Source organism: Fulvivirga sediminis, assembly GCF_016757215.1.
Taxonomy (GTDB): domain Bacteria; phylum Bacteroidota; class Bacteroidia; order Cytophagales; family Cyclobacteriaceae; genus Fulvivirga; species Fulvivirga sediminis.
This window is the reverse complement of record NZ_JAESIY010000006.1, coordinates 288,358-346,028: the sequence shown is the minus strand read 5'-3', so window position 1 is coordinate 346,028 and position 57,671 is coordinate 288,358. Positions and strand designations below refer to the sequence as shown.

Below are 57,671 nucleotides of genomic sequence, written 5' to 3'. Positions count from 1 at the left end.
TCTCTTTATTATAGCCGATCTCCACCTTTGCTGGCTGAGGGATTAGTCTTAGCTTAGTTCTATGATCTTTGATCCACTTATCATAAGGGCTTTTTTTACTTACCTGAGACTTTACTTCATCATCATATACTACTTCACCTTTTTCAAGGTCCACCAAAAGCATTTTTCCTGGTTGCATTCGGCCGTTGCTCACTACATTCTCAGGTTTCACTATTAGAGCTCCTGTCTCAGATGATACTACTAGTCTTCCATCTTTAGTAATGCAGTATCTTGAAGGTCGTAAGCCATTTCTATCAAGAGTAGCTCCTATCTGTTTTCCGTCAGTAAATACCAGGGCTGCAGGTCCGTCCCAAGGCTCCATAAGAGAGGCATGATATTTATAAAAAGCCTTTCTATCGGCATCCATTAATTCGTTATCTTCCCATGCTTCTGGTACCATCATCATCATTACATGTGGTAGCGATCTTCCGCTGAGTACCAGCATCTCTACCAAAGCATCAAAATTGGCAGAGTCAGAATGGGCAGGATTAGTAATAGGCAATAACATCTTCAATTCTTCATCAGAGAAGAGGGTAGATTTCATCATGGCCTCTTTAGACTTCATTTTAGTAACATTACCTCTAATGGTGTTGATTTCTCCATTGTGGGCTATGTACCTGAAAGGTTGCGCGAGCTTCCAGTTAGGGAAGGTATTGGTGCTAAATCTGGAATGTATAATAGCTAGAGCAGATGTTACGTGCTCGTTTTGTAAATCATAATAATATGGCCTTAGCTGGTTAGTTCTCAGCTGTCCTTTGTAGACCATTGTTTTGCTAGAAAGACTAGGCACATAGAAGTCATGATTGTTTCCCTTTACATGATGACCGATGTAGTGTGTGGTATGATTTCTTAATACAAAGAGTTTCCTCTCTAAGGCATCGGTGGTGATGTCTTCGTCTTTATGTTTTAAAAATATTTGCTCAATTACAGGCTCTACTTTCCTGGCTCCAGAACCTGGTATGTTATGGTTAACGGGTACGCTCCTATAGCCTAATAGGATAAAGCCCATTTCCTCTGCATGTTTTTCAAATATTGTACGACATTCGTTTCGTACGGCGGGGTTTACGGGGAAGAATATCATTCCTGCTCCATACTTTCCAGCTTCAGGTAATTCAAAGCCGTGCTCACTACATTCTTTAGCGAGGAAATCGTGTGGAATCTGAATTAGAATACCAGCGCCATCACCAGTTTCAGGATCACTGCCGGTACCACCTCTGTGCTCCATGTTTTCAAGCATATCTATAGCATCTTGAACAATGGTGGAGGATTTGCTACCATCAATATTGGCAATGCAACCTATTCCGCAGGCGTCATGTTCTAGCTCTGGGGTGTACAACCCCCGCTGTTGATCACTTTTCATAAGCATAATAATTTTTTAGGGATTGGCTAATGGAATTTAGCCGTTGAGTGACTCTTACAAAGAATACACTGTATAAATTTCTATGTAATTAACGAAAAATTCGCATTAAATACATAAAAGGTGGAGTTATTTTATCATTTTTTGAAAGAGTGCTCAACTAAATTTAAAATTTATCAATTTTAAATCGTTTGCGAAAATTTTTATTCTGTCTACAGCATTTGCTACTGCTTAACAGCCTGAACCATCTCCTTTTTTCCAGGAGGGCCTGGTAAGGAATTTACAGTTAACCCTAGGTTTTTTAGGTCTCTTTTTAACTGGCCTTTGGCGCAATAAGTAACAAATACGGCATCAGGCTTCATGGCCTGAACGATCTTATTCAAAATATCATAGCTCCAGAGCTCCTCTTGCTTGCTGGGAGCGAAGGCATCAAAATATATGATGTCAAAGGCAGCTTCCGGCAATGAAAATTCCTCCAGCTTTTTATCTATTTTTTTTAACAAAAAATGGTTGTGAATTGGTTCATCTATATTCCATTTGCTTTGATGGATTTTAGAGAACCACTCTGGTGCCTCTGGTGCTTTTAAATAATTACAATAGTTTAAATGATCTGTAAGTTCAGCTTTTAATGGGTAGGCTTCTATGGAGGTGAAGTTTATTTTCAGCTGATGATCATGGGCATACTCTGCCGTAAGTAGTGCATTAAGGCCGGTGCCTAAACCTACTTCAAAAATAGAGCAGGAAGGCTGCGTGGCTTGTTGTGTTTTATATTGAAGACCTGATTTAATAAATACATGTACAGATTCTTGTACTGCTCCATGAAAAGAATGATAGGTTTCGTTTAAGCGAGATACATACAGGCTGTGTGAGCCGTCGTCTGTAGTGATTAATTTTATATCAGGTTGTTTGCTCATTTTATTATTAATACAGTGGCATAGGCAGAAACCCCATCTTCTCTACCTACAAATCCAAGCTTTTCGGTGGTGGTGGCTTTTATTGAAATATCTTCTTCTGGAATTCCCATAACCTCAGCAAGGCAGGTTTTCATTTCCGGAATGTGAGGGTTTACCTTAGGTTGTTGTAAGCAAATGGTACTATCAATATTGCTGATCTCCCATCCTTTTTCTCGGATCAGCTTCATTACCTCTTTTAGCAATATTTTACTATCGATGCCTTTATATTTGGGATCTTTGTCAGAGAAGTGAAAGCCAATGTCTCTCATATTGGCCGCTCCTAAAAGTGCATCGCAGATTACATGAATAAGCACGTCGGCATCGGAGTGGCCTACGGCACCTTTAGTGTGATCCAGCTTTATTCCTCCTAACCAAAAATCGTAGCCTTCTTGCAGCTGGTGTACATCGTATCCAAAACCTGTTCTTATTTTCATGCGTTTTTTTCTTTTGATTTATAATATAAAACGGAGCAGTTAGTTTCTCTAAGGATCATAGGAGCTAATTTTTCTATATGCTCTTTAGTTACTTCTTGAATGAGGTCTGCTTCTTGGTTTACAAAGTTCGTATCTCCAGAAAGCGAGGCAAATGCTAATGCTCGTGCGCGGTTCAAAATTTCTACCTCGGAAAAAACTAGAGTAGATTCGGCCTGATTTTTTACTTTTTCTAACTCAGCCTCTTCAATACCGTTGGCCAGTAAATCATGTATTACACTCCAAACTTGCTCTTCTGCTTTTTCAATAGTTATATTTTCAGATACCCTGCCTGTAATTACCAGCAGTCCGGGATCAATGGAGCCAGTCACATAAGCATTGATAGTGCTGAAAAATGATTGTTCTTTGACGAGTTTCTGATATAGTCTGGAAGACTTCTCACGGCCTAAAATATCGCTGATAAGATCTACAGCAGTGTACTCAGGGTCAAATTTGCCAGGCATGTGGAATGCCATGGTAAGCATGTCTGAAGGCACATCCTCAATAATTTCCATAAACCTCTTTTCGCTTTGAATGGGTTCTTTTGGCAGGTTGCGAACATACGCTTCTCCTCTAGGAATAGGGCCGAACCATTTTTCTGAAAGAACTTTTACTTCTTCTGTGTCAACATGGCCCGCCACTACTATAATGGCCTGGTTGGGTACATAGTGTTTATAGAAGAAAGCTTTAACGTCATCCATGGTCGCTTCTTCAATATGGCGAATTTCTTTACCAATAGTAGGCCATTGGTAAGGGTGCTTTTTATAAGCCAGTGGCCTGAATTTTAACCATAGGTCACCGTAAGGTTGATTAAGGTACCTTTGCTTAAATTCTTCTATTACTACTTTTTGTTGTGTCTTTAGTACTTTAGGGTCAAAGGAAAGTCCCAGCATTCTGTCTGATTCTAGCCAAAAACCTGTTTCCAGATTCTGTGGGGGCACTGTAAGGTAATAGTTCGTGATATCAGGATTGGTGAAGGCGTTATTCTCTCCACCAGCTTCCTGTAAAGGTTCATCATAATTCAGTATGTTTTTAGAGCCTCCAAACATCAGGTGCTCAAAAAGATGAGCGAAGCCTGTTTTTTCTGGAGATTCATCTCTTGAACCTACATCATATAAAATGTTTATTACCGCAGACTGTACACTTTTGTCTTCATGTACTATTACCCGCAACCCATTATCTAAAGTGAAGCTGTTGTATTTGATCATTAGCAGACAAAAATAAAAATATAACAACACTTTGCAGATATAGCCAATACTTTAATTTTGTTTGAAATCAATACACGGAAATATGAATTTTGATCGCAAGGAGTATACAGATCAGGAGTTGAAGGCCTTATATGAAGGACTTTTAAGACCGCGCATGATAGAAGAAAAGATGTTGATATTACTCCGGCAAGGTAAAGTGAGTAAATGGTTTTCCGGTATTGGACAGGAAGCTATTTCTGTAGGAGCGACATCTGCACTTCGCTCTGATGAATATATTCTGCCTATGCACAGAAATCTTGGGGTATTCACCTCTAGAAATATTCCGTATAATAAATTGTTTGCTCAGTTTCAGGGTAAGCTTTCTGGTTTCACTAAAGGTAGGGATCGGTCTTTCCATTTTGGGACTAATGAACATCATATTATAGGTATGATCTCTCACTTGGGGCCGCAGCTGTCAGTGGCTGATGGCATTGCTTTGGCTAATAAGTTGAAAGGAGAGAGAAAGGCAACAGTGGTGTTTACTGGTGATGGTGGCGCTAGCCAGGGAGAGTTTCACGAGGCACTCAATGTGGCTGCTGTTTGGGACTTGCCAGTAATATTCGTGATTGAAAATAATGGGTATGGCCTTTCTACCCCGGTAAGTGAGCAGTATAGGTGCTCTAGCTTTGTAGATAAAGGTATTGGTTATGGGGTAGATGCCATTAAGATTGATGGTAATAATGTCCTTGAGGTCTATAATACTATTTCTCAATTGACAGATAACATGAGGGCGAATCACAAACCTGTGATCGTGGAAGCTATCACATTTAGAATGAGAGGCCATGAGGAGGCATCAGGAACTAAATATGTGCCTAAAGAGCTTTTAGACAAATGGTCACTTAAAGACCCTGTAGAAAATTATGAAGCATTCCTTTTAAAGGAGAATATAATAACAAGGGCTTATATAGATAAACTTAGAAAGGTAATTCAAAAAGAAATAGATGAAGGGTTGAAGCATGCTTATGCAGAGGCAATACCTGAAGCATCAGCCGAAAAAGAGCTTAACGATGTGTATGCTCCTCATGATTATAGAGAAATTAAACCTGCTAGTGATAAAACTTCGGAAAAACGGTTGGTAGATGCTATCTCTGATGCACTCAAACAAAGCTTAGAGAGAAACTCTGAGCTAGTGGTGATGGGGCAAGACATAGCGGAGTATGGTGGTGTTTTTAAAGTAACAGAAGGTTTTGTGGAGCTTTTTGGAAAAGAAAGAATAAGAAATACGCCTCTTTGCGAATCTGCTATTATAGGTATTGGCTTAGGTATGTCTATCAAAAAGCAGAAGAGTGTTATAGAAATGCAGTTTGCTGATTTTGTGACCTGTGGTTTTAATCAAATAGTAAATAACTTGGCTAAGTCTTACTACCGATGGCAGCAAAATGCAGATGTGGTCATTCGAATGCCTGCAGGTGCTGGAGTTGGAGCTGGGCCTTTTCACAGCCAGTCAAATGAAGCTTGGTTTTTTCATACGCCAGGGTTAAAGGTGGTTTACCCATCTTCTCCTACAGAGGCAAAAGGTCTGCTGGCATCGGCTATAGAAGACCCTAATCCGGTTATTTATTTTGAGCACAAATATTTATATCGTTCACTGAGTGAATCTGTTCCTGATGACTATTATACTATCGAAATAGGTAAGGCCAGATTGGTAGAAGAAGGAGGGCAGTTGTCTATTATAACCTATGGTATGGGCGTTCATTGGGCTAAAGATGCCGTAAAAGAACTAGGAATCTCTGCAGATATTTTAGACTTAAGAACCCTGTTGCCTTGGGACAAGGAAGCAGTAAAGACCACGGTAATGAAAACTAACAGAGTTTTGATTTTACATGAAGATTGTCTTACAGGAGGGATAGCCGGAGAGCTGTCTGCCTGGATTGGAGAGCATTATTTTAAATACCTTGATGCTCCAGTATTTAGAGTAGCCAGCTTGGATAGTGCAGTGCCTTTTGCCTCTTCGCTGGAAGAAAACTTTCTTCCAAAAGGAAGGCTCAAACAAAAAATTGAGGAATTGCTGGAATTTTAATTAAATTAGTGCGTTTAAAGGCTAATTGAATTCTAATTTTTTAAGTGACCAGCCGGATTGAAGTTTACCTATCAAATACCATTTTTTGCAAAATTGCCAGTAATAAGGACATTATTCTATGGAATACTGCTCTTGTTTTTTATTGGCATGGCTTCTCCTGTGGCGCATGCTCAGGGCAAAAGATCCGAATATGAGAAGGTAAAAGCAAAGAAAAATAAAAAGAACAGAAGGCTCAAGAGAAGAGGTGATAAGGGCAAGTCTAATAGAGGGAAATTAAGAGCTACCAAGTTTAAAATCCGGTCGAGACAAGGAGAGAGAGCCTATCATGGAGATATAACAGGAAGAAAATACAAATCTAAACGTTCTACCAAGCCTCAATGGGGTGCTCGATTAGCATCTCCCAATCCTTATGCTGGCCGAAAAAGAATGAGTGAGGGGAGCAGGGCCAAAGCTAATAGACAAACACCGCGATATAGCTCCAGAAAAAGAGAGCGAGCAGGTAAGGCCGCAGGGCGTGCTTTTAATAGAACCTCAGCTAGAACCACTTTTACAGGAAAGCGCTATAGACAAAATTATATGTCAGCTACTCGTGATCCGGAAAGGTCTCGTAAAACCAAAAGGATTTCACCTCGTTCGGCATCCGGATCTTATAATGTAAGAAGAAAGAAAAGCCCTTATAGTGCTTTTAGAAAACGAAGCCCTTGGGAAAAAGCTTTTCAGGGCAATATTTCAGGTCGGAAATTCCAAACAAAACGAACTAACGAACGGCAAACAATAAAAAGACCAGGAAGAATAAAATATACTTCTTCTGGAGGTAGAAGAGGCGATAGAGCTTATAATGGCAATGTTCAAGGTGGGCATATTTCTGCTACTAAGAGAAGGGAAAGGGCCTGGAAAAATGATATCAGTGGCCATAAATTACGATCAAGAAATTCTAAAAAGCCAAATTTTGGAGGAGCACAATTTAATACTTATCCTAGAACTAAGAGAAAAGGAGATAAGGCTTATAAAGGGAAACTTAAAGGAGGAGGATTTAAATCCAGGAGTTCTAGAAAAGAGCGAAGCGGTACACCATTGCCTAGGTCAGGTTCACCTTCAGTAAGTAGTGGTTTTAAAGGGCGAGTAAGAGCCGGGAAACCGCTCAAAGGAGGTGGTAGCATTAGTGGCAAAAGAATGAATAATGGTGGGCGCGCTGTACAAAGCAGGTCTCCAAGGTCACAAGATACGCGTGTTGCAGGTTTTCAGGGCAATGTTAAAGGAGGTCGTATCCTTAAAGGAGGAGGCAGTATTAGTGGTCGCTCCAAAAACAACCATGGTAGACCAATAGATGGCAGAGGAGCGAGAAGACAAGATAAGCAAAATGCTAAATTTCAAGGTAATGTTAAAGGTGGCCGCATCTTCAAGGGTGGTGGCAGTATCAGTGGTCGGTCTAAAAATAATAATGGCAGACCCATACAAGGGCGTGGGCCTAGAAAGCAGGATAACCAAACTGCTAAATTTCAAGGTAATGCCAAGGGAGGCCGTATTTTTAAAGGAGGAGGAAGTATTAGTGGTCGCTCCAAGAATAATAATGGCAGACCTATACAAGGACGTGGGCCTAGGAAACAGGATAATCAAACTGCTAAATTCCAAGGCAATGTGAAAGGTGGTCGTATCTTCAAGGGAGGAGGTAGTATTAGTGATCGTTCTAGAAATAATAATGGAAGAGCTGTTCAGAGTAGATCTCCAAGATCGCAAGATACACGTATTGCAGGTTTTCAGGGTAACATAAAAGGAGGTCGTATTTTTAAAGGAGGAGGTAGTATTAGTGATCGTTCTAGAAATAACAAAGGAAGACCTGTAGAAGGTAGAGCCCCAAGAAAGCAAGATAATAGGATAGCGAAGTTTCAAGGCAATGTTAAGGCTGGAAAAGTGTTTAAGGGTGGCGGTAGCATAAGTGGACAGTTATGGAATAATAAAGAGAAGCCTATTAATAGCCGTTCTCCAAGAGATCAAGACAAGAAGTCGGCGGCATTTCAAGGCAATATTAAATTTAAGAAAGACCTGGTAAAGAAAAATGCAGCTAAGTCGGCCAACTTTACGGGTAATATAAAAATGTACCCTTACATGAATAAAACTGGGCCTGACGATGCCCATGTGTATAGAGGAGGTGTAAAGAGAAGTTTTAAATATAAAAAAGCTCCTCATGCTGCTGATGAGTCTATTAAAGTTAGAAAGCCAAATAAGGAATTTTTTAAAACAGGGAAATATACTGGTAACGTTAAAGACAAAAGAGTTTTCAAACAAAATCCATCGGCAGCCAGAGAATCATTAAAGAACAGACCTGCCGGGAAAGGTACAGCTAAGGGTATGGACTTTCAAGGGCGGTTTAAGGCAAACGTTACTTACAAAACCCGACCACATGCTGCAGATAATGCGCCTAAAGGCAAAGGCCCTTCAAGGGCTGCTATAAAAGCTAGTAGCTATCAGGGTAATATTAAAATGCAAAAAAAATGGGTAGGTAATAGACATCCTGACTTCAAGTATGTGAACATGAAGTCTAATGGCAAAAGAGAGAAAGAAAAAGTATTTAGTTTTAAGATATTGTGGTCTAAGTGGTTTAAAAAAGAGGAAAATCAGCCTCTGAATGTGAAACAGAAGGAAAGGAAACCAAGATACGATAAGAAAGAAGAAGGACTTTGGAACGATTAGAATATGAAGTGGAATAAAATAGACAATCAGGATCAAATAAATAATATAAAAGAAGAGTCAAAAGAGCAAATGGTGATGCTGTTTAAGCATAGTACCACTTGCCCTATTAGTAGTATGGCTCTAAATAGGTTGGAAAGATCATGGCAAGATGATGATGCCCAGGTGATAAAACCATACTTCTTGGATCTTTTGAAATACCGCAGTATTTCTAATGAAATAGCCGATACCTTTGGAGTGCAGCATGAGTCACCCCAGGTTATATTGATCAAAGAAGGGGAAGCTGTTTATAACAACTCCCACATGGGTATTAATTATTCAGAGATCATTGATCAGGCTAAAAGTTAAAGCTGATAGTTTGTTTGATGTCTGGAGATAAACTTAGGGCTACAGGGCATGTTTTCGCTGCTCTTTTAAGCACTTCTATTTGTTTAGGAGTGGCCTCCAGATGATCATGAGAAAAAGAGATAATAATTTCACTGATTTGCCTAGGGCTGGCAGACATAACTTTAGTTACTTCTGCTTTTAGCCCTTTCAGGTCTATATTTTCCTGAGCAGCTTTAATACCCATGATTGTAATCATACAGCTGCTTAAAGCAGATGCAACTAGATCAGTAGGAGAAAAAGCTTCTCCTTTGCCGTTGTTATCAAGAGGCGCATCGGTAATAATAGAGTTGTTAGATTTAAGGTGAGTTGCGCTTGTGCGTAGGTCACCTAAATATTCGGAAGTCATAGAGTGTGTCATAATTAGGGTTTCAGTAAAAACTAAAATTGAGCTATTTTCGTTAATAAATCTAAAATCCTTAAATTTATAAATTATTACTTTTTCTGTTGCTTAGTATGGGCAAAAAGCTATTATTTATACTTATTTTATTTACTCCTTTTTGGGGATTTTCTCAGTCTTTAGAGGCAGATAATTACGAATCTGAATTTATTTGGGGAGTAAATAAAAATACCGCTGGTGGGCTTATTGGTGGGCTGGTGGCTCGCAAGTCAAAAAGACTGAGTGACAGAATGTACCAAAGTTATGGCCTAGAGCTTATGAATGTAAAGCATGAGCGTGAATTGAGAATAACTTCTAATCAGGGAGGAGGCCAATTTATTTATGGTAAAAGTAACTATCTGTACGCTATCAGGTTGCAATATGGGAGAGAGTTAGTTCTATTTAGGAAGGCTCCTGAGCAGGGGGTGGAGATAAAAGCTATAGGCGCTATTGGTCCTTCAATAGGTTTACTTACGCCATATTATATTAGCTATTATAATGACCAAGGTAATTCAAATCTTAGTTATGCTCCTTATACTCCTGATGTAGATATTTCAAAGATTTACGGATCAGGAAGGATTTTCCAAGGACTTTTTGAGTCGCAGGTGAGAATAGGCGCTAATCTAAAAGCAGGCCTCAGTTTTGAGTTGGGGTCACAGAAAAGTCATGTTACAGGGTTTGAAGTAGGCTTTTTATTAGATGCTTATGCTGGCGAAGTAGAGCTTATGCCAGCTTACGATAACAGCTCTGTTTTTCCTACAGCTTTCATTACACTTTTCTACGGCAAGAGAAGATAGTTGAAACAGTGAGGTCTTAAATATTTATTATCTAGTTTTGTGTTGAGAATAATCATACCCTACTTATGATCGAATTACCAGTAATTTCAGAAGGAGAAGAAAAGAAAAAACGTAAACCAGACTGGCTAAGAGTAAAATTACCTATTGGTAAGGAATATGCTAAAGTGAGAAAACTGGTTGATAATCATAAATTACATACTATTTGTGAAAGTGGAAGCTGCCCTAATATGGGGGAATGCTGGGGTGCCGGTACGGCTACTTTTATGATTTTAGGTAATGTTTGTACCAGAAGTTGTACTTTTTGTGCAGTTGCTACAGGTAGGCCTCCGGAGTATGACGAGGAAGAGCCTAAACGTGTGGCGGAGGCCATTAAGCTAATGGGAGTAAAGCATGCTGTACTTACTTCGGTAAACAGAGACGAGCTAAAAGACAGAGGTGCCGAAATATGGTATCAAACAGTGAAGTTAACTAAAGAGCTATGTCCTGAAACTACTATAGAGACACTTATTCCTGATGTGAAAGGAAATTGGGATGCGCTGTATAGAATGATAGAGCCGGGACAAGAAGTAGTTTCTCATAATGTAGAAACTGTAGAAAGATTATATAGAAGAGTAAGGCCTCAAGCTAAATATCATAGAAGCCTTGAGCAAATTAAAAAGACTAAGGAAGCTGGTAAGAGAACTAAAACAGGCATCATGCTTGGTGTAGGAGAGACTCAAGATGAGGTACACAAAGCAATGGATGACTTGGCGGCTAATGGATTAGATATCCTTACATTAGGTCAGTACTTACAGCCTACTAAGATGCACCTTGAGGTGGCAGAGTTTATTCATCCTGATCAGTTTGATGCCTATAGAGAAGAAGGTTTAAAAAGAGGGCTTAAGTATGTGGAATCAGGACCTTTGGTGAGATCATCTTACCACGCAGAAAGACATGTAAATGTGCCTATTTGATATATAGGAAAGGACAATAAAAAAGCCGGACAATGTATTCCATTGTCCGGCTTTTTTATAATTGTGTAGATTTTATTCTTGATTTACCTTTTGCTCACTAGGCTTGTCTACTTTTATTCGCTCTTCTCTATTGGCCAGTTCCCAAGCGGTGTAAAATACCAATTTGGCTCTTTTTTCTAATAAATCGAAGTTAATCTTATCAACAGTGTCTGTAGGCTGATGATAATCTTCATGGGTTCCATTAAAATAGAAGATTACAGGGATATTGTTTTTAGCAAAGTTCCAGTGGTCAGACCGGTAATAAATTCTTTCTGGGTGATTCTCATCATTATAAGTGTAATCCAGCTCAAATTTAGTGTACGTGTCGTTAGCTTTTTCGCTTATAGTATGCAGTTCTGATGAAAGTTTATCTGCACCTACCAGGTACAGATAGTTAATATCATCCTTATGCTTTTCATCTATTCGGCCAATCATGTCGATATTTAAGTCAACTACAGTGTTTTCTAAAGGAAATACAGGATTACTGGTGTAATAGCTCGAACCTAACAAGCCTTTTTCTTCTCCAGTAACAGTCATAAATAGCATGCTTCTGCGAGGGCCGTTACCGTCTTCCTTAGCTTTAGCAAAGGCTTCTGCTATTTCTAATACCGCAGAAGTTCCAGAGCCATCATCATCAGCGCCATTATAGACTTGTCCATTTTTTATGCCTTCATGGTCATAATGAGCAGTAACAACTACAAGCTCATTTTTTTTATCAGAACCCTCCAGGTAGCCCAGCACGTTTTCAGATGATACCGTCTTTACTTTTTGCTGAGTTTGATATTTAATAGTGCTTGTTTTTATCTTCTTTAAAGACTTTTTACCGGAGTCGTTAGCTGCAGCTCTTAGTTTTTCTGCTGAGGTGTTAAAGATCTCAGCTGCCGTAGTGGGAGACAAAAGAAATACTCCGTCTGCACTACCCGTAGCAATAGATGGTTTCTCTAAAGATAACCTTCCTCCTGATAAATATCTTTTAAATCTATTAGTAGTAGTTTTAAAATCTTCATCAGAAGCATCTGTTACAGCAAAGAGAACAGACACTTTAGCTTTTTCAGCATTTTGCATCAACTTTGGGTCTCTTAGGCTATTTACAAATATTAGAGCTGCTTTACCTTCTGCTTTTACTTGGTTAAAGTCCTCTTCAGAACCATTTCCGGCAAATACAATATCAGAGGTTATAATATTGTTGGTACTAGATGTGCCGTAGTAAACTATATCTTCAAAGTTTTTTTTCTTTTTACCATTAACTTCTATGAAAATATCGCCCGGCACAGTAGAGTAGAGCTCTACTGGCTGTAGATAACTTTTTCTGTCTCCATTTTTTACTGGAGCCATTAGTCCTAGTGATTCGAAATGAGCGCTTATGAAAGCTGCGGCCATTTTTTGCCCTCTCGTTCCTGTTTCTCTGCCCTCTAGTGCATCTGAAGCTAATATGGAAAGATCTTCGTGTAAGTCTTCTTTGGTAATGGTAGATGCGTATTTCTCGGCTGTTTTGTCCTGAGCATATAAGCTTCCTGTCAGGACAAACGCAATCAAAAATAATTTAAGCTTTCGCATATGTAATAAGCTGATTTTTAGAAATGTTTATTTCAAAAGTAAAAAAAAATATTTCCAAGAGGCCCTTATTTATTATGAATTGTTACAAGCGGCAAATTCGCAGTTTGATAATTGATTTTATAAGTTTTTGCTCGTGCATATTTCTGATAAAGAAATACTAACTTTGCATTTTCATTTTGGCGGGCAAAATGGAAGTGTTTTTACAAGAACTTACTTCACTAATGAAACTTGAAATTAACAACCTGGAAAGATTCGAAACGAGGCACATCGGGCCAGACGAGGCACAAATTAAGGAGATGTTAGGCTTAATAAAAGCTACATCGTTGGAAGAACTGATTGACCAGACTATTCCTCAGGCTATTAGGCTAAAAGAGGAAGTAAATCTACCTTTGGCAAAGACGGAGTACAAATTTTTGAATGATTTCAAGTCCCTTGCCAGCAAGAATAAAATTTACAAGTCTTATATAGGAGCAGGATACTATAATACTTTTGTTCCTCCTGTTATATTAAGAAATATACTTGAAAACCCGGGATGGTATACTGCTTATACTCCTTACCAAGCTGAAATAGCACAAGGTAGGCTGGAAGCTTTAGTGAACTTTCAGACTATGATTATAGACCTTACGGGTATGGAGATTGCTAATGCATCTCTATTAGATGAAGGTACTGCAGCGGCTGAAGCGGTAGCTATGTTGGCAGGAGCAAGGAAGGGAAGCAAGAAGAAGGCATCAAAGTTTTTTGTTGATCAAAATGTATTTCCTCAGACTATCAGCGTAATGAAAAACAGAGCGCTGCCTGTAGGTATAGAGTTGGTAGTGGGTGACATCAATACTGTAGATCTTACTGATCCTGAATTATATGGTGTTTTGGTTCAAAACCCTGATAATAACGGGCAGGTTCATGACTATACTTCTTTTATAGCTTCCGCTCAAGAAAACAATGTATTCACTGCTATAGCAGCGGACTTAATGAGTCTGCTATTAATGAAATCTCCTGGAGAGATGGGGGCTGATGTAGTAGTAGGTACTAGTCAACGTTTTGGAGTGCCTATGGGATATGGTGGACCACATGCGGCCTATTTTGCTACTAAAGACAGTTATAAAAGGCAGATACCAGGAAGAATAATTGGTGCTTCGGTTGATAGTGAAGGTAACTCTGGCTACAGAATGGCACTACAAACTCGCGAGCAACATATCAGAAGAGAAAAAGCGACTTCTAACATCTGTACAGCACAGGTACTTTTGGCTGTGATGTCAGGTATGTATGCCGTTTATCATGGCCCTACTGGATTAAAGAAGATTGCAGAGCGTATTCACGGCCTTACTTTATTGTTAGATAAAGGCCTTAAGTCTTTGGGCATAGAGCAATTAAATACTGGCTACTTTGATACGTTAAAAGTTAAAGTAGATAATGTAGACGCATTGAAAGGCGAAGCTTTAAAAAGCGAAATAAACTTTAGGTATTTTGATGGTCATGTAGGTATCTCTCTTGATGAGACTACCAGAATCGAGGATATTGAAGAAATTCTTTCTGTTTTTGCAGCTGCTAAAGCAGGCTCATTATCTTTTTCTGCTCAGTCAGAAAGTGAAAACTTGGAAATGAACTGGCCACATGAGCTCATCAGAACATCAGAATATTTAACTCATCCTATTTTTAATACTCATCATTCAGAACATGAAATGACGAGATATATAAAGAGGCTTGAAAATAAGGATCTTTCCTTAGTTCACTCGATGATTTCATTAGGCTCGTGTACTATGAAGCTAAATGGAACTACTGAAATGATTCCTGTTACTTGGCCAGAGTTGGGTAATATTCACCCATTTGCCCCTGTAGATCAGGCAGAAGGATACCATGAAATGTTCAAAGATCTTAGCGATTGGCTGTGTGCTATTACTGGTTTCTCGGCAGTATCATTACAGCCAAACAGTGGTGCACAAGGTGAGTATGCCGGACTTATGGTTATAAGAGCTTATCATGAAAGTAGAGGTGATAGCAAGAGAAATGTGACTTTGATTCCTTCATCAGCTCATGGTACTAACCCTGCCAGTGCAGTGCTTGCTGGTATGAAGGTGGTTATTGTTAACTGTGATGATAAAGGAAATATTGATGTAAGTGACCTGAAGGCGAAAGCAGAGGAGCATAAAGATGAACTTTCTGCTTTGATGGTAACATATCCTTCAACTCATGGAGTGTTTGAAGAAGAAATCATGGAGATATGTGAGATTATCCATGAACATGGTGGTCAGGTGTATATGGATGGTGCTAACATGAATGCTCAGGTAGGTCTTACTAGTCCTGCTAATATAGGAGCAGATGTATGTCACCTTAACCTACACAAAACTTTCTGCATACCTCATGGTGGAGGTGGCCCTGGTATGGGACCGATCGGCGTAGCTTCTCAGCTAGCCCCGTTCTTGCCAGGAAATCCTGTAGTAAAAACAGGAGGCGAGCAAGCCATTGATCCTGTTTCAGCAGCACCTTGGGGTAGTGCTAGTATTTTGGCTATTTCATACGCTTACATAGCGCTTATGGGAAGAGAAGGATTGAAAAATGCTACTCGCATGGCTATTTTGAACGCTAATTACATCAAAGAAAGGTTGTCAGGTCATTATCCGGTATTGTATACTGGTAAGAATGGCAGATGTGCACATGAGATGATCATCGATTGCCGTGAGTTTAAGAAATGCGGCATTGAAGTGGAAGATATTGCTAAGCGATTGATGGATTATGGATTTCATTCGCCTACAGTGTCATTCCCTGTGGCAGGTACTATGATGATTGAGCCTACTGAAAGTGAGCCTAAAGAAGAGTTAGATAGATTCTGCGATGCCCTTATAGAAATAAGAAAAGAAATAAAGGAGGTAGAAGAAGGCGCTTGTGATAAAGATAATAATGTGCTTAAAAATGCTCCTCACACAGCAGCATTGATTACAGCAGATGCATGGGATAAACCCTATACCCGTGAAAAGGCGGCTTTCCCATTAGCGTATATCAGAGATGCCAAATTCTGGCCTACGGTAGGCAGAGTGGATAATGCTTATGGAGATAGAAACCTGATGTGTAGCTGTTTGCCTATAGAGCATTATGAGGCTTAATAAGCTATCGTTTTAATATACAACATAAAAAGTCCGTAATTCTCAGTTACGGACTTTTTTTATTCCTTTTTAATATAGTAACATTCCTTTCAACTCTTCTTTAGTTTATAACTTTTGGCACTCAGGCCGATTGGTTTTAAGGGGTTTCTACGCACTTTTACTAATAGCCTTATTTTTAGCTTTTAAGTACTACATCTGTAAAGAAGATCGGTAATACGACGTGTATAACAGTGAAATATTAGTGGAACTAATATAATATTAACAATTGTCCTTACCGGGAGTTTTATTGGTGAGTTAATTGTAGTTTGTATTGAAGCTAATTCTATTTAAAACTCATATTATGAACAGGCATAATTGCGTATCATTAATTGTGTGTATAGGCCTAATATTTATTTCCAATATTAGTTTGGGGCAAAATAAAGGGCGTTTGCTTAAATCTTCCGTAAGTAAAGAGACCGGTAGATATAAATACCTCAAATTTGACACAAAAGCAGAAAGTGTAAGTGCTACAGAGGTAAATGAGGTCTTGCATGAGAGGTTGTCAGTTAATAATGAAAATGATTTTAAGGCTATCAAGTCTTATACAGATTCTCGAGGGAGAGTACATACTCGCTATCAGCAATTTTATAAAGGAATACTAGTTGAAGATGCTATTTACAATGTACATACCGTAGCCGGTAAGGTTTCTGCAATGAATGGAGACTATCAAGTGTTGGAGGGTGTGGATGTAAATCCATCACTATCTGGGGAGCAGGCTTTTAAAAAAGCGGTGGATTTTGTTGGCGCTAAGAGTTATTTATGGGATGAACATGACCAGGCAAACGCTATAGGATATGAAAAACCTGAAGGAGACTTGGTGATTGTTAAAGACGAACTAGCTTATAAATATGATATTTATTCGTATCAGCCTTTGGGCAGACTTTATGTTTTTGTAAGTGCTAAAACAGGAGAAATAATTAAGTCAAAGCCTATTATTCATCATGTGGCGGAAGAGGGTACCGCTCATACCCGGTATAGTGGTGTACGAAGTATTCAGACGGACCGCTTTTCAGGAAATAGCTATAGGCTTAGGGATAACACCAGAGGGGAAGGTATAGAAACCTATGATATGAATGGGGGGGCAAACTTTGATCAAGCTTCTGACTTTGTGGATAATGATAATAGTTGGGAGGAAGACGAGTGGAATAATGAAAGTAAAGATAATGGAGCTTTAGATGCACATTGGGCAGCGGGGCAAACTTATGATTATTTTCTCAATACCTTCAATAGAAAGAGCTATGACGATAACGGCGGTGCAATTAGAAATTATGTTCATTTTGATCTAAAAGAGCTAGGCTATGCAGACAATAACAATGCATTTTGGGATGGAAGCAGAGTTTTATATGGCACTGGTGATTTGCCATATACCGTAATGGATGTGGTAGCACATGAGATCGGTCATGGTATCAATGATCATACTGCTGAATTAAATTCTACAGGAGAAACTGGCGCTCTCAACGAGGGTTTTAGTGACATCTGGGCAGCCTGTGTAGAGCGTTATGCTGCTCCTGAAAAGCAAAACTGGTTAGTGGGTGAAGATTTAGGTAAGGCAAGACGCTCATTGATTGACCCTAAATCCAACGAGCAACCAGACACTTACCATGGCGCATTTTGGGTTACAGGATCATCTTCTGATAATGGAGGGATACATACTAACTGTACAGTTTTAGGGCATTGGTTTTATATTTTAGCAGAAGGTAAAAAAGGTACCAATGACAATGGAAATAATTATGATGTGGAAGGAATCGGTATTGAAAAAGCTGCTGAGATAGCTTACTTGTTAGAAGTTGCCTATTTAACACCTAATTCTGGCTTTTTGGAGGCTCGAAACTATGGGATTGAAGCTGCCAAATCGTTGTTTGGAGAGGATTCGGAAGAAGCAATAGCAACCCAAAGTGCTTGGTATGCTGTGGGGGTCGGGGTAGATTACCCAGATGGTGATTCTATGGGTTGCGTAAAGGGTACCGTGACTTTAACCATAACTATGGATGATCATCCTGAAGAAATTAGCTGGTCTCTTAAAAATAGTGACAGTAAAGTAGTGGACTCAGAAGCTAATTACGAAAACTTGGAGGCAGGAGCTGTTGTAACTAAAACCTTTAATTTGGAGGATGGAGAGTATGATTTAATTATTAAGGATGAATATGGAGATGGTATTTGCTGTAGTCACGGTAATGGGAGTTTTACATTAAAAGATGATTCTACTAATATTACAATAGGAGGCGGTTCAGAATTTGAATACACTTCGGTAATAGAGTTTTGCGTTGGTAAGGGCAAGGTTGATGTAGATCCACCGAGCAAACCAGGATTGGTGACAGTAAATAATATTACCGCTGAGAGTGCTCATGTACGTTGGGTTACTGCTACAGATAATGTAGGTGTTTCAGGATATGAAGTTTACCTTAATGATGAATTGAAGACTTTTACTAAAGAGAGGAGCTATTCTTTAAAGGAACTTACTGCGGGTACTAGTTATCAGGTGTCAGTAAGGGCGAAGGATAAAGCTGGAAATACATCTGAAGCTGGAGTTAGTCAATTCACAACCTTAGAGGATATTAGTTTTTATTGCAGCGCAAGGGGTAATAATGTCAGTTACGAGTGGATTGATCATGTGCAGTTAGATTCTATAAATAATAAAACATTGTCAGATAATGGGTATGGAAACTTTACAGATCAAACTACTACTTTGAGCAAGGGCTCTGCTTATACTATATACTTTAGTGCTGGTTTTAAAAGCTCTGCATATAAAGAATTCTGGGGCATATGGATAGATTTTAATCAAGATGGAAAGTTTAATGCTGAAGGGGAACAGATAGTGACGGGATCTTCATCAGCTAGTGGGGTATTATCATCAGAGTTTGTAATTCCTGATTCAGCACTTACAGGTACCACCAGAATGCGAGTGGCTATGAAGTATAATTCTGCACCCGAACCTTGTGAATCATTTGAGTTTGGAGAGGTGGAGGATTACTCTGTGAATATAATAGACGGCTTATTGGCTTTTACCCCAGTAGGAGTTGAGTCTTCTAAGTCATTAGAATATGAAGAAATAAAAAGGGAAATTTCCCTTTCACCAAATCCTGTGAAGGATAGGTTACATATTGCTTTGCCAGATCAAATGGAAGTATTGGAAATTAGGCTTACTTCGCTTAACGGGAAAGAGGTGAGAAATGTAGAAATAGATAAAGAAAGAAGAGAGATCAATATGTCTACTCTCCCACAAGGTGTTTATATCATACTAGTGCAAACTGAGAGATATAAGATTATGGAGAAGGTTATTAAGGAGTAAGTGTATTTACTTGCCTTCTTTATAATAAATGAGTATCTAATTAAATTTTAATCATCTTGCTAATGATAAATCTTGGTTCGCAGTAATCACTGAAAGTTCTAAACTTAATACTGCAAACCAAGCTCAAACCTCACTCATAATAAATCACATGAAGTAGTGTTTTACCTACTGCGCTTAAAGTTTCTTTACTTATGATAGACATATTGTCTTGATGAGTATGGTGAAAGTTGCCAAAACCACCGTCTTTAGGGTCAAAAGCAATAATATCAATCATGGGTATTTTTGCGTATTCATTTACAAATACATGATCGTCGGTAGTTTGTCCACCTGGTTGTTTTATGAAATAGTTAGAAAAACCAAGTTCAATACCTTTGTTCCAAACTTTATCTACTATAGATGAGGCATAGTATTTAGACATGCCTTCAATGTAAAATTTGGCATTTTTCCCTCCTACCATATCCAGTAGTATACCATAATAGGCAGAGTAATTCCCTTTGTTTTTAGACCAGTATTGAGAGCCCAGACACCACCATGAGTCTAATCCTTGAGGAGTAGGTACATCAGCACCTTGGGTTTCGCCCCAGTCTTCTCCATCAAAAAGTAAAATGTCTATTCCTACCTCAGGCAGTGAGCTGTTATGTAATACTCTGGCTACTTCTAGCAGCACACCTACTCCACTGGCCCCGTCATTAGCCGCATCTATTGGTTCATATTTTCGTACGGAGTCTTTGTCTGCAAATGGTCGGGCGTCCCAGTGAGCGGCCAAAAGAATTCTTTTGCTCGCCTTAGGGTTAAAGGATGCCATTATATTAGTAAGTGATACTTGTTGGTTATCAAAGGTGGTAGAGGTAAACTCCTGAGGTTTAACCTGAGCCCCATATTTTTCAAAGGTGCCTATTAGATATTGTTTAGTAGCTTCATGAGCTTCACTGCCGGGCACTCTTGGTCCAAATTCTACTTGCTTAGATACAAAATGATAAGCTGAGTCAGCATTGAAGTTAGGAACATTTACAACTTTTTTGCTTTCAGCTTCTTGAGAGCTCTTTTTTCCGTCTCCGTTACAAGAGATAATTAAAAGGCTTATAAACAAAAGATAGACAAAACTTTTTATATATATAACGATGGGAGAGCCGGTGCCTGACATTGATCTTTTCATTTTATTTAACAGTTACAATTATAACTCATTATCATTTAAAAACTGTAAAGAATAGTTTGTTGATTATATTGTTTGTAAAGCAAACAAAATTGCTTTAAATTTGCGTTGAAAATCGACATTTAGTTTTGAGGGGACGCTAGTCCCCTCTTTTTATATTCTGTTTTCAATATGGATTTGGAAAAACGTGTATACGACATAGCAGAGAAACACCTACCTGATGAATCAATCTTCATGGTGGATGTAGTAATAAAGTCGAACAATGGGCCGAAGAAAGTTTTGGTGCTTATAGATGGAGACGAGGGGCTGAACATAGATACTTGTGCAGACCTAAGTAGGCTTATAGGGAATGAAATTGAAGAAAATAATGTTATTGGTGATGCTTACAGACTTGAAGTATCTTCTCCAGGGACAGATCACCCTTTGACATCTATTAGGCAATACAAGAAAAATATAGGCAGGCAAGTAAAAGTATACCTACAAGATACCGAGGTAGTAGGAGTACTTAAGGCGGCAGATGAGAACAGAGTTGTTCTCGATAAAGAGGTGAAAAAAGGGAAAAAGAAAGATTTGGAGGAGGTAGAAATACCGTTGTCAGATATTAAAAAAACAATAGTTCAGATTTCATTTAAATAATAGAAAAATGGATACCGGTGTATTAATCGAGTCATTTGCAGATTTTGCAAAACAAAAAAATATAGATAGACCTACGATGATTCGTATTCTTGAAGACGTATTCAGGACTATGATCCGTAAGAAATTTGAGACTGATGAAAACTTTGACATCATTATAAATGCCGATAAAGGCGACTTAGAAATCTGGAGGTTTCGCGAAATCGTAGATGATAACAGTGAAGACATTTGGGATCATGACAAAATTAGCTTAAGCAAGGCTAGAAAAATAGAGCCGGATTTTGAAATAGGTGAAGAAGTAGCAGAAGAAATTACACTTGAAGATTTTGGTAGAAGAGCTGTGATGACGGCTCGTCAGACCTTGATCCAAAAAGTGAAAGATCTGGAAAAAGATATTCTTTTCCAGAAATATAAAGATTTAGTAGGTGAAATTATTTCAGGAGAAGTATATCAAATACTTAGTCGTGAAGTATTACTTACTGACGGGGACGGTAATGAAATTTCAATACCGAAAAATGAACAAATACCCAAAGACAGATTTCGTAAAGGCGATCCTATGAGAGCCATAGTGGATAGGGTGGAGATGATAAATGGTAATCCGAAGATTATCCTTTCTCGTACCAGCCCGGTGTTCTTGGAAAGACTGTTCGAAAGTGAAGTTCCCGAAGTATACGATGGCCTTATTACCATAAAAAGGGTGGTAAGAGAGCCTGGAGAGAGAGCAAAGGTGGCAGTAGAGTCTTATGATGACAGAATAGATCCTGTAGGTGCTTGTGTAGGTATGAAGGGATCTCGTATCCATAGTATTGTAAGAGAGCTGCAAAACGAAAATATAGATGTTATCAATTATACTGATAACATGGAGTTGTATATTGCAAGAGCTTTGAGCCCTGCTAAAATATCAAGTATAAAAATTAGCGAAGAAGATGGTCGCGTATCAGTATATCTGAAACCAGATCAAGTGTCTTTAGCTATTGGTAAAGGCGGGCAAAACATTAAGTTGGCGAGTAAGTTAGTAGGTTTAGAGATCGACGTATTCAGAGAACTGGGAGATTTTGAAGAAGAGGATGTGGATATCGATGAATTCGTAGATGAAATTGAAGACTGGGTTTTAGACGAGCTTAAAAGAGTTGGCCTTGACACAGCAAAGAGCGTATTGGCACTCTCCAAAGAAGAACTTGAACGAAGAACCGACCTTGAAGAAGAGACAATTAACAATGTGATGCAGGTTCTTAAACAAGAGTTCGAGTAAGCAAATTTTTAATAATCACAAAAAAAAGGGATATTTGAATATGTCAGAAGAAAAAACCATGCGGCTAAGTCAGGTGGCCAGGAAATTAAATGTTGGTAGAACTACCATCGTTGACTTTCTGGCTGATAAAGGCTTCGATGTAGATAGTAGTCCAAACTCTAAAGTTACTGGAGAGCAATTTGCGATGCTATCTAAGGAATTTGCTGCATCTGCTTCTGAAAAAGAGGAGGCTTCTGGGCTTACTATCGGAACTAAGCACAACGAACACGTTGTGATAGATTCAGATGGAGAAGAGCCTAAAAAGTCGGACGATGAAGAAAAAGTCTTAATTAAAAATCTTTCTAAAGGGAAAGATGAAGTGGAAGATAAGCCCAAAGAAAAAGAAAAGGAACCAAGCAAACCTGAGAAGGTAGAGCATGATAAACCTAAATTAAAAGGGCTGAATGTAGTTGGTAAAATAGACCTTCAGAATAAGGACAAAAAAGAGGAGCCTAAGGCAGAAGCTAAAAAAGAAGAGCCTAAGCCTAAGGAAGAACCTAAAAAAGAAGAGAAAAAGCCTGAGCCTGAGGTGAAGAAAGAGGAAGCTCCTAAAAAAGAAGAGGAAAAGCCTAAGGAAGAACCTATTAAGGTAGAAGCTAAAAAAGAAGCCCCTAAGGAAACTCCTAAAGAGCAACCTAAACCTGTTGAAAATAAGAGCGATAAAGCTCCTAAAGATAAAATCGAAGAAAAACCTAAACAGGTTCAGAAGAAGGAGGCCACTCCAAAACCTCAACAAGAAAAGGTGGAAGCTAAAAAAGACGATTCTAAAAACAAAAGCAGTGAACAACCTAAGCATCAAGGAGTAATTGAAGCTAAAGCTGATAAATTAAAAGGCTTAAAGGTAGTTGGCAAAATTGAACTTCCGGTAGAGAAGGATAAGAAAAAGGATAAACCTGTGGCATCTTCTGATGACAGAAAAGAGCAGAAGAAGAAAAAGAGGCCGAGAAAGAGGATTCCTAGAGACAATCAGCATAATAATAACAACAACAATAATAATAACAACCGCGGTAGATCTAAGAGACCACGTGTAGAAAAAGAGGAGCCTTCTGATAAGGAAATCCAAGATAAGATTAAAGCTACACTGGCTAAGCTTAGCGGTAATAAAAAGAAAAGTTCAGGTTCTAAATATAGGAGAGAGAAGCGTTCTGCCTTAGCTGAAGCTAAAGAAGAACAAATGCTTCAGGAAGAACAGGAATCAAAAATCTTGAAAGTAACAGAGTATATTTCTGCTAATGACTTGGCGTCATTAATGGATGTATCTGTTAATGATGTGATTTCTACCTGTATGGGACTGGGTATGTTTGTTTCTATTAACCAACGTTTAGATGCTGAATCTATTACTGTAATAGCAGATGAATTTGGTTATAATGTAGAGTTTACAAATTCCGATGATGATCTGGAAATTGAAGTAGAGGAAGATGCCGAAGATGATCTTAAAGATAGAGCTCCTATTGTTACTATAATGGGGCACGTAGATCACGGTAAAACATCATTACTTGATTATATAAGAAGCTCTAAGGTTACTGCCGGAGAGGCTGGAGGTATTACTCAGCACATTGGTGCTTATGATGTAACTACTGAAAGCGGTCAGAAAATTGCATTCCTGGATACACCAGGTCACGAAGCGTTTACCGCTATGCGTGCTCGTGGTGCTCAGGTAACTGATATTGTAATTATAGTAGTGGCGGCTGATGATGACGTGATGCCACAGACTAAAGAGGCTATTAACCACGCTCAAGTAGCTGGTGTTCCTATAGTAATTGCCATAAACAAAATAGATAAGCCTGGAGCTAACCCTGATAAAGTGAGAGAGTCACTTTCACAAAATAATATTTTGGTTGAAGACTGGGGTGGTAAATACCAAAGTCAGGAAATTTCTGCCAAAACAGGGCAAGGAGTAGAGGACTTACTAGAAAAAGTATTGCTTGAAGCTGAGTTACTAGAATTAAAAGCTAACCCTGATAGAAAAGCGGTAGGTGCTGTAATAGAAGCGTCTCTTGATAAAGGTCGTGGATACGTAGCTACACTACTTGTTCAAAATGGTACTATGACGGTAGGTGATGTTATCTTGGCAGGAGCTTACCATGGTAGAGTTAAAGCCATGTTTGATCATAAAGGTACGAAGATGGATAAGGCAGGGCCTTCTACACCAGTACTTATGCTTGGTCTTGATGGTGCTCCACAGGCTGGTGACAAGTTCAATGTTATGGATAGTGACCGTGAAGCCAGAGAGATAGCCAATAAAAGGGAGCAGATACAGAGAGAGCAAAACATCAGAACCAAGAAACATATTACACTTGATGAGATTGGTAGACGTTTGGCTATCGGTTCGTTCAAGGAGCTTAATGTAATTGTGAAAGGTGATGTGGATGGTTCTGTAGAAGCACTTTCTGATTCATTATTAAAACTAAGTACTGAAGAGATTCAGGTTAATATTATCCATAAAGGAGTAGGTCAGATATCTGAGTCTGACGTGTTGTTAGCCTCTGCTTCTGATGCAGTAATTGTCGGTTTCCAAGTGAGACCATCAAGTTCTGCTAAGCGAATAGCTGAGAATGAAGAGATCGAAATCAGATTATATTCAGTTATCTATGATGCCATCAACGATGTGAGAGATGCCATGGAAGGTATGCTTGATCCTGAAGTTGAAGAAGTGATAGTAGGTAATGTTGAAGTAAGAGATGTATTTAAGATATCTAAAGTGGGTACCGTAGCAGGTTGTATGGTTACTGATGGATATATTAAGCGATCTAACCCAATAAGATTAATACGAGATGGTATCGTAATCTACTCAGGAGAGATGGGACAGTTGAAACGTTATAAAGATGACGTTAATGAAGTGAAGAGTGGATATGAATGTGGTATCAGTATTAAGAACTTCAATGATATTAAAGAAGGTGATGTGGTAGAAAGTTACGAAGAGAGAGAAACTAAACGTACGCTTTAAAGAACGTCATTGTAAAATTTTTATTATAAAAGGAGCCGTTGACGGTTCCTTTTTTATTGAAAAAAAATAAACTTTTATTGGACAATAAAGTTAAAATGTGGTAATATGAGGTCAAGAATCTTGTATTTAAATTGTCAGTGATGAAAGTTTGTAGAATAGGTTAAATTTTCTCTTTTTTTTAAGAAAGAAATATAAAAAGTGGAGAGTAATTTATAAATTGTGCGTTAATTCAAATTTTTTTAATAAACCTTACGAAAGACATTTTAAAGTTTATAGGCCATGGAAGAAACATCGATGCAATCTTTTGAGACCTGGAATACGTGGGCGCAGTATATAGCGTTTGGCTTGGCAGGGGTATCCATTTTTATTTTTTTAGGACATTTGATTAAACTGACTGCCTCCAGTGATTCAAAGAATAAGTACGATTATATTAACAGGAGCGAGATCAGTGTATTAATGACATGTAGCGTTCTCCTTATTGTAGCAGGTGCATTTTACTCAAATTCATTTATTTATGAACTAGGTATTTTATGGCTGTTTGTGAGAATATTTGTGACCATTTCTATGGGATTAATATTTGGTGTGATTATTCAAAACTTGCTTAAGTTTTACTATCCTTTTTATATTGAAAAAAGGTTGAAAAAATTGCGCTATAAGCCAAGAGTTTCCCCTAAAACAGGCAAACTTATGAAACTTCTTAGTGAAGAGGAAGAGGATGTTTACTTGGATGAAGGTATGCAGGCTGAGGAAAATATATTTTCTATTGATTATGATGTATGGGTAGATGAAGAAACTGGCTATACTAAAATTGAAAAATATGCTGGCCATTTACATGCATTACAGTGCCCTGAGTGTAATTATCAAACTTTTAGAGTTTCAAGAGAAGAGATTTTGAAAGCACCATCTCCGGCGTCTGAAGGAGAGCTTATGAAGCACTATGAATGCGGTTACTGTGGGTATAAAGCTAAAAAGACTTTTAAGATAGCTATGCTAGAGGCTCAGAAGGCTGGCTCTACAGCTACTGCTTAAAATAATATTAATATTAGTGGGCTGCTTTAGTAAATAAGGCAGCCTTTTTTGTTTTAATGCTTTAGGTTGTAGTTTGCTTATCTCTCTTATATAAGTTGACTTTCCCAGAACATTGGAATGAAAAGATGAAGCCTGTTCTATCCGACTTCATCTTCATACATTATTTCTTTATTCATTATGAAGTTGACCAATTAAAACACCAGAAATATTCCAGGCGCTGAACATATTCCCTTCTCTTTCTCCTATAGGGATATATACTTCGATGGTATGTTTGCCTGGGGTTAGATTTTCTATATCAATGTAATAGGGCTGAGAAACCGAACCCGGGCACCATCCTGAGCGACTATAGTCGGAAGAGGATAAACCATTCCAGAAGTTGCCTGAAGCAGGGTTGTAAGATCTGTAAGTGCCACAGTCCACTCTCCAAGGAGTATAACTGAAAAAAGGTTCTTCATCTAGGAATAGTTGATTTTTCTTTGGCACGAACTCATCTCCTCCTTCCCAGCCACCGTGGCCTGTGGAGATATATCTAAAAGTTGCTTTTTTTACGCCTGGCGGAACGTCAAATTCCACTTTTAGTGTATCGTTTTTGAACATGGTTCCATATTCTTGGCCCGCCATTTCCATTACATTGGTGGTGTTAAAAAGAGATTGTACCCAATATTTTTGTTTAGGAGTTGATGATTTTTCCTGCTGGTTGAGGTGATACTTAAGGTTAAGGCTTACTTTATGACCTCCTGCGTCATAGTTGCCAATAAATACAGCTATCCAGCATTCACCTTGTAACACGGGTAGTAAATGGCTTACGTCTTGTTTGTAGCTCACTGAATCAGCCCAGGTTATACCTACATCTCGTTTGTCATTAAAGTGGTTAACTCCAAACGGAGTAAAAAAGCGCATGAGCTCTATAACAGGATCATAGGTAGGGCTACTAACCACTCCTTGGTAAGTCTTGTTCTTTGAGCTTATATATTTAGGTAGGACATCTACACCGGATTTAAGACCATCTAAAAAGCTCTTTTCTTTACCAGTGGGTATGATGAATGCAGAGCCTGTTCTGTCATAGGCATCCCCGTTTGATTTTTCTACTATCTCTGCAAATACTGTCGTCCCATCAGGAACCTCAGGAAGTTTAATTTTTTTAGCGATTATGGTGCCGCCAGCAAATCTGTAAAGTTGGTTTAGTTTATTGCCTTCAGGGTTGTTGATATTATCTCCCCAATTAATTTGTTCATCTTCAAAGATCTGAATTTCTTTTACGAAAGCGTTAGCTAGACGTAGACCAAAATTTACCTGATCAATTTCTTTTCCTAAATCATCAGGCATGAGTTTAGGAGCATTTTTCTTTTTATAGAACTCTATATTGGTAGCTTCCCATCCGTAGTTTTCATTGCTAACATATTTTAAGACCAGTCCTTTGGTGTATGGAAAGGAAAGTACTGGAGTTCCTTTAAGGCCGGTATCGGTAGTGACCCAAAGCTCTATTTTATTAGAGAAGGATGAACCAGTATATTTTTGACAATTATATCCCAATATTTTTGCAGGAGGACCTTCTGCCTTAAAGCCTTCAAGTTCATTGAATTTGATCTGTGTGTAGTAAGCTTGGCCATCCATGAAAATGGCTTGTCTATAAACGGTTTGGTTGGTGTAATCATGATAGTTATACTGTTTTGGTACTTCAGGAATTAGGTTTTTGCCTGATTGATCTGTCCAGGTTTTAGAGATGCTATTGTTATATTCCATGATTATTAGATCTCGCTGTCGATCTATCTCTCCATTGTGCCAAACCGAGTATTCTACTTTTCCACTTCTATCTGATGGGTTTGCTAAGGCTATGATAAGCGATGGGGTACTCAGTAACAGTAATAAAGTAATGATTCTATACATTTTGGTTAATATGTTGAGGTGGTGTTTCATTGCTTAAGCTATGGTAATCTAGCTAATGATGCAAGTGAGGTTATTTAAGTAAAACGATTTAGCTTGAATTTAAATAAAATTTTCTTAAACTAGCTGATGTGCAGTTGAGTATTCATGTGCTCATGTTTTCAGGAGCTGCTGTAAGTTATAAATGGATCAATATATGAAGAAGCAAGTTCGATCAACATTTCAAAAATTTATTATCTACCTCTTTCACATTGCGTTTGGGCTGGGGTTAGTTGGTATTAATGTAATACAAGCGCAGTCAATTGAAGTGTTTAGCCGGTATAATTATTATCTGCCTAACAATGAGATGGAGGTAGTGGCTGTATTTTCAGAGAATATTGAAGAACATGAATATACTATGCGGTTGTGGAGACGTGACAAGCCAGTAAATGTTAATATGCTGTATGCAGACAATCGATTGGAGGCCACGCTGGTAGAGCCTTCTTTTCCTTTTGGGATTGAGACCCTAAGATACTCGATTATGAAGGGGAATGATATGTTAAAGGAGGGTACTGTTGACGTTGTTTTGCGATCTGAAAAGCAAAATGCCGTTCAAATTGATAGGTTAACAGGTGGTTTAATTGCTGATGGAATGCCCTTTTTCCCTTTTGGGTTTTACTGTGTGCCGGTAGGTGATTTGCCAGAAAGGGAAGTAGTTCATGGCATGAATTTGATTGGTCCTTATCAAGATAATCAGCCAGAAGGATTGTCTGAGCGTAAGGCTTACATGGACAGGTGCGCAGAGCTAGGTGTAAAAGTACAGTACTCTGTGAATTCATTGATTGGAAGCGGTCATAATGGAGCCCCAGGTATGGATATGTCTAAAGAGAATAAAATAGCCCTTTTAAAGAGTGAGATTGAAGCCTTTCGAGATCATCCGGCGCTATTATCCTGGTATATTAATGATGAGCCAGATGGACAAGGGAGGCCCGTTGCTATCCTCGAAGAGGCCTATGAAATGATTCATCAATTAGATCCTTATCATCCCGTTTCTATCGTTTTTATGATGCCATCAAGAGCTGCTGAATTTGAAAATACGATGGACATAGCTATGACAGATCCATATCCTATTCCGAGAGCCCCAGAAGAGGTTTTACATAATCTTAATGGTTACAGAGAAGCTTATCAATATAAAAAGTCAGTATGGCTGGTTCCTCAGGCCTTTGGCGGACAGGAAATGTGGGAGCGAGAGCCTACTGCTAATGAATTGCGGGTGATGACGTATATGGGGTTGATATCTGGAGCTAAGGGTATTCAATACTATATTAGAGGTGAAGGAAATATAAACCCTCAGTCTGTTTCCGCTTGGTCAGAGTGTAGTAATATGGCTGTTGAGGTGGCTCAGATGTCTTCCTTTTTATTATCTGCTGACGTAGCCCCTTCTGTTAAGGTTAATGATGAGCGTATTCTTACTAAGGTTTTTAAATATCAAGGAGATCTATTGGTCATAGCTGTTAATGAAGATAATGAACCTAAAAGTTTCGATTTAGAAATTGCTGTAGATAACTCAAATTACCAAGAGGAAGCTGAATTATGGTTTGAAAATCGGTCAGTGACTTTTGAAGATAATTACATCCATGATATGATCGATGCGATGAGCACCAGAGTTTATTTAATTCATCAAAAGGCGATTAATGACCATGATAAAATATCGCTTAGGAATTTAATCGTGAATCCTAGTTTTGAAGAAGTTGCAAGTCCCGGACAGCCTATAGGTTCTAATAAAACCTATACAGATTTTTCTGAACGTGATTTAGGAGCTACTGTATTTACTGATCCTAGGGTAAGTGTAGATGGGATGTTCAGCCTTCGGGTAGTTACACCTAAAGATAGAGGAGGGAATAAAATTCGTTTTTTGCCGATGGTTGTTAGTAAGGATAACAGTTATGAGGTATCTGTTTGGGCCAAGGCTAAGCCTCAAATGCATATGCCTTCTTTTTCATTTAATATGGATTTAATGAATCAGCATCATTCCTATCAATTAACCTCTGAGTGGAAAAAGTATTCATTCATTTTTACAGCTCCGCTTTCTTCTACTAATACAATTCTTTCTTTGGAGATGACCAACAAGGGTATAGGCTGGTTTGATGTATTGCAAATGACTCCTACTCCCGTCATTTATTATGAAGTGAAATCAGACAATACTGCAGAAATAATCATGGAGTCGAATTCTGAAAGCGGTAAAATTAGATTTGATATTGATAAGAAACCAACGGCCAAGAGCCGTGTATATACAAGGCCGATGATCATACCAGAGTCATCAACTGTGTATGCAGCGCTATATGATGGTAAAAAGCAGCTTGCTAGTTCTCAATTATTTGTTCCTGTAAATAAAGCTTTGCGAAAGCCCGTTTCTTTGAAGAATCCTGTTCATGAAAAGTACCAAGCAAACGGCAGTAAGAGTTTAACAGATGGTGTTATGGGCTCTACGGCGTTTAAGGATGGGAGATGGTTAGGGCTTAGTGGCACTGATTTAATTGCGACTATTGATATGGAAAAACTTACGCAAGTGCATAAGTTGAGCGGTAGTTTTTTATGTGACCCTAATAGTGGTATTTTTCTGCCCACAAAAGTAGAGGTGTATACTTCAGTGGATGGTGATAGCTTCGAGTTTATAGGAGAGCAGGAAAATATTTTTGGAAACGTAAGAGGTGAGCCCGTGGTGTATCAGCTTTCTGTGCCACTAAAAGATAAAAAAGTACGTTATGTAAGACTAGTGGCTAGAGCCTTTGGAGAGATTCCAGAGGGTTATCTCTTTACGGGATCTATCTCATGGTTGTTTGCAGACGAATTATTAATAGAATAAAACTGAAGAAGGAGCTATTTAAGAAGTTTTTAGTTTTTGCCTATATATCTTCTGGCAACTTTATCTGATCTGAGTAGAATTTCATTCTTGAATGATTTTGATCAAGCGGTTGTATTCGCTCGATGAAGTCATGTTTGTGATTGTAAAAGACTTCAACATAAAAATTATAGAGTAGATAAAGATTTACTTTATATCCATAATAACGAATCGAAACCACGAAATCACCCTCAAGAAAGAGTGTGCGAAGTTTTTCCTTTGGTGGTAATTCATTAAAAAAGACATGGCTCTGAATCATATTGTCACTTTTAGAAAAATAGGAAGCTAAAAGTTAAGCGTAATAGGGGTAAAAATGAAGGGGAGAGGAAAATAAAAAGCCTTCTTAATTATAAGAAGGCTTTGGGGTGGAAGATCGGGCTCGAACCGACGACCTCCTGAACCACAATCAGGCGTTCTAACCAACTGAACTACAACCACCATTTTCCCTTAAAGGGACTGCAAATTTAGAGAGTAGTTCTGAATTTACAAATACTATTTAATGAATTTTTTCATCTTTTATCAAAAAGTAGTCTATTGCCTTTCTTTGCCTCATTAAAACTACCATTATTATAAGCGTGATGACCAGAAACAAAGGTGTGTTCTACTTTAGCACTAAACTGATGCCCTTCAAAAGGAGACCAACCACACTGAGCTAAAATGTTGCTTTTATCTACTACCCATCTGTTTTCAGGATTTACTATGACTAAATCAGCATAATAGCCTTCTCTGATAAAGCCTCTTTGCTTTATATTGAATAATGTAGCAGGGTTATGGCTCATCTTTTCAACTATCTTTTCAATACTGATTTTTCCTTGTTTGCGAAAATCCATCATTGCTGTTACACTATGTTGTACTAGCGGACCGCCCGAGGGTGCTTTGAAGTAGGTGTTTTCTTTTTCTTCAATAGTGTGAGGTGCATGGTCAGTAGCAATTACATCTATACGGTTATCTAAAATAGCGTTGAAGATAGCATGCTGATCGGTAGCCTTTTTTACTGCAGGGTTCCATTTAATAAAGGTGCCCTTTTTGTCGTAATCTGAATCATTAAACCACAAATGATGGATGCAGGCCTCAGCTGTAATTTTTTTATCTGCCAGCGGAATGCTGTTGTCAAATAAACTAAGTTCTTTCTCAGTACTTATGTGTAGTACATGTAATCGCGCACCATGTTTTTTGGCGAGAGCCACCGCTTGTGATGAAGAAAGATAACAGGCTTCTGCACTACGTATTTCAGGATGGCAGCTGATCGGAACATCCTCTCCATATTTTTCTTTGTAAAGCGCTGTGTTTTTTCTGATGGTGGCTTCGTCTTCACAGTGAGTGGCAATGAGCATCTCTACCTGTGAGAAAATGTTATTTAAAGTGGCTTCATTATCTACCAGCATGTTACCGGTAGAAGAGCCCATAAATACTTTTATACCACAAACTTTATCAGCCGGAGTCTTTAGAACTTCTTCAATATTATCATTGCTAGCCCCCATAAAAAAGGAGTAGTTAGCCAAAGAGTCTTTTTTAGCAATATTATACTTGTCTTCTAAAAGTTCTTGAGTAAGTGCGTTAGGCACAGTGTTGGGCATTTCCATAAATGAGGTTACTCCGCCGGCCACGGCCGCCTTGGCCTCAGTGTATATGGTCGCTTTATGGGTAAGTCCAGGCTCCCTGAAATGGACCTGATCATCAATGGCGCCAGGGATTACATACTTACCCTGAGCATCAATTATTTCATCTACTCCCTCAGAAGAGATGTTGTCAGCTATTTTTTCTATAAATTCGCCTTTTATCAGGATATCTGCAGGAAAGGTCTTACCTTCATTTACAATATTGGCGTTTGTAATTAGTGTGGTTTGCATAGACAAATTTCCTGTTTTTGATTGCAACAACAAATAAACTTGAGATTTTATGGCGTCTGAGAAGGCAAGCTTTCATGATTTTAAACTAAATAAGCAGCTTTTAAATGCAGTAGAAGAGCTAGGCTATGATGAGCCTACACCAATACAGCAAAAAGCGATACCATTAGTGCTGAATGGTCATGACGTGATGGGCATAGCTCAAACAGGAACGGGAAAAACAGCCGCTTTTGTATTACCTATACTTTATAAAGCTAAGTATGCTCAGGGAAATGACCCTAGAGTGCTCATTTTGGCTCCTACTCGTGAGTTGGCACTGCAAATAGAGCAGTCTGTAAAAGAACTTTCGATGTATACAGACTTGAGGTATGTAGCTGTTTATGGTGGGGTAGGTCCAAAAGTACAGATTGAGGCAGTGCAGCAGGGAGTTGATATTCTAATTGCGACTCCTGGTCGATTTATGGATATTTATCTCAAGGGTGAGCTTGTTACCAAAAGTATTAAAACACTGGTTTTGGATGAAGCTGATAAGATGATGGATATGGGTTTCATGCCTCAGATACGTAAGATCTTGGAAGTGATACCCGTCAAGCGTCAAAACTTACTTTTTTCTGCTACTATGCCAGAAAAGGTAGTGACCTTGTCAGAAGAATTTCTAGAATTCCCAGAGGTGGCTGAAGTGGCTCCACAAGCTACTGTAGCTGAAACTGTAAATCAGGAACTGTATGAAGTGCCAAACCTGAAGTCTAAAATCAATTTGCTAGAATACTTTCTAAAAAAGGAAGAGTTCTCAAGAGTTTTGATTTTCACTAAAACCAAGACCACTGCGGACAATGTGTTTAAGTACCTAGAAAGAAAGGATTATGGTAGCATCAGAGTAATTCATTCTAATAAAGGACAAAACAGTCGGATTAACGCTATAAATCAATTTAAAGAAGGGGAGCTTCGTATTTTGGTTTCTACTGATGTCTCTGCTAGAGGAATAGACGTTACTGAAGTTTCTCATGTCATAAATTTTGATGTGCCTATTATTTATGAAGATTATGTGCATCGTATTGGTCGTACGGGTAGGGCTTTGAAGAAAGGTAAGGCTATTACTTTTGCTAACCAGGCAGAAATGTTTCATATAGGCAAAATCGAGAAAATGATCAACGATACTATTCAGGTTAATCCCATTCCTGAAGAAGTGACGATAACAGAAACCCCTAAACAGGAACGTCAGGATATTGAACGGGAAATTGACATGTTCAAAAGAAGAGAGAACCCTGATTTTAAAGGGGCTTTTCATGAGAAAAAGGTCAAGTTTAAGGATAAAAAACACACTTCTAAAAAGAGAAGGAGAAGATAGTACTTTTAAACTTGGCTGCTGTTTTCAATTTCTAGTTATAGAATGAAAAAATATGCAGGCGTTTTCCTTTATTCAGCACAAGCTCTAATGGTTATTCATCACGTAAGAAGCGTGTCATTCTTATACTACAGGAGCGGGAAGTGTGAATGCTTCTTAAAGATGATGTGTTAATGAAAAGAACCAGCTGAATAACTTATTTGGTTCCATATCTCAAGTTCCAATTAACGATGTAGAAAATTGCCATCAATGATATGCTTGGTTAATTGTGCTCTTAAACTGGGGCAGATTCAATTATAATCATTCTAGTATATACATTTCATAAAAGAGCGCTGGAATTAGTGGCAGCCAGCTGATGCTTTGGTTTATTAGGTTAATAAATATCAGATTGATGAAAAATTTTGAAAATGAGCTTACCAGAATGTTAGGCATAAAATTTCCTATTATCATGGCTCCTATGTTTCTGGTGTCTAATACAGAAATGATTGTAGAAGCCACGCGCGCTGGTATTACCGGAGCTATTCCTGTATTGAATTACCGAACGGATGAGGAGTTTAGAGAGGCGTTAGAAGAATTGAAAACGAAAGCTGAAGGACCAGTTGGTATTAATTTGATTGTTAACAAATCTAATTTTCGGCTAAAAGAACAGCTGAAGATTTGTGTGGAGTGTAAGGTGGACTTTATAATTACTTCGCTAGGAAACCCTAAAGAGGTAATTGATACCTGTAAAAAACACAATATTAAAGTGTTTTGTGATGTGACAGAGGAGGTTTATGCTAAAAAGGTGGAGCAGTTAGGAGCTGATGCACTAATAGCTGTAAACTCTTCAGCCGGAGGGCATGCAGGAAAGCTTTCGGCAGGAGAATTAATTCCTTTGTTGAAGTCCGTTTGTAATATTCCTGTAATCTCTGCGGGGGTATAGGGAAGGGTGAGCAGCTGCAAGAAATATTAGAACTTGGGGCATGTGGTATTTCCATGGGTAGCATTTTTATTGCCTCTGAGGAAGCCGGCGTTTCTGACGCCTATAAAAGGGCGGTTGTTAAATATGGGAAAGATGATATTGTGATGACCGACAAGCTCTCTGGAACGCCTTGTACAGTTATCAATACTCCTTATGTGGAAGAGATAGGTACTCAACAAAATTGGCTTGAAAGATTATTCAATAGGAATAAGAAACTAAAGAAATACGTTAAAATGCTAACCTTTTATAAAGGCATGAAAAGCTTAGAAAAAGCGGCCTTCGGAGCTACTTATAAAACGGTATGGTGTGCAGGGCCTTCAATAGAGCACGTTACTCAGATAAGACCTGTAAGGGAAATAGTTGCTTTGTTTATAAAGGCCTATGAGGATAAAAAAAAGGGAGTCAATTGACTCCCTTTTCTGGTTTACAGGCATTTCAGATCTGGGCGATCTAAACTCCTGGGTTTAGGTTGAAATTAAAAGTTAATTTCTTTTTAACTGAGCTTTATAGGTGTCGCAATATGACCAATAATATGCTTTTTTTAAAGGTAAATGACGGTCTAATCTTACGTGTCAGATGAATCGTCGTAATTACCTTTAAACTGAATTGAAATAGTGAATATTAGTATTTTGCTCCCCTTGTTTTATTTTATATTGAAATATTTTTATTATGTGACCTGAATTCGTGGAAAGGATAAATCCTGAAATCAGCCTTTTTCTAATAGTGATTTTTTTGCTTTAAATGTTACATTGTTTCATGTAAAAAGTTTCATAAAATAGAGATGCTATATAATTATTAAGCTTAATTCTTTTTTGTTTTAGCTATAATTTTCTACTCTCACCATGAAGAAGAAATTTCTTTAAGCATTTTGTGGGTGGTAATGTCACAGGACTTCGTCTTGCTACAAATTGTCTGGGTAGTGTTTTATGGAGTGGTAGCAAGAGTTAATCCAGCTTTAAAAGATGATATATTTGATATAATAGCATCAAATAAGCTTGAAATAATAACATCAGTGAGAGTGTTTCTGGCTGCGCGGCTTCAGCTTCATTATTTACAAATTTGCTTCTTGTATCTCAGCACATTTGCCTGTCGGTATAATTATGAAGAATATTTATAATGCGGACAATTCTTATAAATGGAGCTAATGCTCCGGCAAACTTGATAGGAGATATATAAAAGATTGGAAAATCAATTAAAATTATGATCATTAGCCATAGCTCTAGTGTAAGCTAGAGCTATGGCTAATAAGAAGAGTGCTAAGCACGCTAGCCTCGTTTTATATTAACTTCGCATGTGTAGTGATATACCTTTCGGGTAATTCTCCCTTAGTGGCGGTTTGGTAATCAGTGTATGAACAAGGGATTATGCAATTTCTCGCATATTTTTCTTTTCCTTGTGGGTAAGGTACTTCCATCCACCATTTCTCGCTTATTTTACTTTTGTAGAAATGTAGTACCTCGGGCTCAGACGGCATGGATACTACAAATTTCAGATAGTCGTTATTTTTGAAGTTTTGATCATTCTTTCGGTTGTAAAAACCTTCAATAAAATACCATATCATGGTAGCAATAACAGATGCAGTTTTTTGGTTGGAATCGTCTAGTAAAGGATTATATTCATAGAAACCCGCTGAACTTAGTTTTTCATTGAGACCTGCATACCAGCATATTTGGCATGCTTCCTCTCCTGTGAGTCCAAATGGTTGTGCATTAGCATTGCCAGGGGCATCACTAGATTTGATCGCTGTTATATCAAATGAAAGCATGTCGGCATTTCTGATGATAGGTTCCATCTCCTGAATGTTTGCTCTAAGGTGTCCTATTCTATAAGCTTCAAAATATAATTTTTCAAGAATAGCAATAGCGTTGGGATCTATCAAGTAACTCTGATATGCCAGATGACTATAGTTGAACAGATAATTAGGTTCGTGAAGAAGAATTTTATGAATGTGCTGTTGGCTGGCACTTACTGATGATGAATCTTCCATGTCAAGAAAAGCATCAATATTAATCAAGCTGATTAGCTTGTCTAAATCTTCATAGGCTTGATATTGACCATAGTCCAAATCATGAGAGCCTCCTATTATCAGTGGCAGTACATTGTTCTCTATAAGGTTTTGACAAACTTCTTTAATCCTTCCTATCGTTTCAGCCAGGTCTACACCATTTCTCAGGGTGCCCATATCTACTATCTTATAGTTTCCCTGTCCTTTTTTTAGGTTGAAAAGTTTTTTCCTAATTTCTATGCAGCCCTTAGCTGTTCCTTTATTTTCCTCCGTACCTGCTTCTTCATTTACGCCTATAATGGCTATATCTGCCTCACGATATTTGGGCATTTTATCGGTATATACCTTTATGTTTTTATAAAAGCTATTGGCTTGTTTGATGTGAGCAAAGTGCTCTTCTTCTATTGGAGAAAAAAAGATTTTCAGGTCCATATATAAGGCTTTTCGTAAGGGTGTTAAAATTAATAGTTTGCCGATTAATTAAAAATAAAAAACCCTAAGGCCGAAGCTTTAGGGTTTTCAAGTTTATGTCTAATGAGTTTATTCTCCGAAGTCGTCAAATCTGATGTTTTCTGAAGGAATACCCATATCGTCGAGCATTTTTAGAACGGCGGCATTCATCAAAGGAGGTCCGCATAAGTAGAATTCTACTTCGTCTGGCTCAGGGTGATCTTTCAAGTAGTTATCTAAAAGTGCCTGGTGAATAAATCCGGTATATCCATCGGCCTCTTTATCATCAAGACTTTTCTTTATTTTCCAGTTATCTTCTTTCAATGGCTCAGATAGAGCGATGTTAAACTGGAAGTTAGGGAACTCATCTTCGATTTTTCTGAAGTGATTCACATAGAATAATTCTTTCTTAGATCTACCGCCATACCAGTAAGACACTTTTCTGTCTGTTTTCATGGTGTGGAATAAGTGGAAGATTTGTGCCCTAAGAGGAGCCATACCAGCACCACCACCTACGTAGATCATTTCTCTATTGGTAGAGTGATTTATAGCAAACTCTCCATAAGGACCAGAAACAGTAACTTTGTCACCTGGTTTTCTAGAGAATATATAAGAAGAGCAAATTCCTGGGTTAACATCCATCCATTTACCAGCGCCTCTATCCCAAGGTGGCGTAGCAATACGAATATTAAGCATAACAATGTTACCTTCTGCCGGGTGGTTGGCCATAGAGTAAGCTCTGTAGATAGGCTCATCATTTCTCATCACCAAGCCCCATAGCTGGAATTTATCCCAGTCTGACTGGAACACATCATTAGGGTGATTAAGCTCGGGTTTTGGAGTAATGTCCATTTCAGAGAAGTTGACAGTGATGGCAGGTACGTCAATCTGAACGTAACCCCCAGCTTCGAAGTCTAAAGTTTCTCCCTCAGGAAGTCTTACAACAAATTCTTTGATGAAAGTAGAAACGTTGTAGTTTGATACCACTTCACACTCCCACTTCTTAATACCGAAGATCTCTTCAGGTATTTTTATTTTCATGTCTTGTTTCACCTTTACCTGGCAAGATAGGCGAACATTCTCCTTTTGCTCAGAACGGCTAAGGTGACCTACCTCTGTAGGTAAAACATCACCACCACCTTCTTGTACTACGCACTTACACATGGCACATGTACCACCACCACCACAAGCAGAAGGTAAGAATATCTTCTGAGATGAGAGTGTTGAAAGTAATGAGGATCCAGCGGAAGTAACTACAGGGTTATCAGAGTCTCCATTGATAACAATGTTAACAGGACCGGATTGCACGAGCTGAGACTGTGCAAAAAGAAGAATAAACACCAATAGCAAGATAATGATCGTAAATGCTATGATGGATGTTAAAATAATTGTACTCATTGAATTTGAATCATTTATTCAATAAAAAAAAGCTCCTTATTCAAGGGACTACAAATATATTTAGTAAATATCTAAAACTATAATCTGATACCTTAAATTTTGGACTCTACTACAAATAATAATCACGCCATCCTAACATAACCGGGGCTGAAGACAATGGTTAAGAATTTAACATTATCATAATTTTCTCATAATCAAATTTGTTTGACTCCATATTAGTTTCAAGTCTTAAACTAATTAACATACCTTATTATGCGAAATATTTTATTTATGATGCTTTTTCTGGGCATTGTTTTCTCTTTTGAGAGTTGTTCTGATGATGAAGATTGTTGTACTAACCCACAGTTTTTAGAGTTTGAAAGTGCTGCTGGCAGTATGCCGGAAGATTCCAGTGGGTATATGGTGCCGTTTTATTTCTCTGAAGGTAACAGCGAAAATGTTACCGTTGTAATTAATATATCTACTGATGCCGTGTATGGCGAAGATTACACTACCGAGCCTTCCGGCGAATCGGGATCTATATCTGTAGTAGTTTCAGCTAATGAGAGGGGCAGTAGTTTTAAAGTAAGTCCAATTAATAATGAGGAATTAACCGGAGATTTTAACATCACTTTTAAATTATCTGATGAGAAGATATCTATTGGAGGTGTTAATAAGTTTGTGCTGACCATTAAGGAAGATGAGGTTCCTTTAGTGGAGAATCCTTCTAGCTTTGAAAAGTTAGGTGGAATTACTCTGAGTGGAGGAGAAGGTGCTGCTGAGATATCTGCTTTTGACCCCTTTAGTAACAGGCTTTTTGTTGTTAATAATGCAGGTGATTCAAGAATTGACGTATTGAATTTCTCAGACCCCGCCGACTTGCAGTTTATTGCAAGCATAGATGTTACAGGCTATGGAGGAGGGGTAAATAGTGTGGCAGTTAAAAATGGTCTTTTGGCCGCAGCCGTAGAGGCAGATAATAAACAGGCTAATGGAAGTGTGGTGATTTTCAATACTTCTAATTATAATGAAATCGAGGTAGTAACAGTAGGAGCCTTGCCAGATATGGTTTCTTTTTCACCCGATGGTAAATATTTATTGTGTGCTAATGAGGGTGAACCTAATGATAATTATGACATAGATCCTGAGGGCTCTGTGTCTATTATTGATATAGAGGCTAATTATACGGTGACTACTCTTAGCTTTGAAAGTTTTGCATCTCAACAAGCTGATTTAACAGCGGCTGGTTTTAGAATTTTCGGACCAGATGCCAGTTTCGCGGAAGATATAGAGCCGGAGTATATTACTATTTCCCATGATTCGCGATATGCGTGGGTGAGTTTACAAGAAAATAATGGCATAGCAAAAGTTGATATACAGGCAGGCACAATTACAGATATTTTCCCATTGGGCTTTAAAGATTTTAACATGGTAGGCAATGAGATAGATCCCAGTGATAAGGATGGAGGTATCAATTTCGGGCTATGGCCGATGAAAGGAATATATATGCCTGATGCTCTTGCGTATTTTAGCATCGCAGGTGCAGACTATATTATCACGGCTAATGAAGGGGACACCAGGGATTATGATGGCTATAGTGAAGAAGAAAGGGTGAAAGATTTAAGGTTAGATAATTCTGTATTTACAGACCTAAGCATTATAGATGATGAGAACTTAGGCCGACTTACTGTAACTACCTCCTTAGGTTTTAATGAAAATACATCTTCTTTTGATCAATTATATGTGCCAGGTGGCCGATCTTTCAGTATTTGGAATGGTAGCACGGGCGCTCTTGTTTACGACTGCGGTAGTAGCATGGAAAGAGCTATTAATGAATATGGCCTGTATGATGACAGTAGGAGTGATAATAAAGGCGTGGAGCCAGAAGGAGTGGCCATAGGAATAATGGGGAACAGAACCATAGCGTTTATAGGCTTAGAAAGGGTAGATGCAGTAGTGATTTATGATGTAACAGATCCGCTACAGCCAAAATTTTTACAAATATTGGAAACAGGAGACGCACCAGAAGGAATCATTTTTATCTCTGCTGAAGAAAGCCCTACAGGTCGCAGCTTGTTGGTAGTAAGTTCAGAAGATGATGGACAGGTGTTAGTTTTTCAACCTGAAATAGTCATTTAAATAGTCTGGAGGAATATTAAAAGCCCTACTCATTTAATAGTAGGGCTTTATGGTTTTAAGCATATGAGTATGTTAGCTTAGATAATTCTATTTCAGCACTTTTCCCAGATGTGAATATCACATTGGCGGCGCCTTTGGTATCTTTTAAAATTGCTTTTAGGTGAGTCAAACTTATTTTACCTATTACATAACCATGGTGTTGCCCTACAAATTTTTCTGATATCTCTTCAAATACTGAAAGGTCTATGCCGTCTATATCATCAAATCGAAGATATACTTCTGATAAGCTTTCCTCGACAGAAAGTAAGGTGCTATCAGAGTAACTATAAGTATATTCTTTGGTAAGTGAAGCAATATCAGCCAATACTGCCAAGCCAGTAGGTAAGCTTCCTGCACCTTTACCAATTAAGGTTTGATCTTGAGCATATTTACCATTAATCAGCACACAGTTGAATTCATTTTCAACATGATAAAGTGGATTCTCCCTATCAACATAATGAGGGGCTACCAATAATGAAAGTTGATCGTTTATAGAGGTGGCTTTAGCTACTAGCTTTATTTTAAGGTCTCTTTCTTTCGCAAAACGAATATCTTCATCAGAGATATTTTGTATACCCCAATTAAATATTTTTTCAGGACTTACAGAGATTCCGAAAGCATGCTGAATAATGATGCTGAGTTTAAACTTAGGGTCAAAACCACCAACATCCAGCGTGGGATCTGTTTCAGCAAAGCCATTTTCCTGAGCTTCTTTTAATGCTTCGTCGTAAGATTGGCCTTCTTGAAAAAGTTTAGTTAGTATATAATTAGATGATCCGTTAAAAATTCCTTTTACCTCTGTGATTTGCTCAGAGGCATAATAGTCATTAAGATTTCTTATTACTGGTATGCTGCCGCAAACGGCACCTTCATATAAAAGAGTAGTATTATATTCTTTCTGAAGAGCAATTAGTTCAGGCAGGTGCTCTGCAACCATTTTTTTGTTAGCAGTAACTACAGCTTTGCCATTTTTTAATGATTTTGTTACTATCTCGTAGGCCGCTTCGGCGTCATCAATAAGCTCTACTACTACATTAATAGAATCATCATTTAAAATTTCATCGGCAGAAAAAGTGAATTTTTCTGAAGAGATTGGAGATCTATCCTTGTTTTTGTTTTTAACGCAGATTTTAGAAATCTCTACATCTAAATTATTATTAGTGGTGAGTGTTTCATAAAGTCCCTTTCCAACACATCCAAACCCAAAAAGTCCAATTTTATACTTACTCATATGAATTTATTTCAAAAAGTTTTCAATCTCTTTACTTAAGGCTTCTGTTTCAATTAAAAAGCCATCATGCCCATAAAAGGAGTCTATTACTGCAAAATGGGCGTCTTTAATGTTTTTAGCTATAAATTTTTGCTCCGCTACCGGAAATAACAGATCTGATCGTATACCTACTATAAGTGCCCTGGCGGTAATGTTTTTTAAGGCATGAGGCACTGATTTTTTATTTCTTCCAATGTTATGGCTGTCCATAGCTTTGCTTAGGTACCAGTAAGAAACGGCCGCAAATCTGTCGCTGAGTTTTTTTCCTTGATAATATTGATAACTACTTGCTTTGAAATCATCAAGCTTATCATCAAAATCTGTTTGTGTTTTTCTATATGTGGTCTGGTTACGGTAAGAGAGCATAGCTATAGCTCTTGCCGCCTCTAAACCTTTGGCTCCAGCTTTTATCTTTTTTTCTGTGTGAGTAGGGTCTGCTTCTATTGCCATCCTTTGTGAAGTGTTAAAAGCTATTCCCCATGCTGAGTGGCGTGCATTGGTAGCCACTGCACAGATGTTTTCGAATAAATCTGGTTCACTACAAGACCACTCTAAAAGTTGCTGTCCGCCCATAGAACCACCTATTCCCAAATATATTTTTGTAATGCCTATATGTTCACGTAAAAGCTTATGTGCTTCTACCATATCTTTAACCGTCACAATTGGAAAGTCGAAGCCATAGATCTCTCCTGTGTCAGGGTTAATGCTGGCAGGCCCTGTGGTGCCATAGCATGAGCCAAGCATATTAGCACAAATGATAAAGTGCTTCTCAGGATCGATAAGAAAATTGCTTCCTACCAGACCAGGCCACCATTCTACAGGATCAGCATTCGCGGTAAGAGCATGAAAAACCCATACCACATTATCTTTTTCAGGAGATAATGTACCGTAAGTAGTATAGCTGATCTCGAGTCCAGGGAGTGTTTTTCCACACTCCATACTGAACTCATGATCGTATTTATAGGTATTCAAATTTGGCTTCGTTTCCGTTTGTGTATCAGTAGACTGCGTTAAAGGCATTTTCTAAATCAGCTTTTAAATCTTCAATATGTTCTATTCCTGCAGATAACCGTAGTTGATTAGGCAGAACCCCAGAGGCAAGTTGTTCCTCTTCACTGAGCTGTTGATGAGTAGTGGCTGAAGGCTGAATGATGAGTGTTTTTGCATCGCCAACGTTAGCCAAGTGACTTATTAATTTGAGACTATTCACAAATTTGATGGCGTTCTCCTTTCCTCCTTTTAGCTCAAAGGTAAACACACCTCCAAAACCTCTTTTTAGATACTTTTTAGCCAAATTGTGATAAGGGCTACTCTCTAAGCCTGGGTAGTTTACTGATGCTACATGCTCATGCTGTTCTAGCCATTTGGCCAGAGCTAGAGCATTTTCCACTGTTCTATCTACTCTTAAAGACAGAGTTTCTAACCCCTGAATCAGCAGAAATGAGTTGAAAGGACTTAACGCAGGACCAAAATCTCTTAATCCTTCTACTCTTGCTCTTATAGCGAATGCGATGTTAGGCAAGCCTAAAGGGTTATTCTCTCCGAATGTTTCCCAGAAGTTGAGGCCATGATAACCTTCTGATGGTTCAGAAAACTGAGGGAATTTGCCGTTACCCCAATTATAATTTCCTCCATCTATAATAATACCTCCGATAGAATTTCCATGACCGCCAATCCATTTGGTGGCAGAAGATACTACTACGTTGGCGCCGTGTTCTAATGGCCTGAATAAATATCCTCCCGCTCCGAATGTATTATCTACTACTAAAGGTATATCGTGTTTTTTGGCTACTTCGGCTATAGCGTCGAAATCTGGAATGTTAAACCCTGGGTTGCCAATAGTCTCAAGATAAATGGCCTTAGTGTTTTCATCTATAATAGCTTCAAAATCGGCAGCTTTATCGCTTTTCGCGAATTTTGCGTTAATACCAAGTCTTTTGAAAGCTACTTTAAATTGGTTATAAGTACCCCCGTATAAAAATGGAGAGGAAACAAAACTATCACCAGCCTGCAGGAAGTTGCTGAGAGCTATGAACTGGGCGGCCTGACCGCTACCTACTGATACTGCCGCCACGCCTCCTTCTAATGCTGCAATACGCTTTTCAAAAACGTCATTAGTAGGGTTCATTATACGGGTATAAATATTGCCAAACTCCTTAAGAGCAAATAGATTAGCTCCGTGTTCAGAATCTTTAAAAGTGTATGATGAAGTTTGGTAAATAGGTACTGCTCTTGATCTTGTAGAGGCTTCTACATCTTCATACCCAGCATGAAGCTGTAATGTTTCGAAATTATATGCTTGTGACATGTTAATACTTTTTTGCTAATTGAATTAATTTATTTGATTGTAATACCCAAAAAGAAATGAGTATAGTTTTTTCTACCAAGAAGGCGTTTTTGTTTAGGTACGTTTTGCGGGGTAGCTACTAGCAACAACAACAGCACATATAGGCTGAGTTGGAATCAAATAAAATAGAATAAATTAGCGCTTGTATTGATCGCTGAAATGTGGCTAAAAGCCCTGTTTGATGTTGGATTGATCTTTTCATTACCATCAATTTATATTCTCCCGTATCCGTCACTTGACGAACGTTCTTGGGATCAGGAAGTAGCACCTTGGATTGGTGACCAGGTTGCTAGCGCTTCTAAGAGCCTGTCTCTCCACGCTTCTGTATAAATCGATTGCTCGTTAAGAGTATATCGAATTGATGTGGCAAACGTAAGCAGCGTTTATAATGTTTCCAAACAAAGCATCGAAAAAATTTTTAAAACAGCTTTTATTCTCACTGAAATAGACTTAAGGTAAAATTTTATATCAAATAGCGGCTTTAGTTGCTTTCTTTGTCAGAGTGTTTATGATAGTGCTTATACATGTCTGATGTAAGGGCCTTCATAGTCTCTATAAGCAGAGAAGGGCCTACAGGGCTGATTCTTGTACCCAAAGACAAAAGCCATCTTCCAAAATATTCCATGTGAGAGGTCATAAATGTCATTTCCATATCCTCTCCTTTATCTTTTTCTTCTATAAGACCCATATAATATTTTTGATCTCCCAGGTATAACGCTACTCTTTTATCCATTTGCACAATTACTTTTTTTAGATCAGTTCCTAAAATAAGGTTGTTTACATATTTCTGATGATCAGAGCTTTTATGAGGAGTATATGTCTCTTCTCTAATCTGCAGCTTAGTAATTCGATCTGTGCGAAAATCTCGCATGGCTTGTCTCAGTCTACAATAGGCAATCAGGTGCCAATGGTTACTGTAAAAGCATAGGTTTACAGGTTCTACTTCTCTGTGAGATAAATTTTGGTTGTAAGTAGAAAAGTATTCGAAACTTACTACTTTGTGCTTTGCCAGAGCAGTTTGTAGATCTGAAATGAAGTGATCGGGAAAAGAATTATTTCTTAAAGGTTTATTGGGAGGTGTTAGCACTTTGGTATTAGCCTCTAGGGTATTCAGGTATTCTTTTTCTTGTATTTTTAGAATGGCCTTTATTTTGAATAGTGCATTTTCAAAATGGTGCTGTATGGAATGATCTGCGTGGCGCTCTGCCAGCTTGGCGGCTATGAGTATGGCTCCCGCTTCTTCTTTAGTAAATGACACAGGAGGGAGGTGATATCCTTCCATGAGAAAATAACCTACACCAGCTTCAGCACCTATAGGTATGCCAGCTTCTTCCAAGGCTCTGATGTCTCGGTATACCGTGCGTAAACTAATATCAAATCGATCCGCAATCATCTTGGCTGTTACTACCCTCTTGCTTTGTAGCTGAATTAAAATAGCCGATAGCCTGTCAATGCGGTTCATCTTAATAAAAAACAGCTTACTTAGGCGGATGGATCTTCATCACGTTCAAAAGATAAATATCTCTGAATGTAATAAGACCGCACGAGCAATAGAATAGCCAATGGTATTAAGGAATAGTGAATATCCTGAGGTAAAAAGGCCCAAGTAATGAGTAATACGAGGTTAACCAAGCAAGAGGCCTGGAAGTATATCCGTAGAAAATCAGGAATCTTTTTTTTCAATAAAAATAGAGCCAATGGGAAGTGTAGTGGTATAGCCCATAATAGGTTGAAATTTCTAGCAGCAGCATGGTGGTCTGTTGCTATCCATAAAAGTAAGAGTAACCACCCTACTAAGCCAATGACAGAAAAGAGAATAGTGTCAAATATGAAATACCCCTTATCTTGGCGATAGCCTATAAAGGTTATAATTAAACCTATTATCAGTAATAAGCTAAATACTATGAGAGGAGTAATAGTGCTCGACTGGTCTTCTTGAGGTTGAGCCTTGTTGGTAATTATGGTGTTTTTCACCAACGGTTCCCTCTGTCCATTTTTCATGATAGAAGCATGATTAAAACCTTGTTCTATGTAATCAGGTAGAAACATGTACATTTCAGGGGTAGCTACAGAGTCCATTGGTAGGCCTAAACAAATATCTATACCTAGTTCACCCCAAGGTTGCTGATCTAAATAAATGTGTGCAAGGTCTCTAATGGTATAATCAGTGGTGATGTAAGAGCCATCAAATTGTAAGTCATCTTTAAAAGTAGCTTTTAAAGCATCTCTAACTTTTGTGGCACAGTTGTTATAAAAATAGTCATAGAAGTAATACTGGTTTTCGGGCTTAGCATTCCATTGTAGATAGTCAAATAGCTTCTGCTTTTGTTCCTGATCCAAATTTAAAACCTGCTCATGAATAAAGCGATTGTAATAGACGTAAGCATATTGAAAGTTCCGATATTCATGTACGTCTAATTTGTAGTTAAGGTAACCTCTGGCAAAGTTGAGATAGAAATTCGGCTGGTCAAAATCAAAAATACCGTAATTATAAACCATGTCATAGCCCTTCATAGGATCGTTTACTCTAATAGCACTGTGCCCGAAGGCTGAGTATAGCTCTCCTTGGAAAGGGCCACAAGTGAGTATCCTTATTTCTGCATATTTTGAAAGCGTACGTTTTTGAGCTAAGCAAAGCGTGGGCAATAGAAGTATGAGTACTAAAAAATTTTTCATTTCAGGCAGCCTTTGATTATTATATTAGGTGGTGGAGGTTATCGTTTAACGGTTGTGTAAAATAATAGCTTATTTTTTCTTTAAAAGATAAACTGGCTCATATTAAAAAAATCAATACTACTAATCTAGAATATTCTCTTATTCATGACGAGCTACAAGGGTAAAATTATTTAAAACCACTAATATTAATTGAGTTGAAAAATTAAGAATGTTTGTAGGTCTTTAGTGTATGTGCTATTATCAGTTTTTAAAGCTAAGCTACTTTTGGTAATTTCGATCGGTGAATTCGAATATAACAGATGGTCTGAATTTTCTCTCTAAATTTAATTTTAAGAGGGCATGGAATGCCGGAAGAGTGGTGCGTAGCTATATTACTTCTCGCTGGCTGGGAGGTTCATCAGTTAAAGGGATGCCTATAAGTATTTCAATAGAACCCACTACATCATGTAATCTCAGGTGCCCGGAGTGTCCCAGCGGCCTTCGCTCTTTCACCAGGCCTACTGGTATGTTGCCTGATGATTTGTTTAAAAAAGTGATAAATGAACTGCAAGATACGCTCATGTATTTGCTTTTTTATTTTCAAGGTGAGCCATATTTACACAAAAGCTTCTTGGACTTGGTAAAGTATGCGTCGGATAGAAAAATTTATACTGCAACCTCTACTAATGCTCATTATCTTAATGATGAAATGGCAAGAAAAACTGTAGAATCCGGTCTGGATCGGTTGATTGTGTCTATTGATGGTACTACTCAAGAAACGTATCAATCTTACCGTGTAGGAGGTCGCCTACATAAGGTGGTAGAGGGAACTAAAAATATAATTCGCTGGAAGAAGGAATTAAAATCCAAAACGCCACATGTGATTTTTCAGTTTTTGGTGGTTAGGCCTAATGAGCATCAAATAGAAGATGTGAAGAAAATGGCCACTGAGCTGGGAGTAGATGAGGTAGGTTTTAAAACAGCGCAAATCTATGATTACGAAAATGGTTCAGACCTTATTCCCACAATAGACAAATATTCTCGTTATAAGAATAATGGAGATGGAACCTTTTCTATTAAAAACAAACTTTTAGATCACTGTTGGAAGATGTGGCATAGCAGTGTTATTACCTGGGATGGAAAAGTGATTCCTTGTTGTTTTGATAAGGACGCTCATTACCGCATGGGTGATTTACAGAAATTTTCTTTTAAGGAAGTATGGGAAGGTGACACCTATCGGAAATTTAGACAAGCGATAGTTAAATCAAGAAGTAAGATTGAAATGTGTCAAAACTGTACTGAGGGCACTAAAGTTTGGGCCTAGTAGCTACTAAACAGATCGTTTTGATAGGCAACAGTCAGGTTACCTGACTGTTGCTATTCCGTATAATAAATTATAGGTATAGAGTTTGCTATACGCTAGTAGAATTCTTAAATGTACGGTTATGATAAAAAAACTTACCTTTTTTAGTTTGTCTGTGGTTTTGCTTTTCACCATTTCGTCATGCGAAGACTTTGATGATGCTTTGGGAAGCAATTTAAGTGAGAGTGAAATAGTAGCTGGCCTGAAGGAGGCGCTAGTAGTGGGTACAGATACTTCCACTTCTATTTTGGGAGCTACTAATGGGTATTTAAAAGATGAAGCTGTTAAAATATTCTTACCGAAAGAGGCTCAGCCCATGTTGGAAAATATGGAGAAGTTAGGGATCACTAACCTTATTCAGCCCTTAATTGATCAGACTATTACCAGTATGAATCGTGCCGCTGAAGAATCTGCAGCGTTAGATTCTACCAAAGTTATATTTAAAGATGCTATAACTACGATGAGCATTACCGACGGCTATACCATACTTACAGGTAATGATTCTTCGGCTACCGTGTATTTGAAAGGCAGAACTTATTCTCGTTTGCTTAGTAACTTTAGTAATATAATATCACCAGTGTTAAATAAAAACTTGATTAGTGGTGTGAATCTATCTACAGAGGAGTTATATACTAAGTTGATAAACACTTATAATGACGGGGTAAGTGTATATAACCTTGCATATACTTTTAACCCTGAAAAACAATTAGATAAGATTACTTCCAACAGCTTAGCAGAGCATGCTACTGGTAAAGCATTAGATGGTTTGTTCTTGAAAGTTTCTGAAGAGGAGAAGGCTATCCGTAAAGATCCTGTTGCTCGTGTTACCTCTCTTTTAGAGCGCGTGTTTGGAAGTGTAAATTGAAATTAAAGAACATAAAAAAAGTCCCTTTCTTATTCTGAAAGAGACTTTTTTTATGTTCTTTATCTAAAAGTAATTTAATTTTTGCGTTGAACATTTTTTAAATGTTGAATGCCTGATGATTCACATCCGCAGCCTTTAGAGCAGCCAGCATCACCTTTAAAATGTTTATAAACAAGATTAAGTAAATATGCGATGGCTCCTAAAAATAAGAGTACTATTATTATCTGTTGTGCCATACTTTTATAACGGATTGTTTTAAGGATAGGTTTCTAGGCATCCCAATGTTTTCTGATTACTTCCAGTAAACTGTCGTTTAACTTTCCTGTGGCACATATTTCTCTACCGAATATGTAATCATTCTCTCCCTTAAAATCAGTTACTTTTCCTCCGGCTTGCTGTACTAAAAATGCTCCAGCTGCTACGTCCCACGCGTTAAGGTTATATTCGAAAAAGCCTTGAAATCTGCCACAGGCAACATAAGCTAGATCTACTGCCGCACTGCCCATTCTTCTTAAGCCATGAGTGCTTTGCATTAGCTCATCTAATATTTTGAGGTACTTATTCATATCCTCGAAATTATAATAGGGAAAGCCAGTAGCTAGTAGACTGTCTTTTAATTTGTTAATAGGTGAAACAGTAATTTCTTCATCGTTACAATAGGCTTTTTCTCCTTTTACTGAGTAAAAGCACTCGTCTTTGTTAATTTCATATACAAAGCCCATTACAATTTTGTCATGCTGCATCAAAGCCAGGCTTATAGCGTAAATAGGTAAGCCATGAGTAAAGTTGGTGGTGCCGTCCAATGGATCAATTATCCAGTTGAATTCTTCCTTTCTTTCTGTTTCAGTACCTTCTTCGGTAATAAAACCAGCCTCTGGGAGTATATTTTTGCAGCCTGATACTATTTGTTTTTCGGCTTCTTTATCTACATATGAAACAAGGTCATTAAAGCCTTTATGTTCTATGTCTGATAATTTAAAGTTTTTACTTTCTTCTCTAATGAAAGAGCCTACTTTCTTAACCAGTGACTTGGTAGGTTGGATTAGTGTTTTTAGATCAGTCATTTTTTTGTTTTTCTTTGAACGAAACCATAGCAAATCATCAATATACTTACCCATACCGCATTTTTTCCCAGATATTCACCGTTACCAGATAGCTGTTTGATAGCGGCCTCATGGCTAATAAGATCTTCCGGTACAATAGCAGCTGATGAAATGTTCATAGCAAAAGGAATCACTAGAATTATCAAAGTATAAATGATGCTTAACCAGCGAATTTGGGAATTGAATATGGCCATGTTTTTAAACAGAGCAAAATAGAAGAGAATATTTACTAATATTATCCAAAAGGTAACGCCTTGCAGGCCTGTATATAAATTCCAAGAAATAAGGTATTTGTCATGACTGAAAACGGCTCCTAGAAAATAATAAGCAAAGCTGGGAATGTAAGTGTACAATAGATATTCTATGGCTAGCCAATAAATTAGTATGGTGAGCAGTCCAATCCTGTTTTTAGAGTATTTGTTAGTGAATAAGTAAATCAAAAAAGATAAGGAAATAGCCATGCCAAAGAGGCCTCCTTGTAAGAAGTGAATAGGTTCTGGTTTGTTGAATGAAAAGCCCCACAACCCAAACCCCACGGAGAGAAGGGCTAAAATAAAGCCATAGTTTTTTAATGGTACACTTTTATTGCCAGTGTTATTAAATTCTTTAAATATGGCAAATAGAGGAGATATGCTTAAAAATATTAAGAAGGAAAAAGTATTGAAAATGGCACTTACGGCCAATAAGCAAAGCGATAATAGGGCCAGAATACACAGTCTTGTGTTAGGATTTTCCATCTATAACAATTACGATTTCACCTTTAACGGCTTTTTGAGAAAAATGTGTTTTTAATTCTGTTAGCGTACCGTTGGCAGTCTCCTCATGAAGTTTTGTAAGTTCTCTAGAAACAGAAGCTTGTCTCTCTTCTCCCATATGCTCAGCCAATTGATCTAGCGTTTTTAATAAGCGATGAGGAGATTCATAAAGAATGATGGTTCGGGTTTCTGTAGTGAGAAATTCGAGACGTGTTTTTCTTCCTTTTTTATGGGGCAAAAAGCCTTCAAAAACAAACTTAGCAGAAGGTAGACCAGATTTTACCAAGGCAGGCACAAAAGCGGTGGCACCAGGTAAGCATTCTAACTCAATTTCTGCCTTAAGGCATTCTCTAACTAGTAAAAAGCCAGGGTCTGAAATAGAAGGTGTTCCAGCATCAGTGATGAGGGCCATTACCTCTCCATCATTAAGCCGTTTTACCAGTTGATCTACCGTTTTGTGCTCGTTAAAAATATGGTAGCTCTGTAAAGGTTTAGATATTTCGTAGTGCTTAAGCAATTTACCAGAAGTACGGGTGTCCTCGGCTAATATAACATCTACTGAATTAAGAATTTTTACTGCTCTGAAAGTAAAATCATCCAGATTACCGATAGGAGTGGGTATAAGGTATAATTGCGTAGTATTTTCTTTCACTAATGTTAAGCTAGTTTATCTATTTCCTTTGCCAGATTATGGTCTTTTTCAGTTACCTTATCTCCAGCGTCATGTGTATTCAGCTCAAAGCTAACAGTATTATAGATATTAGACCAGTTTGGGTGATGATTCATTTTTTCAGCCACTATGGCTACCTTAGTCATAAAACCAAAAGCTTCTTTAAAATCATCAAATTCGAAGGTCTTTTTTAATTTGTTGTCTTCTTCTTTCCACATAATTTTAAGGTTTAGTTGGTATAATCAATCTATTAATTAGGCTAATGCCTTTTTGCTACTGGCTCCTCACACTTTTTATAAGCTTACTTTTAGCAAGCATAGTGATAAAGGCCAATAGAGCCTCAATAGACATAAGCTTTTATAAGTATTAACAGACAAACAAGATGGATGTTATAAGGCAATTATGCCTTCTATTTGATTAGCCTTGATGTAATACTCTATAATGCTGTCGCTAGAAGGCATCATCATTTCCACAGTAATACTTATATAGTTTCCGTTGCTAGACACCTTCTCTTTAATTTCATGCTTTGTAAAAAGCCCTTTCAATTCAGCCTCTTTGCCTTTGGGAGCTATAAATTTAAATATGTATAATGCCGGCCACTGGTATTCTTTATCTAGCTTTTCTTTAAATGATTCTATTGTTCCTTCTTGCATAATTAAAAATTGCTTTTGGCTTTAAATAAGAAAAGCGGGGCCTTAAGTTCCCCGCTTTTAATAATCTATGTTAGAAATATTTTAATAGAACTTATAGCGATAGTCTTCTATGTCAGCATCGTCTTTAATGGCTTCACCGATATTAAAGGCAGTTCTGCTTTGGTTACGCTGCTCAATTTGAGTTTTGTAAGAAGAGTAATCTGCTATTTCAGGTGCAATAGTTTTGTTTTGCATATTGATTATTAATACGCCATTTTCAACTTTTAAAGGATCTGAAGTGGCTCCATTATCTAGTGAAAATGCCTCACCTACAGCCATAGGGTCGAAACCTACATTAGGTATTGAATTAGAACTAAGCTTTAGATTACTGGTAGAATAAACATTAGCATCTTCTCCAAAAGCAGAAGCTTTTTCGTCCAAGCTGCCAGAAAGACCGCTTAATTTTTGGATGATTTGATCTCCTTTTTTCTGCTTTTTAACTTCAGCAGTAATTTCAGTTTTAACATCAGCAATGTCTTTGTAACCTTCTTCTGTTTCATCGGTCATTACCGCTACTACGTAGTCATTGTCCAATTCAAATACTTTAGAAACATCTCCTTTAGAAGCATCTCTAAATAACCATTGTACTACTTCTCTAGCCTCTCCAAGTACCCCAAGTCTACTGTCGTTAGGAGCAAGCTGGTTGGCAGGAGTTACTCTTATCCCTTTTTCTTGTGCTGTAGCCTCAAAAGAGCTAAGGTCTGTGGCTTCATTGGCAAAAATATCTGCTTTACTGAAAGCGGTGTTTCTTGTATCGTCACTAGCTATGATGCTTCTGTCAATTCTTGCTATTTTGTAAGCCTGATTGGTTTTTGCCTCATCTACTTTAATGATATGATAGCCATATTTTGTTTTTACCAGGTTATTTACAAGTCCAGGACCATTAGCAGAGAAAACAGCTTTTTCAAATTCAGGAACCATTTTCCCTGATTCGAACCAGCCAAGATCTCCACCTCTGCTAGCACTACCATCTTCACTGTTTTCTCTCGCAAGTGTCGCAAAGTTAGCACCACCTTTTAGCTCATTAAGCAAGTCTTGAGCCTTTTGCTTTGCTTCATCGGTATCTCCTTTTATTAGGATATGGCTTGCTTTGGCATATGATACGGTATCTTGATATACATCAGATATTTTATAAAGAACATAGCCATCGTTAGTTAAGTATGGTCCTTTTACATCTCCTATGTTAAGATTTCCTTCATTAGCCTGAAGCTCCTTAGGTAATACCCCTGAGTGGTAAGGGCCGAAAAATGTGTCTCCATCAGTGCTAGTGCCGGCAAAGAGAGAATCGTTTTTACTAGTTTTAAATTCTTCTTTTAATTTCTGCATATCTTCTTTTACAAAGGCAGAATCTTCTGCTGAAGGCACTATAGGGAATGTTACGTATTTTAAACTTCTGGTGTGCTCTGATTTATATTTCTCTTTGTTCTTGCTGTAGTATTCTTGCAAGTCGCCGTCAGAAACATTCACAATAGAATCACTAATTGCATAGTAAGGAACGTATAAGTATTTTATTTCGGCTACATCATTTTGAGCATGATACTCCATTTCAGCCTCAGCATCTGTAATGTAGTTGGTTTTGATGATCAGATTTTCAAACTTAACCCTTTCTCTACCTGGTCTTAAGTTTTGCTTCAATATAGCCCAGTAGTTTTGGTACATTACTGGTTGCTGATCGATGTTTTGGTAGAAGTTAAGAAACAACTGTCTGTCAAATTCGCCTGTTTCAGGATTAGTGAAGAAGTTAGCAACATTAGGATCTTGGTTTTTGCCTTGAATCATATCCCAAACCTCATCGCTCGTCACTTCAGTACCCACTTCATCATATTGCTTTTGGAATGCATATTTGTTGATGAGTAACTGCCATGCCTGATTTCTTAAAAGAGGACGATCACGTTCTGAAGGCTGGCGATTATACTGAATAGAGTATTCAGCCTCGCGCTGTTGTGCCAGACTTTGGAATTCCTTGAGGTCGACATTCTCCCCAGCAATTTCACCGATTTTATTATCGTTTCCAAATAGACCTGATTGGTTGCTAGCGAAGTCTGCCAGGATAAAGGCCAGGATAGCGAAGGATATTAGACCTACCACTACCTTCCCCATTTTGTTTCTCAGAGTGTTGATTAATGCCATTTTGTGTATAATACGTTCATTTTAAAAGAGGCGCAAATTTACATAGTATCCAACTAAAATCAAACTACGTTTTTTGCTCCATATTATTTATTTTCAGAGTCTTTAATATCTAATGTAAGTTTTACTATCTCAATTCTTATATCATTAGTGGATTGAATAGAAAAATTAAAAGGAGAGAGGGTTACAGAATCACCCGGCTGAGGCAGGTCTTCGGTAATGGATAAAATAAGTCCTCCCAGTGTTTCATAGTCTCCAGTGGGTAAATTCCATTCATATTTATCATTAAGGTAATCGATCTCATGGCGAGCACTTAATAGGTAATTATTCTCATCAAGCTGCTGTTCTACCCAATCTTCGTCATCATGTTCATCCTGAATTTCTCCAAAGATTTCTTCAATAATGTCTTCTATACTTACAATGCCGGAGGTTCCCCCAAATTCATCTACGACCAAGGCCAAGCTCTTACGTTCATTGATGAACTGAATCATTAGTTCATTTGCTAGCATGGTTTCTGGCACGATAAGAATAGGTGTAAGAATATCTTTAATATTCTTAGGTTTTTTGAATAACTCCAATGAATGGCAATAGCCAATTACATTATCTATAGAGTCTTCGTAAACTAATATTTTTGAATGGCCGCTATCAATAAAGGCTTTCTTTAGGTCGGCCAGTTCATCTTCTATGTCTACTGCTATGATTTCCGTTCTCGGAATCATGCATTCGCGGATACGTATGTTTTTAAACTCGAGGGCATTATTAAATATTTTTGTATCTACCTCTACGTTTGTGTCTTCATCAGAGAGGATAGTATTTTTTATATAGTTGTCAAGGTCTGTAAGCCGGAAAGCAGGCCTGTCCTCAGAGTATTCGAGCCCCATAACTTTGGTTATGATCACTTTTGACAGTGAAACTATAGCCCATACTACTGGCCCCATAATCCAGTATATAATATACATAGGGAAGGCAAATATCGTTAGCATCCAGTTCGGGTTAATGAGGAAGATGCTCTTAGGTAGAAACTCGGCAGTAAGTAAAACTATGAGTGTGGAGGCTACTGTTTGAACGATTAGCACAGAGAGCTCATTATAGATTACTTCTGGGAGTGCTTCTCTAATGAATGGATCAAGCAATTTGGCCATAAATATACCGTATATTACCAGAGCTATTGTATTGCCTATTAAGGTGGTGCCTATAAAGCGGCTGGAATTATTCAGGAATTTACCTAATATTTTCCCTGTTCTGTAGCCTTTTTTGCCCTGTAGTTCAATATGAAGTTTATCAGCTGAAACAAAGGCGATCTCTATTCCTGAAAAGAAAGCAGAAAATAGTAAGGTGAGGGCGATGGGAATTAGAACGGATAGGTCCATGAATTATTTAGAGGTGTTGTCTTGCTTATTTTTGTCTTTTAAAAGTTTATATAAAAATAAAAGACTTAAACATAACATAAAAATCCAGTAAGACGCCATTAGCCCTACGGTCATGAGTTGGTGTATGCCTATAATGAAAAAGGCTACGCTTAGAGAAAAAATTATTATAGGAGAAAGTTTATTCATTATCGTCTACAGAAAATATTCCTTCTGGTTTTAATATTTGATATTCAGAAAAATCTTGCTTGGCTTCTAAACCAGTACCGTATACCGTTTGATCAGGCAATTTAATGGTTACAAATTTATCGGTAAACATTTTTTCTTCATCAGGCTTCCAGAATAATTCTTCAGTATTTAATTCTTGTTGATTTTCAAGGTTTTTTAATTGCACATCTCCACGACCTCTCCATTTGTTTTCTTCTTTGAAATAAATGGCTTCGTTGGCCTTTAAGGTAGAGGAAAGTTTGCCATCTTCATCATAAAACTCCATATATAATCCTTCAGGAAACTCTCTATTGCCATTAGCGAAATCCAAAAGCCTGTCTGTAATTAGTTTAACTTTCAGCGTGGCAGACTCATTGTAAAAAAGTTCCAAGTCTTCTGCTTCCTGAATAGGACCTTCATACGGCTTTATGTCAGTTACTTTTTTATCTGAATCTCGACAAGATAATAAAAGTAAACTACTGATAATAAAGAATATAGATAATAGATGTTTCATAGCTATATAAAAACATGGGCCATGAAACATAAATTCATGGCCCATGTATAAATTATATGATCAATGTATTAATCTCTGCTTCTAATAGTAGTTGATCGACCCCAGCAATCAACAGTGATTTTCTGACCTTTTTCATGGTTGAAAGTAAATATCTCCTCGGTAGAAGGGAATTGTTCTTTCATAGAGTTCATCATTCTGGAGTTACCAGCTTGAGAGAAAAAGTCATAAGCTAAAAGGAATACGCCTCTATCTTCTACAGGGTCTTTACCTTGTTTACAGCTGTTATAGCTTTGAGAGATAGCATATCCCATTGCATTATAAGCATCTTTGTTATTAGGATCAACAGAAAGTGCTTTCTGGTATAGCTCTAATGCCGCACCTCCACTTTTTAATGAACCTAACTGTATGTACATGTCAGATTTTTGAGAAGGATCTTCTGTAAGGCT

At 37.9% G+C, this 57,671-nt stretch carries 41 protein-coding genes, 1 tRNA gene, 1 pseudogene and 1 riboswitch (2 of these 44 only partly in view); of the genes and pseudogenes, 17 read left to right on the top strand and 26 right to left on the bottom strand.

Annotated features, from left to right (window positions below; all coding sequences use genetic code 11):
* From gltB to JL102_RS12990, 4 genes are all read right to left on the bottom strand, one after another.
* Positions 1–1,399 carry the 5' portion of a glutamate synthase large subunit gene (gene gltB, locus JL102_RS13005; RefSeq protein ID WP_202244849.1) on the bottom strand. The gene continues 3,113 nt to the left of window position 1, outside the view, so only the first 1,399 of its 4,512 coding nucleotides appear in the window; it begins with the start codon at positions 1,397–1,399; its stop codon lies beyond the left edge, outside the window.
* Positions 1,400–1,620: 221 nt separating this feature from the next.
* The gene (gene mnmD / locus JL102_RS13000; RefSeq protein ID WP_202244848.1) at positions 1,621–2,310 is read right to left on the bottom strand and encodes a tRNA (5-methylaminomethyl-2-thiouridine)(34)-methyltransferase MnmD; all 690 of its coding nucleotides are present in this window, start codon (positions 2,308–2,310) and stop codon (positions 1,621–1,623) included.
* The gene (gene ispF, locus JL102_RS12995) at positions 2,307–2,783 is read right to left on the bottom strand and encodes a 2-C-methyl-D-erythritol 2,4-cyclodiphosphate synthase (protein WP_202244847.1); all 477 of its coding nucleotides are present in this window, start codon (positions 2,781–2,783) and stop codon (positions 2,307–2,309) included. The genes mnmD and ispF overlap by 4 nt, the downstream gene beginning before the upstream one ends.
* Positions 2,780–4,027 carry a M16 family metallopeptidase gene (locus JL102_RS12990; protein WP_202244846.1) on the bottom strand — a complete coding sequence of 416 codons (1,248 nt, stop codon included), beginning with the start codon at positions 4,025–4,027 and terminating at the stop codon, positions 2,780–2,782. Before JL102_RS12990 ends, ispF begins: the two co-directional genes overlap by 4 nt.
* 82 nt (positions 4,028–4,109) lie before the next feature.
* Between JL102_RS12990 and JL102_RS12985 the strand changes: the two genes are divergently transcribed.
* From JL102_RS12985 to ytxJ, 3 genes are read left to right on the top strand one after another with little or no spacing between them, the layout of a single operon-like run.
* Positions 4,110–6,086 (top strand): alpha-ketoacid dehydrogenase subunit alpha/beta, encoded by a 1,977-nt coding sequence (locus JL102_RS12985; protein ID WP_202244845.1) that lies wholly within the window; start codon positions 4,110–4,112, stop codon positions 6,084–6,086.
* Between the two features lie 57 nt (positions 6,087–6,143).
* Entirely contained in the window at positions 6,144–8,777 is a 2,634-nt protein-coding gene (locus tag JL102_RS12980) for a hypothetical protein (protein WP_202244844.1), read from the top strand.
* Between the two features lie 3 nt (positions 8,778–8,780).
* Positions 8,781–9,122, top strand: coding sequence for a bacillithiol system redox-active protein YtxJ (gene ytxJ / locus JL102_RS12975; RefSeq protein ID WP_202244843.1), 342 nt, complete (start codon positions 8,781–8,783; stop codon positions 9,120–9,122).
* Here the strand turns inward: ytxJ and JL102_RS12970 are convergent.
* Positions 9,112–9,519, bottom strand: a complete 408-nt coding sequence (locus JL102_RS12970; RefSeq protein WP_237390576.1) for an OsmC family protein — start codon at positions 9,517–9,519, stop codon at positions 9,112–9,114. The genes ytxJ and JL102_RS12970 overlap by 11 nt on opposite strands.
* 95 nt (positions 9,520–9,614) lie before the next feature.
* Here JL102_RS12970 and JL102_RS12965 point away from each other — a divergent pair, with 95 nt between their 5' ends.
* Together JL102_RS12965 and lipA are read left to right on the top strand one after the other, a co-directional pair.
* The gene (locus JL102_RS12965) at positions 9,615–10,334 is read left to right on the top strand and encodes a hypothetical protein (protein ID WP_202244842.1); all 720 of its coding nucleotides are present in this window, start codon (positions 9,615–9,617) and stop codon (positions 10,332–10,334) included.
* Positions 10,335–10,399: 65 nt separating this feature from the next.
* Complete coding sequence (gene lipA / locus JL102_RS12960; protein WP_202244841.1) at positions 10,400–11,287, top strand: lipoyl synthase; 888 nt, start codon at positions 10,400–10,402, stop codon at positions 11,285–11,287.
* Between the two features lie 72 nt (positions 11,288–11,359).
* Here lipA and JL102_RS12955 read toward each other — a convergent pair whose 3' ends face one another.
* Positions 11,360–12,883: a M28 family peptidase gene (locus JL102_RS12955; RefSeq protein ID WP_202244840.1), complete on the bottom strand. Its 1,524-nt coding sequence runs from the start codon at positions 12,881–12,883 to the stop codon at positions 11,360–11,362.
* A 221-nt stretch (positions 12,884–13,104) separates the two neighbouring features.
* On the opposite strand from JL102_RS12955, the gene gcvP reads away from it, so the two are divergent.
* Together gcvP and JL102_RS12945 are read left to right on the top strand one after the other, a co-directional pair.
* Positions 13,105–15,981, top strand: a complete 2,877-nt coding sequence (gene gcvP / locus JL102_RS12950) for an aminomethyl-transferring glycine dehydrogenase (protein WP_202244839.1) — start codon at positions 13,105–13,107, stop codon at positions 15,979–15,981.
* A gap of 340 nt (positions 15,982–16,321) precedes the next feature.
* Complete coding sequence (locus JL102_RS12945; RefSeq protein ID WP_202244838.1) at positions 16,322–19,309, top strand: M4 family metallopeptidase; 2,988 nt, start codon at positions 16,322–16,324, stop codon at positions 19,307–19,309.
* Positions 19,310–19,439: 130 nt separating this feature from the next.
* On the opposite strand, the gene JL102_RS12940 is transcribed toward JL102_RS12945, so the two are convergent.
* Complete coding sequence (locus JL102_RS12940) at positions 19,440–20,465, bottom strand: M28 family peptidase (protein ID WP_237390575.1); 1,026 nt, start codon at positions 20,463–20,465, stop codon at positions 19,440–19,442.
* Positions 20,466–20,633: 168 nt separating this feature from the next.
* On the opposite strand from JL102_RS12940, the gene JL102_RS12935 reads away from it, so the two are divergent.
* The 4 genes from JL102_RS12935 to JL102_RS12920 all read left to right on the top strand — a co-directional run bounded on the left by JL102_RS12935 (position 20,634) and on the right by JL102_RS12920 (position 26,362).
* Positions 20,634–21,098, top strand: coding sequence for a ribosome maturation factor RimP (locus JL102_RS12935; protein ID WP_202244837.1), 465 nt, complete (start codon positions 20,634–20,636; stop codon positions 21,096–21,098).
* 7 nt (positions 21,099–21,105) lie between these two features.
* Positions 21,106–22,347 (top strand): transcription termination factor NusA, encoded by a 1,242-nt coding sequence (gene nusA, locus JL102_RS12930; RefSeq protein WP_202244836.1) that lies wholly within the window; start codon positions 21,106–21,108, stop codon positions 22,345–22,347.
* 40 nt (positions 22,348–22,387) lie between these two features.
* Positions 22,388–25,333 (top strand): translation initiation factor IF-2, encoded by a 2,946-nt coding sequence (gene infB / locus JL102_RS12925; RefSeq protein WP_202244835.1) that lies wholly within the window; start codon positions 22,388–22,390, stop codon positions 25,331–25,333.
* Positions 25,334–25,612: 279 nt separating this feature from the next.
* Positions 25,613–26,362, top strand: coding sequence for a hypothetical protein (locus tag JL102_RS12920; RefSeq protein ID WP_202244834.1), 750 nt, complete (start codon positions 25,613–25,615; stop codon positions 26,360–26,362).
* Positions 26,363–26,530: 168 nt separating this feature from the next.
* On the opposite strand, the gene JL102_RS12915 is transcribed toward JL102_RS12920, so the two are convergent.
* Positions 26,531–28,249: a PNGase F N-terminal domain-containing protein gene (locus JL102_RS12915; protein WP_202244833.1), complete on the bottom strand. Its 1,719-nt coding sequence runs from the start codon at positions 28,247–28,249 to the stop codon at positions 26,531–26,533.
* A 193-nt stretch (positions 28,250–28,442) separates the two neighbouring features.
* Here JL102_RS12915 and JL102_RS12910 point away from each other — a divergent pair, with 193 nt between their 5' ends.
* Positions 28,443–31,091: a carbohydrate binding domain-containing protein gene (locus tag JL102_RS12910; protein ID WP_202244832.1), complete on the top strand. Its 2,649-nt coding sequence runs from the start codon at positions 28,443–28,445 to the stop codon at positions 31,089–31,091.
* Between the two features lie 397 nt (positions 31,092–31,488).
* Here the strand turns inward: JL102_RS12910 and JL102_RS12905 are convergent.
* Together JL102_RS12905 and JL102_RS12900 are read right to left on the bottom strand one after the other, a co-directional pair.
* Positions 31,489–31,565: transfer RNA gene (locus JL102_RS12905), tRNA-His, on the bottom strand.
* A 71-nt stretch (positions 31,566–31,636) separates the two neighbouring features.
* Positions 31,637–32,977: a dihydroorotase gene (locus JL102_RS12900; RefSeq protein ID WP_202244831.1), complete on the bottom strand. Its 1,341-nt coding sequence runs from the start codon at positions 32,975–32,977 to the stop codon at positions 31,637–31,639.
* Positions 32,978–33,026: 49 nt separating this feature from the next.
* On the opposite strand from JL102_RS12900, the gene JL102_RS12895 reads away from it, so the two are divergent.
* Together JL102_RS12895 and JL102_RS24105 are read left to right on the top strand one after the other, a co-directional pair.
* The gene (locus JL102_RS12895) at positions 33,027–34,322 is read left to right on the top strand and encodes a DEAD/DEAH box helicase (RefSeq protein ID WP_202244830.1); all 1,296 of its coding nucleotides are present in this window, start codon (positions 33,027–33,029) and stop codon (positions 34,320–34,322) included.
* 352 nt (positions 34,323–34,674) lie between these two features.
* Positions 34,675–35,690: pseudogene (locus tag JL102_RS24105) on the top strand (NAD(P)H-dependent flavin oxidoreductase).
* A gap of 866 nt (positions 35,691–36,556) precedes the next feature.
* Here JL102_RS24105 and JL102_RS12880 read toward each other — a convergent pair.
* Entirely contained in the window at positions 36,557–37,717 is a 1,161-nt protein-coding gene (locus tag JL102_RS12880) for a formimidoylglutamase (RefSeq protein WP_202244828.1), read from the bottom strand.
* A gap of 108 nt (positions 37,718–37,825) precedes the next feature.
* Entirely contained in the window at positions 37,826–39,133 is a 1,308-nt protein-coding gene (gene nqrF, locus JL102_RS12875; RefSeq protein ID WP_202244827.1) for an NADH:ubiquinone reductase (Na(+)-transporting) subunit F, read from the bottom strand.
* A gap of 252 nt (positions 39,134–39,385) precedes the next feature.
* On the opposite strand from nqrF, the gene JL102_RS12870 reads away from it, so the two are divergent.
* The gene (locus JL102_RS12870; RefSeq protein WP_202244826.1) at positions 39,386–41,251 is read left to right on the top strand and encodes a choice-of-anchor I family protein; all 1,866 of its coding nucleotides are present in this window, start codon (positions 39,386–39,388) and stop codon (positions 41,249–41,251) included.
* A 55-nt stretch (positions 41,252–41,306) separates the two neighbouring features.
* Here the strand turns inward: JL102_RS12870 and JL102_RS12865 are convergent, their stop codons facing one another.
* The 5 genes from JL102_RS12865 to JL102_RS12845 all read right to left on the bottom strand — a co-directional run bounded on the left by JL102_RS12865 (position 41,307) and on the right by JL102_RS12845 (position 47,583).
* Entirely contained in the window at positions 41,307–42,521 is a 1,215-nt protein-coding gene (locus JL102_RS12865; RefSeq protein ID WP_202244825.1) for a homoserine dehydrogenase, read from the bottom strand.
* Between the two features lie 6 nt (positions 42,522–42,527).
* Entirely contained in the window at positions 42,528–43,580 is a 1,053-nt protein-coding gene (locus JL102_RS12860) for a homoserine O-acetyltransferase family protein (RefSeq protein ID WP_202244824.1), read from the bottom strand.
* On the bottom strand, positions 43,558–44,868 hold the full coding sequence (locus JL102_RS12855; RefSeq protein WP_202244823.1) for an O-acetylhomoserine aminocarboxypropyltransferase/cysteine synthase family protein: 1,311 nt from the start codon (positions 44,866–44,868) through the stop codon (positions 43,558–43,560). The genes JL102_RS12860 and JL102_RS12855 overlap by 23 nt, the downstream gene beginning before the upstream one ends.
* 258 nt (positions 44,869–45,126) lie before the next feature.
* Positions 45,127–45,240, bottom strand: a riboswitch (SAM riboswitch).
* 148 nt (positions 45,241–45,388) lie between these two features.
* Positions 45,389–46,369: a helix-turn-helix transcriptional regulator gene (locus JL102_RS12850; protein WP_202244822.1), complete on the bottom strand. Its 981-nt coding sequence runs from the start codon at positions 46,367–46,369 to the stop codon at positions 45,389–45,391.
* A gap of 20 nt (positions 46,370–46,389) precedes the next feature.
* Positions 46,390–47,583, bottom strand: a complete 1,194-nt coding sequence (locus JL102_RS12845; RefSeq protein ID WP_202244821.1) for a lipoprotein N-acyltransferase Lnb domain-containing protein — start codon at positions 47,581–47,583, stop codon at positions 46,390–46,392.
* A 280-nt stretch (positions 47,584–47,863) separates the two neighbouring features.
* Here JL102_RS12845 and JL102_RS12840 point away from each other — a divergent pair, with 280 nt between their 5' ends.
* Together JL102_RS12840 and JL102_RS12835 are read left to right on the top strand one after the other, a co-directional pair.
* On the top strand, positions 47,864–48,886 hold the full coding sequence (locus tag JL102_RS12840) for an SPASM domain-containing protein (protein WP_202244820.1): 1,023 nt from the start codon (positions 47,864–47,866) through the stop codon (positions 48,884–48,886).
* Between the two features lie 121 nt (positions 48,887–49,007).
* Positions 49,008–49,790, top strand: coding sequence for a DUF4197 domain-containing protein (locus tag JL102_RS12835; protein WP_202244819.1), 783 nt, complete (start codon positions 49,008–49,010; stop codon positions 49,788–49,790).
* 269 nt (positions 49,791–50,059) lie between these two features.
* On the opposite strand, the gene JL102_RS12830 is transcribed toward JL102_RS12835, so the two are convergent.
* The 9 genes from JL102_RS12830 to JL102_RS12790 all read right to left on the bottom strand — a co-directional run.
* A complete protein-coding gene (locus JL102_RS12830) occupies positions 50,060–50,854 on the bottom strand; it encodes an inositol monophosphatase family protein (protein ID WP_202244818.1) in 795 nt (264 codons plus the stop codon).
* The gene (locus JL102_RS12825) at positions 50,851–51,630 is read right to left on the bottom strand and encodes a hypothetical protein (RefSeq protein ID WP_202244817.1); all 780 of its coding nucleotides are present in this window, start codon (positions 51,628–51,630) and stop codon (positions 50,851–50,853) included. Before JL102_RS12825 ends, JL102_RS12830 begins: the two co-directional genes overlap by 4 nt.
* Entirely contained in the window at positions 51,617–52,300 is a 684-nt protein-coding gene (rsmI, locus tag JL102_RS12820; protein ID WP_202244816.1) for a 16S rRNA (cytidine(1402)-2'-O)-methyltransferase, read from the bottom strand. The genes JL102_RS12825 and rsmI overlap by 14 nt, the downstream gene beginning before the upstream one ends.
* Positions 52,301–52,305: 5 nt before the next feature.
* Positions 52,306–52,536, bottom strand: coding sequence for a 4a-hydroxytetrahydrobiopterin dehydratase (locus JL102_RS12815; RefSeq protein WP_202244815.1), 231 nt, complete (start codon positions 52,534–52,536; stop codon positions 52,306–52,308).
* A 171-nt stretch (positions 52,537–52,707) separates the two neighbouring features.
* Positions 52,708–52,971 (bottom strand): DUF493 family protein, encoded by a 264-nt coding sequence (locus JL102_RS12810; protein WP_202244814.1) that lies wholly within the window; start codon positions 52,969–52,971, stop codon positions 52,708–52,710.
* A gap of 81 nt (positions 52,972–53,052) precedes the next feature.
* A complete protein-coding gene (locus JL102_RS12805) occupies positions 53,053–55,140 on the bottom strand; it encodes a peptidylprolyl isomerase (RefSeq protein WP_202244813.1) in 2,088 nt (695 codons plus the stop codon).
* An 83-nt stretch (positions 55,141–55,223) separates the two neighbouring features.
* Positions 55,224–56,507, bottom strand: coding sequence for a hemolysin family protein (locus tag JL102_RS12800; protein ID WP_202244812.1), 1,284 nt, complete (start codon positions 56,505–56,507; stop codon positions 55,224–55,226).
* Between the two features lie 178 nt (positions 56,508–56,685).
* On the bottom strand, positions 56,686–57,225 hold the full coding sequence (gene lptC / locus JL102_RS12795) for an LPS export ABC transporter periplasmic protein LptC (protein ID WP_202244811.1): 540 nt from the start codon (positions 57,223–57,225) through the stop codon (positions 56,686–56,688).
* 68 nt (positions 57,226–57,293) lie between these two features.
* Positions 57,294–57,671: the end of a tetratricopeptide repeat protein gene (locus JL102_RS12790; protein ID WP_202244810.1), read on the bottom strand. The gene runs 906 nt beyond the window's last position; the window shows 378 of its 1,284 coding nt (coding positions 907–1,284); the start codon falls outside the window, past its right edge; its stop codon occupies positions 57,294–57,296.

Coding starts and splice junctions, on each gene's coding strand:
- mnmD (WP_202244848.1), bottom strand. CDS start 2,310: ATGAGCAAACAACCTGATATAAAATTAATCACTACAGACGACGGCTCA.
- ispF (WP_202244847.1), bottom strand. CDS start 2,783: ATGAAAATAAGAACAGGTTTTGGATACGATGTACACCAGCTGCAAGAA.
- JL102_RS12990 (WP_202244846.1), bottom strand. CDS start 4,027: ATGATCAAATACAACAGCTTCACTTTAGATAATGGGTTGCGGGTAATA.
- JL102_RS12985 (WP_202244845.1), top strand. CDS start 4,110: ATGAATTTTGATCGCAAGGAGTATACAGATCAGGAGTTGAAGGCCTTA.
- ytxJ (WP_202244843.1), top strand. CDS start 8,781: ATGAAGTGGAATAAAATAGACAATCAGGATCAAATAAATAATATAAAA.
- JL102_RS12970 (WP_237390576.1), bottom strand. CDS start 9,519: ATGACACACTCTATGACTTCCGAATATTTAGGTGACCTACGCACAAGC.
- JL102_RS12965 (WP_202244842.1), top strand. CDS start 9,615: ATGGGCAAAAAGCTATTATTTATACTTATTTTATTTACTCCTTTTTGG.
- lipA (WP_202244841.1), top strand. CDS start 10,400: ATGATCGAATTACCAGTAATTTCAGAAGGAGAAGAAAAGAAAAAACGT.
- JL102_RS12955 (WP_202244840.1), bottom strand. CDS start 12,883: ATGCGAAAGCTTAAATTATTTTTGATTGCGTTTGTCCTGACAGGAAGC.
- gcvP (WP_202244839.1), top strand. CDS start 13,105: ATGAAACTTGAAATTAACAACCTGGAAAGATTCGAAACGAGGCACATC.
- JL102_RS12945 (WP_202244838.1), top strand. CDS start 16,322: ATGAACAGGCATAATTGCGTATCATTAATTGTGTGTATAGGCCTAATA.
- JL102_RS12940 (WP_237390575.1), bottom strand. CDS start 20,465: ATGAAAAGATCAATGTCAGGCACCGGCTCTCCCATCGTTATATATATA.
- JL102_RS12935 (WP_202244837.1), top strand. CDS start 20,634: ATGGATTTGGAAAAACGTGTATACGACATAGCAGAGAAACACCTACCT.
- nusA (WP_202244836.1), top strand. CDS start 21,106: ATGGATACCGGTGTATTAATCGAGTCATTTGCAGATTTTGCAAAACAA.
- infB (WP_202244835.1), top strand. CDS start 22,388: ATGTCAGAAGAAAAAACCATGCGGCTAAGTCAGGTGGCCAGGAAATTA.
- JL102_RS12920 (WP_202244834.1), top strand. CDS start 25,613: ATGGAAGAAACATCGATGCAATCTTTTGAGACCTGGAATACGTGGGCG.
- JL102_RS12915 (WP_202244833.1), bottom strand. CDS start 28,249: ATGTATAGAATCATTACTTTATTACTGTTACTGAGTACCCCATCGCTT.
- JL102_RS12910 (WP_202244832.1), top strand. CDS start 28,443: ATGAAGAAGCAAGTTCGATCAACATTTCAAAAATTTATTATCTACCTC.
- JL102_RS12900 (WP_202244831.1), bottom strand. CDS start 32,977: ATGCAAACCACACTAATTACAAACGCCAATATTGTAAATGAAGGTAAG.
- JL102_RS12895 (WP_202244830.1), top strand. CDS start 33,027: ATGGCGTCTGAGAAGGCAAGCTTTCATGATTTTAAACTAAATAAGCAG.
- JL102_RS12880 (WP_202244828.1), bottom strand. CDS start 37,717: ATGGACCTGAAAATCTTTTTTTCTCCAATAGAAGAAGAGCACTTTGCT.
- nqrF (WP_202244827.1), bottom strand. CDS start 39,133: ATGAGTACAATTATTTTAACATCCATCATAGCATTTACGATCATTATC.
- JL102_RS12870 (WP_202244826.1), top strand. CDS start 39,386: ATGCGAAATATTTTATTTATGATGCTTTTTCTGGGCATTGTTTTCTCT.
- JL102_RS12865 (WP_202244825.1), bottom strand. CDS start 42,521: ATGAGTAAGTATAAAATTGGACTTTTTGGGTTTGGATGTGTTGGAAAG.
- JL102_RS12860 (WP_202244824.1), bottom strand. CDS start 43,580: ATGCCTTTAACGCAGTCTACTGATACACAAACGGAAACGAAGCCAAAT.
- JL102_RS12855 (WP_202244823.1), bottom strand. CDS start 44,868: ATGTCACAAGCATATAATTTCGAAACATTACAGCTTCATGCTGGGTAT.
- JL102_RS12850 (WP_202244822.1), bottom strand. CDS start 46,369: ATGAACCGCATTGACAGGCTATCGGCTATTTTAATTCAGCTACAAAGC.
- JL102_RS12845 (WP_202244821.1), bottom strand. CDS start 47,583: ATGAAAAATTTTTTAGTACTCATACTTCTATTGCCCACGCTTTGCTTA.
- JL102_RS12835 (WP_202244819.1), top strand. CDS start 49,008: ATGATAAAAAAACTTACCTTTTTTAGTTTGTCTGTGGTTTTGCTTTTC.
- JL102_RS12830 (WP_202244818.1), bottom strand. CDS start 50,854: ATGACTGATCTAAAAACACTAATCCAACCTACCAAGTCACTGGTTAAG.
- JL102_RS12825 (WP_202244817.1), bottom strand. CDS start 51,630: ATGGAAAATCCTAACACAAGACTGTGTATTCTGGCCCTATTATCGCTT.
- JL102_RS12815 (WP_202244815.1), bottom strand. CDS start 52,536: ATGTGGAAAGAAGAAGACAACAAATTAAAAAAGACCTTCGAATTTGAT.
- JL102_RS12810 (WP_202244814.1), bottom strand. CDS start 52,971: ATGCAAGAAGGAACAATAGAATCATTTAAAGAAAAGCTAGATAAAGAA.
- JL102_RS12805 (WP_202244813.1), bottom strand. CDS start 55,140: ATGGCATTAATCAACACTCTGAGAAACAAAATGGGGAAGGTAGTGGTA.
- JL102_RS12800 (WP_202244812.1), bottom strand. CDS start 56,507: ATGGACCTATCCGTTCTAATTCCCATCGCCCTCACCTTACTATTTTCT.
- lptC (WP_202244811.1), bottom strand. CDS start 57,225: ATGAAACATCTATTATCTATATTCTTTATTATCAGTAGTTTACTTTTA.